Here is a 57,239-nt window from a genome sequence, read left to right as displayed (position 1 = left end):
CGCCTACTACTCCACGGCGACCTATCTCCTGAACTACCTCACCGAGCGATACCCGGACATCCGGCCGACCGCCCTCGGCGCGATCACCGCAGCGAGCCTCGTCGCCATCTTCACGACCTTCCTCGCCGGCTCGTTGACGGACCGGGTCGGACGCCGTCCGGTCTACATCGTCGCCTGCGTCGTCGCCATCGCGTTCGCCTTCCCGATGTACCTGCTGACCAATGACGGCCAGCCCGCACTCGTCATCGCCGTCTTCGTCTTCGGGATCGGCTTCATTCACGCCTCCCTGACCGGCACCCAGGGATCGCTTCTGACAGAGCAGTTCGGCACCTCGACCCGAACCTCCGGCGCGTCTCTGGGCTACCAGATCGCTGCCGCGCTGGGCGGGTTCGCGCCGCTCCTCGCGGCTGTCCTCGTGGGCTGGCTCGGCTGGCCCGGTGCCTCGCTGCTCTACATGGTCGCGTCGGTGATCGGCCTCTTCGGCATCTTGATCACCCGCGAGACCTATGGCCGTGCCGAGCGGGCCCGTGTGGAAGCACTCGTCTCCGCAGAACGAGCATCTCTGCGCTGAGACGACCAGCGGGAGTCCTTCGCAGGTCACCTGCGAAGGACTCCCGCCGACTAGCTGGTGAGTGCGATGACGCTCGGCGGCTTCGCCTTCAGCTGACTCCTCCGTTGACCGTCAGCACGCCCGGGCTGCTCATCATCGGACAGTACCCACTCGCCGTCGGGCGTCCGTTCGCAACGTCGGTGGTTCCGGGGTGGCGCGTGAGCGCCCGGCCGGCGCCACCGTGCTCTGACCCCTACAAGCCTTCACAGCTCGCAGGGAGAGGCGGGACCTGTTCGGCTGATCAGTACGCCTCGTAGTCGTACTCCTGGAACGCGGCGACCTCACTCAGCCAGCGCTCGCTCACGAACGCGGCGTGGTCAGGATGCGCGTCGTATTCCGCGTAGGCCGAGCGATCCGCGAATACCATGGAGAACTGCCAGGCGAGAGGGCTCTTCGAGCTCACCTGCCGGTTCACGGTGAAGTCCTGCACCCCCGGGATTCCGGTCAGGATCCGTACGGCATCGGCGAGGAAGGCTGCTTCCTCGGTCGAACCAGGCGCGTGCGCGAGCCTGAAGACGACCGTGTGCTGGATGGTGGGCGGCATCGGGCCGTCGCCCCCCTGAATCGGCTGATTCCCGTTCATGCGGTGCGTCCGTCTGTGCTGAGGAAGCGGTAGCCCCCCTCGAAGGAAGCGAGGAGCTCCTGTGCGTGGTTGTGGTGGTCGACGGTGAGGCCGAAGGTCGCGGCGACCTCTGCGAGCGTGTCGAGGCGGTCGGCGATCTCCGCGACGCCGACCTGGTTCAGCCGGCGCTCGACCAGGACGTAGGGGTCGATGACGGTCGTCGGGCCGATCGTGGCCTGCTTTTCGAGCGATCCGTTCGGATGCTCGGAAAGCTCCGTCGCCGGCGTGGACAGCTGGAGGGAGGCGGTAGGAAGAGCCATGGAACAGATTCCTTGTCTGCAGTAGGTGGACGGGTGTCCGCGGGCGTCGATTCCGGTGCGAAGGGGCTGTTCAATGCTGAGAACCGGCGATGTCGGTCCATTCCCCGGTGCGTGCGGAGCGGAGGACGGCGTCGACGACCCGGACCGAGCGCAGACCGTCGCGGACGGTCGGGAGACCCTCCGGAGTGTCTCCTGCGACGGCGGCGTAGGCGTCGGTGATGAGCTGCGCGAACGCGTCGGTCCAGCCCTGGGAGTGGCCGGCGGCGATGAGGTTCATCCGGGCCTGGTCGGGAGAGACTCGGCCTTCGCCGCGGTGGAGGATCGTCGATCCGGAGGTGCCGCCGAACCAGGCGGACTCGGGGTGCTCCTGGTCGAAGACCGCGGAGCCGGCCGAGCCGTCGATCTCGAGCCAGAGCCGGTTCTTGCGTCCGGCCGAGACTTGCGAGATGACGGTGTTCGCCAGGATGCCGCTCGTGGTGCGGAACGTCGCGATGGCGATGTCCTCTGTGGTCACGTCGGCGAGGGTCGAGCCGCTGGACTCGCCGCCGAACGAGGCTCCCGATTCTGCCGGCCGGGAGGGGTAGGCGATGGACATCGACGCGCTCGTCGCGAGCAGCTCTTCGCCCGACACGAACGCGGCGAAGTCGGCCCAGTGCGAGCCGATGTCGGCGAAGGCGCGAGAAGGGCCGCCCTTCGCGGCGTCGACGCGCCACGACGAGGCTCGCGGGGAGGCGAGCCAGTCCTGCTGGTAGCTGCCGTGAACGAGGAGCAGGTCGCCGAGCTCACCGGCCAGTCGTCGCGCTCGGATCTCGCGGATCATCGGGTGGTAGCGGTAGACGAACGGCACGGCGGCGACGATCCCCGCCGCGTCGACGGCCTCGGCGAGCCGCTCCGCCTCACCCACCGACATCGCGATCGGCTTCTCTATGACGAGGTGGATCCCGGCGTCGGCGATCCGCACGCCGTAGGGGACGTGCGTGTCGTTCGGGGTACAGACGTGCACCACGTCGGGGCGGTCGGCGAGAACCTCTTCGAGGTCCTCGTATCCGCGCGGGACGCCCCACTCGGCGGCGACGGCCGCGGAGCGCTGCGGGGTCGAGCCGAGGACGCCGAGGACGTCGGCACTGGCGAGACGGGCGGCGCGCAGATGCGCGGCGCCGATCATGCCCGTGCCGACGATGACGATGCGAGGTGTGTGACTCATGTCCTTCTCTTGCGGATCAGTCGCGGGGGTAGTCGACGAAGGCGAATGCGGAGCCGTCCGGCGCCCAGCTGGGCACGTTGACGGTGCCCTGCCCGCCGTGCAGCGCGACGATCGTGGTCGGCTCGGTCCAGGCGCCGACCCGCACGAGGCGGAGCTCCACGGAGAGGTCGCCGGGGTGGCCCGTGGTTCCGGGCGGGTAGCTGAGGTAGGCGACGACGTCGCCGGTGGGGGCGATGTGCGGGAACCAGTTGACGCGCTCGTCGAAGGTCAGCTGCTCGAGGCCGCTGCCGTTCTCGCGGATCCTGGCGAGCTGCGCGTGGCCGGGGGTCTCGCTGAACTGCTCGGTGTTAAAGAGGATCCACTCGCCATCCGGGGTCCACTCGCAGCCGTCGGCCGGGCCGGGGTGCGTGGTGATGCGCCGGTCTCCGCCGCCGCTACTGGACATCGTGTGGATGCGCGCCGACGCCCACCAGTCGTCGCCCTCGGGCTCGAGACGGACGTAGGCGAGGCGGAGGCCGTCCGGCGTCACGCCGTGCAGGAAGTGCAGGGCGCCGTCGTCCTCGGTCAGCCGGGTCGGCTCGCCACCCGCGATCGGCACCGACCAGATGTGCCAGTCGTTCGCCGATGCGTAGACGACGTCGCCCGAGGGCGCGAGCACGTGGTCGTTGTTGACCGGTGGGAGCCCGGGTGCCTCGATCGCGACCGGCTCGTCGGAGCCGTCGGCCGGCAGCAGCCAGAGGCGTCCGTGCGCGTTGACGAGCAGGCGGCCGTCCGAGGTCCAGTTCGGGGCTTCGTACGGATGCGCGCGGGACTCGGCGACGGTGCGGACCTCTCCGGTGGCGCGTTCCCAGATGCGGATGCGGTCTCGCTGGCCGGGCTGCAGCTGCGGCAGCGGAGGACTCTCGATCACGACGCCTCCTCGGCGATCTGGGCGCGGATGCCCTCGACGATCAGGTCGTGGTCCTCCTGCGACGAGAGCCCGGAGGCCGTGGCGACGGCCACGACGCCCACGCCGCGCACGCGGAGGGGGACGGCCCCGGCGGTGATCGCGTAGCGGTGATCGAGCCAGGTCCCTCCCGGGGGGCGAGAAGCTCGCTGTCAGCGTGCTGCTGCACGCGCCCAGCTACCAGGACGACGTGCCCTTCGGCGTCCTGAAGCCCACGACGATGTAGGGCGGAGTGGGGCGCGAGACATCGGAACCGCGGCACGGCCAGGTCGCTCGGCTCTCGCAGTGGGACTTCGGATTGACCGTCGGCATCTGGCGCCTGCTCGACATCGCTCAGCAGACCGGGGTGCCGGTCGCGGTCGCGCTCGACGCTGCCGGTGTGCGGGAGATGCCGGGCCTGGCACGGCTCGCCGCCGAGCGCGCCCAGGAGATCGTCGTGCGCGGGCGGGCAGCGAACGACATTCTGGGAAGCGGTGTCGTGGACGAGCGCGGATACATCGCGGATGCGCGATTGGCCGTCGAGACGGCGACCGGCCGCTCCACGAGCGGCTGGTTCGGGCCGGAGCGCGGCCAGAGCCCGCAGACGACGACGCTGCTGCGCGAGGCGGGCTTCTCGTGGTTCGGCGACTGGCCCGTCGACGAGCGTCCCGTCGCGCTCTCGGGCGGTGCCGCCGGCCTCGTCGCGCTGCCGCATCCGCTGGAGACCGAGGACATGTTCTCGCTGTACACGCGCGGTCTGCCGTTCGCCGACTACGAGCGGGCGCTGGAGGACACCTTCGACCAGCTCATTCGAGACGCCGAGATCGTCGGTCCCCGCTACCTCGGACTGAGCTGGTTCGGCTGGGTGCTCGGACAGGCGTGCTTCGCCGACGTCGCCGAGCGGATACTCGCTCGCCTCGCCGCGCATCCCGATGTGCTGCTCGCGACCCCGAGCGAGATCGCCGCACTCACGTGACCCGCACCGACATCGAGGGGCCTCCCGCCGCGGCGACCCCTCGCGATTTACCGCGTCGTCTCGCCTGGGCACTGGGCTCCGGCACCGTGCTGCAGGGACTCAACTCGGCGATCATCGCTGTCGCGCTCGTCCCGATTGCGCTGCAGTTCGGCTCGGACGACTCCATCCCCTGGCTCGTCAGCGGCCTGTACATCGCCGCTGCCATCGGCGCCCCCGCGGGGGGCCGACTCGCCGACCTCTTCGGCCCGCGCCGGGTCTACCTCGCCGGCCTCGTCATCGTGCTCGCGGCCTCCGTCGCCGGCCCGTTCATGCCCTCCGTCGAGTGGCTGGTGATCGACCGTGTCGTCCTGGGTCTTGGCACGTCCATCCAGTTCCCCGCGGCGATGGCGATCATCCGGCGCCGAGCCGCCACCACCGGTCTCAACCCGGTCGGCGCGATCGGGATCACCGCCCTGTGCGGTCAGGCCACGGCGGCCCTCGGGCCGACTGTCGGCGGTCTCATCATCGCCGCGACGGGCTGGCAGGGGATCTTCTGGGTGAACCTGCCGATCATCCTGAACTCCGCGATCTGGGTGCTGCGCGGTGTCCCCGCCGACGAGCCGACGCCTCATAAGGGTTTCGTGCCGACGGTCCGTTCGCTCGACCCGCTCGGCGTCCTGCTCTTCGTCGCTACGCTCGTCGCACTCATGCTCGGCCTGCTCTCGCTCACCAGTGAACCCCTGTGGCCGGCTCTCGCCGCCGTCATCCCCCTCGTGGGCGCACTGATCTGGCGTGAGCTCCGCGCCGGATCGCCGTTCGTCGATCTGCGCCTGATGGGACGGCATCCGCAGATCGCGCTGACCTGCCTTCGCGCGATCGCGACCTTCACGTCGTTCTACTGCGTGTTCTACGGGCTCCCGCAGTGGCTCGAGTCAACACGCGGACTGGACCCCGCCGCGACAGGCCTGCTGATGCTGCCCGTCTTCGGGGTTGGCGTGCTCTCGACGCTGGTGGCGACCAGGCTCGGACGCCGGGTCGGACCGCGTGCGCTCCTAGCCGTGGGCACCACGGGCATGATCGCCGCCGGGGTCATCTTGCTGTTCTTCGTCGACGCCTCCAGCCCAGTCTCCCTGCTCGTGGGGGTCGCCGTGCTGCTCGGCATCCCGAACGGATTCAACAACCTCGGCAACCAGCTCATCCTGCACGCGGCCGCGCCGTCAACCGTTGCCGGATCGGCGAGCGGGCTCTACCGCACCGCTCAGTACGTCGGCGCTTGCACCTCGTCCGTCGTCGTCGCGCACTCCTTCGCGACGACGACCGCTGACGGCGGCATCGCCCTGCTCGGCGCCTGGATCGCCGGACTGGGAGCTGTGCTTCTCCTGCTCAATTCGATCGCGATGCTCGTCGGCCGTCACCGCATTAGGCATCGCTTACCCGATGATGCCGCCGGCAACGACGTACCGAAGCGTCGACCCTTCTCGTTCTCGCTTCGCCGTGGTCACGCTGTCCTCGACGTGCACGGCGACCTGATCCCCTCTAGGCGAAAGAGGGATGCGCGCTGAGCCGCGGTATCGCCTTCACAGCACTTAGTCGGGTCATCTGCTCGCCAGAGACGGAGCGTCTGTTCGAATGTTCGTCCAAGCGCTGCTTCTGGAGGAGCGAAGGACGGCGTCGACGATGCGGACTGATCGTAGGCCGTCATGCACAGTCGGTAGGCCTTCCGGGTTCTCTCCGCGGGTTTTCGCGTAAGCATCGGCGATGAGCTGTGCGAACGCGTCCGTCCACCCTTGGGAGTGCCCGGCGGCGATCAGGTTCATTCTGGCCTGGTCTGCCGACACCGTCCCCTCCCCCCGGTGAAGGACGGTCGAACCATCGGTGCCTCCGAACCATGCGGATTCAGGATGCTCCTGATCGAATACCGCAGATCCCTTCGATCCGTCGATCTCCAGCCAGAGACGGTTCTTGCGGCCGGCAGAGACCTGCGAGATGACAGTGTTGGCTAATATCCCTCTCTCCGTCCGAAATGTCGCAACCGCGACGTCTTCGGTGTGGACTTCGGCAAGGGGCGTTCCCGTCGGGGTGCCTCCGAAGGACTCGCCCGTTCCAGTCGGCCGCGATGGATAGGCGATCGCGAAGGAAGCTGTCGTGGCGGTGAGCTCTTCGCCCGAGACGAACGCAGCGAGGTCAGCCCAGTGAGAGCCGATGTCTGCGAACGCGCGGGACGGCCCGCCCTTCGCTGCATCCACCCGCCACGAGGAAGCCTGTGGCGACGCGAGCCAGTCCTGTTGGTAGCTGCCGTGCACCAGGAGCACGCTTCCGAGGTCGCCGGAGAGCCGGCGTGCTCGGATCTCTCGAATCATCGGGTGGTAGCGGTAGACGAACGGCACCGCGCCGACGACTCCTGCTTCCTCGACGGCGGCGACCAGCTGTTCGGCGTCTTCAACTGACGTTGCGATCGGCTTCTCGATGATCAGATGGATTCCCGCGCGAGCGATGCGCACTCCGTATGACACGTGGGTGTCGTTCGGAGTGCAGATGTGCACGATATCGGGTTGATCGGTGATGACCTGTTCGAGGTCGGAGTAGGCACGCGGGACGCCCCATTCGGCAGCAACGGCTGCTGAACGAGACGCGGTGGATCCGAGGACACCGATCACGTCGGCTCCTGCAGCCCGGGCCGCACGCAGATGCGCGGCGCCGATCATGCCGGTTCCGACGATGACGACACGCTGACGCTGAGACATGAGTTCTTCTGCTTCCAATTTGGTCGTGGAGCGGGAGGGTGGTGTGCTGGGAGGGACGAAGAATGTCGCGGCTGTGGCTGGGCACTCGGTTCCTCATCGGCCGAGCAGCCTCACCCGAAGGTGTTCTGTTCCGCCGGAGTGTCGTCCGTCCGACTCAGAAGTCGAGAGCAGTCGTGGACGGGTATGCGACGAAGGCGAAACGTCGGCCGTCCGGCGCCCAGCTGTTCGTATTGAGAGACCCTTGGCCGCCGAAGAGCGTGGTGACCGTGATCGGATCGCCGCCCCCCGCCGGGAGAATGCGCAATTGCACCTCTACATCAGCGGGATGACTGATGGTGCCCGATGCATAGCTGATGTAGATGAAGCGGGATCCATCGGGCGACAGGTGCGGGAACCAGTTCACGCGCTCGTCGAAGGTGAGCTGCTCGCGCCCTGTGCCGTTCAGCCGCATGCGGAAGATCTGGGAGTGCCCTTTCACCTCGGCAGCCTCTTCGGAGTTGTAGTACAACCAGGTTCCGTCCGGCGAGAACTCGGGCCCGTCGAAGTCGTTCACTCCCTCAGTGAGCTGCACGTCGGGCCCACCCGCCGCCGGGATCAGCGCGAGATTGCGGCGAGCACGCGGCTCGTCGCCTTCCGGCTCGACCGAGACGTAGGCGAGTGTGCTCTCATCCGGTGAGACGCCGTGGAGCCAGTAGCTGTACTGCTGCTCCGTCGGGTGCTCGTTCGAGACGCGTCGGGCGTCTCCTCCGTTGACGTCGACGCAGTAGAGGTGACCCTCGGCACTGAAGTAGACGCGTTCCCCGTCGGGCGAGAGGACATGATCGTTGTTCACCCCGCTGACCGCGCCGATCGGGATCTCCTGCAGCGGCCCCGATCCATCTGCTGGCAGGCGATACAGCCTGCCCTGCCCATTGACGACCAGCCATCGGCCGTCAGGCGTCCAGTTTGGCGACTCGATCATCCGGTCGAGCTCGAGCAAGACTTTCTCGGTGCCCTTGTCGAGATCGGCGATGATCAGCTGCGACACCTGACCGGTCTGCAGGTCGGTGCGGCCGGCATATCGGTTGGTCGAGAGCCCGGTCGAGGCCGTGGAGGAAGTCATTCTGAAACCCTTCTTCATGATGTCGTGAGTCATGCCCAGGCCTCGTGGTCCGAGACGAGTGGGCCCTCGGCGGCGGCGCGGCGAATTGCGAGCGCGACCGCGTGGTCCTGGCACGCTTCAGCGAGGGAGTAAGGCGGGGGCCCCTCTCCGCGTACCCACTCCCCTGCATCGGCGACGAGGTCGGCCACGGCCAGCTCGTCGTCCGAGAATCTTCCGCCCTCGAAGCGGTTGCGGTGCAGGACCCGGCCGTCGAACGCAACGGTGGTCGCGTCGGCGCCCTCGAGGTTGAGGCCGCGGCCGGAGATGCCTCTTTCGAGGCGGGAGATCACGGGAGCGGTCGGCCCGATCATCCTGACCACGACGTTGTCGTGGATCTCACCGAGTGACCCACGGACCGTCAGCCTGTCGGGCCGCAGCGGGTTCCACCACTGGTTATCCGTGAAGTCGTACAGCCCGCGCGTGCCGTTCTCGAAGACGAGGCTCGCGAGCGTGTGCACCACGGGTCTCGGCTCGGCGGCGCCCGTCCAGCCGGCCGCGTCCAGAGGATCGAGCAGAGGAACAACCATGCTCTGGGCGGTCACCTGCACGGGTCCCCGACCAGCGCCGAGCAGCCCTCTTATCAGTGCGACGGCGTGGTACTCATGTGTCGAGCTGACGTGGACGAAGCTCGGCTCGCCGATCGTCCCCTCGGCCACCAGTGCTCCGATCGTGGCGGTGAGCGGGTAGCGCGGGTACTGCTCCGCGACGGCGACCAGGCCACTCGTACCGACGTCCCGCCACAGTGCTCGGAGACTGTCGAGATCGGGGGCGGGTGGCGTCTCTGCCAGGACCGGCACTCCGCGCGCGACCAGCTCGCGGATGAAGGCTGGCGTGACCTCCCAGGGCACCGACACGACGACGAACTCCGGCCGCGTCGCGAGCAGGGCGTCGAGATCGGAGACGACGGCGATGTCTCGACCTGCCGAGTTGCCGACCTCCTCGGGGCGCCGGGCGAGTAGTGCCGTCACCTCGAACAGGTCCGGTCGCGCTCGGGCGAGATCGAGGTACACGGTCGAGCGCCAGCCTGCTCCGATGACGGCGAAGCGGGCCCGGTGAGGGGCCGGAACGCCGTTTGTCCGGTTCGCAGCGGTCTGCCGCGACGGCCTGCTCGGCGTCACGCGGCGGGCACAGTCGTCACGCGACACCGGCGAATCCCGGGGAGTACCAGTCCCCCGCGGGCACCTCGATGACGTGCAGGAGCAGATCGTGGCGGGGAATCCCGATCGCCTCCAGCTCGTCGGCGATCGCGACTAAGCCGTCGTGCTTCCCTGCGGAGGAGGCGTAGCCGACGCCGGCGAGGATCTCGATGAAGACGATGTCCTCGCGGGGAGGCTCGGGGTGAGCCCGACCGAAGACGAGTTCACCGGGCTCGTGGAGGCGGAAGGTCTGGAAGAGGTCGGTTGCGGGCATGTCGAAGCCCCGTACCATTCCGGCGAGGATCGCCGCACTTAGTTCGGGGAGTCGGTCACGATAGCCGCTGTGCAGGTCGATGCGGGCGTGGGGCATGTCTGTTCTCCTTCGGAGAGGTGGATCCCGGCCGCGGGCTCGCGGCGAGTGGTTGTCGGACGAGTGCGTGTCTCAGCCGCGGGCGTCGAGCCAGTGCTCCGAGGGTGGGCGCAGCGCCTCGATGCGCGCCCAGATCTCGGCCGGCACGGGGCGGGCGAGAGCGTCGAGCGTCCACTCGACCCGCTCGGGCCGGCTCATGCCGACCAGAGTGCAGTCGACCAGCGACTCACGGAGCGCGTACTGGAGGGCGACAACGCCCAAGGCGACGCCGTAGTCGTCGCAGACGTCCGCCATCGCCGCGACGGCGGCGAGCACTGCGGGAGAAGCGGGCCGGTAGGCGTAGCTGACGATGCCCGAGCGGGGAGCCGCGAGCAGGCCGCCGCCGAGGACTGCAGCGTTGAAGACCGCCATGCCTCGTGACGACGCGTCATGCATCACCGCCTCCGCGCTGCGGTCCACCAGTGTGAGTCGGTTGTGCACCAGCAGCGCATCGAAGACGCCCAGATCGACGTATCGCTGCATGGTCGGGGCGTGTCCTCCGGCGACCCCGATGGCGCCGATGACGCCCTCCTCGCGCAGTGCGACAAGGGCCTCGACGGCGCCTCCTGGGGCCGCCAGCTCCTCGAACTCGAAGAACTCCGGGTCATGCAAGTGCACGAGCGGAAGCCGGTCCATGCCCAGTCTCTGCTTGCTCTCCTCCACCGATCGGCGGACCCGCTCGCCTGAGTAGTCGCGCCCGGATGCGTCGACCTTGGTGACGACGAGAGTGTCCTGGTCGCGTCCGACGCGGTCGAGAGCGGTGCCGATGCGGCGCTCGCTCTCACCGTCGTTGTATCCGTTGGACGTGTCGATCACGGCGATCGGGCTGCGCAGCACCGCCTCGACGAGATCGACGGCCCTGTCAGCCGGTACGGAGTAGCCGAGTACCTCCGGCATGCTGGCGAGGGGTGCTCCTCCGAGACCGATCGCCGAGACCGTCAAGCCCGTGCGCCCAGCAGGCCGGAGCCAATCCGGGGCACCCGGAGTCGAGTCCGGCCGTGTTCCTGTCGCTGCGTTGTTCATCGTGACTCCTTCGTCGGGTGCTTCTTCAGTACGAGCGCCGAGGGTGGCGATCAGCCCACGATCGCGAGTTCTCTCGGTCGGCGGACTGCGCCGAGCCGCTCGTGGATGACGAGGGCTGCAGCGCCGATCGCCGAGGAGTGCCGTCCGGAGTCGGCCAGCCGCACCTCGGTCGGGTGGATATCGCGCACGTAGGCGCGCTTCTGGAGTTCTGCCGCCACGACATCGACGACGAGCTGACCCGCGATGTCCAGCGCCGGCCCGGTGAGAACGATCCGCTCGAGGTCCAGAACGTTCGTGAGGGAGACGAGCGCGATACCGATGTAACGAGCCGCAGCCGTGAGCAGGTCTCGAGCCTCGTCGTCGCCGCCGACCGCGGCCGTCGCGATCCTGTCGTAGTCCTCGAGGGTGTCCTCCCCGTCCCCCGACAGTCCCAAGCGTTCGACAAGACCGGAATTCTGGAGTGCGTTATCGACGATCTGCGGAGGTGCGGCCAGCCGCTCCAGGCAGCCGCGGTTCCCGCACGGGCACTCGGGGCCGTCGACGTCGAGAACCATGTGGCCGATTTCACCCACGTTCGACGTTGCGCCGCGGTAGACGTCGCCTCCTGCGACCAGCCCGAAGCCGATGCCGTTCGAGATGTTGACGACGCCGAAGTCCTTCGCCGCGGGTGCGCGGCTACTCCAGAACTCACCGATCGCCGCGCAGGTGGAGTCGTTCTCGACGGAGATGGAGCGGCCGGTCGCCTCGCGGAGGTCTCGCTCGATGGACGACCACTCCCACTCCGCCAGGTCGAACGGATGCACTCGGGTCGCGTATCCGCTGAAAGCCTGCCGTCCGGAGACGGCGACACCGATACCGAGAAGCGTCTCCGACTCCACTCGTGCATCGGTCAGCAGTTGATCGACAGCCTCAGCAGCTCGCGCCACGAGCGCGGGCCGGCTCTGATGAGCCATTCCGGGCGAAGTCGAGGACGCGATCACCTGTCCCGCCAGATCCGTGAGCACGCACTCCACGCGAGTCTCTGCGATGAACAGGCCGATCGCGTGCCGGGAGGCGTTGTCCAGCTGTAGAAGAGTCGGCCGTTTGCCTCCCGTTGAGGCTCCCCGGCCGGTCTCGGCGATCACCCCGTCGGAGAGGAGCTGCTTGACGATTCGTGACACCGACGCCTCGGTCAAGCCAGATCGCAGCGCCAGCTCGACGCGGCTGATGGACCCTCCGGAACGGATCAGGTCGAGCAGCGCTCCGTAGTTGTCCCCCATGGGGTCACCTCTTCGTGTGGTCGGAATTTCTTTCTTACGTACCGTACCCAAGTTGAGCGAATCGTGCTAGCTTTCCGAACCAGCCGCTCCCACGCGGCCCTGCACTCAACGACGAGGAGACATCGAACAATGCGGTTCCACAGCACTCTGGCTCGCACCATCACCCGTACGGCGGCTGCTACCGCCGTCATCGGTCTCGCCGTCGGCCTCGCCGGCTGCTCCAACGGATCGTCGTCGGCCCCCTCCGGCGACGCCACCTCCGGCTCGATCACCTGGTGGGGCTGGACGCCCGACGCGAGCGTCGGCGATGCCTACATCGCCGAGTTCAACAAGGTGTACCCGGACATCGAAGTGACCTACAAGAACTTCGAGAACGGCGACTACAACTCCGCCCTCCGTCCCGGCCTCACCTCGAACTCCGGCCCGGATGTCTTCGACATGGCGCCCGGTGGTGACACGGGGTCGTTCCCGACCTACGGCGACTTCGCCTTCGATCTCCGCCCCGCACTCGAGGAGGAGTTCGGCGCAAGTTGGGCCGACCAGTACACCTTCTCCCCGGACTCGTTCACTCGGGACGACGACTCGATCGCTGCTGTTCCGATGGGCGGAGTCGCCGCCGGGATGCTCTGGGTTGACCAGGATCTCCTCGACGAGGCAGGAGTCGCCGCCCCCACGACGTATGACGAATGGGTCGACGTGTGCGCGGCCCTGAAGTCAGTGGGGAAGGACTGCATGGCGATGGGCGCGGTCGGTGTGAACGGGTTCACGGTCGAGACCTGGCGCACCATCGTCGCCAGTGTCGAGCCGGGGGTGTGGATGAAGGCCATTCGCGGCGACGTCGGCTGGGACGATCCCGCCTTCGCGGAAGGCCTCACGATCCTAAAGAAGATGCAGACCGATGGCATCATCCCTGCGGACGTGGTGGGGCTCACCCAGTACCCGGATGCCAACAACGCGTTCCTCTCGCAGAACGCCGCGATGGTTCAGATGGGGACGTGGTACGCGCAGTACAGCCGCGCCGAGAGCGCCTCGGCGTCGATGTCGGCCGCCGGCGTGAGCGACCCCAAGCCGTTCACGCAGCTGCCCGTCCCGTTCCCCGATGTAGCCGGAAACGGCGACGTCCCAGGCATCTTCGGCGAAGTCGACTACGGACTCGCCGTGAACGCCCGTTCGAAGAACACCGCCGCCGCCACCACTTTCGCTCTGTGGCTGACCTCGACGAAGGAGGGTGCGCAGACCATCGCGAATGCCGTCGACCTCATCCCCGGTCTCGTCGGGGTGGAGCCGCAGTGGGACGACCTCGGTCTGGTGAACCCGGACGTGCAGATCCCGGCGATCAAGGACCTCTACTCCCAGGTCGCCGCGATCACCGAGCCGCGGAACGCGGAATCGACTCCGGAGCAGCTCGAGGCCCTGAACTCGGCCGCTGTCTCCGTCCTCGAGGGCAGCGTCTCACCGGACGATGCGATCGACACGCTCGTCGCGAAGATCGGCCAGTAGGGCGACCCCGTGACGAACGCGTCAGTGCAAGCTCGCGACGTCTCAGACGATCTCGTCGGTACCACTCCACCCGCTCCGACCGCGCGCTCGGCGCGGCGCGGATCACGCCGTTCCGCGATGCGGGCGTCGGGACTTCCTTGGATCCTCCCTGCGCTGGTCATCTCCGGCGGGATCATCTACTTCTGCATCGGCTACAACGGCTACGTCGCGACGCTCGACTGGAACGGGGTCAGCCCCAACCCGCAGAGCGTTGGCCTGGACAACTTCGCCCGAGCTTTCGCCGATCCGATCTTCTGGGGGACGATCCAGCACACCGCTGTCTACTTCGTCGTGACCTTCGCTGTGCAGACGGTCCTGGGGATCCTCTTCGCCGTTCTCTTGCACTCGAAGATCCGATTCGCCGTGCTCTACAAGGTCGTCATCTTCATCCCCGTCGTGCTCGCTCCCGCGATCATGGCTCCGGTCTTCCGGATCATGTTCGCCGGCGAAGGCCCGATCAATCAACTGCTGCAGGCGGTCGGCTTGGGATTCCTCGCTCAACCATGGCTCGCCCAGTCGAGCACGGCCCTGGGAGTCCTGATGATCATGCAGGTCTGGCAGTCGACCGGCATCTCGTTCATCCTCTACTACTCCGCCATGAGTCAGATCGACACCGAGATCATCGAAGCCGCCCGGATCGACGGCGCCGGCAACATCCGCGTGATCTGGAGCATCATCGTCCCCGGCATCAAGGGCACTGTCGTCGCCCTCGCGATGCTGACCGCCATCGCCTCCCTCAAGCTCTTCGACATCCCCTACCTGGTCACCCTGGGCGGACCGAACTACGCGACCGAGTTCCTCGGGACATACATCTACCGCCAAGCCGTGCCCCTGGGCGACGTCGGCTACGCAGCGGCCCTCTCGGTCCTTCTGCTGATCCTCGCCCTCGCGATGGCGATCATCCTCAGCGCCCGCGGCGGCGACAAGAAGGAGAGGAACTCCTGATGCTCGAAGCGCGCACCCTCCCCGGCAAGCTGCTCCTTCAGCTGCTGATCACTGTTCTCGCACTCCCGTTCCTCTTCCCCCTCGTCGCGATGGTGCAGGGCTCGCTTGCAGGGCAAGGCTGGGGCAACTACCTCGCCGTGCTCGCGCTGCCCGAGCTGCCACTCTTCTTCCGCAACAGCGTCATCATCTGCGTTCTCACCATCGCAATCGTGTGGGCCGCGACGATGCTCGCCGCCTTCGGGTTCTCGAAGCTGCAGATCCGCGGCAAGGAGTTCTTCTTCTGGATGCTCCTCGCCGCCCTCACCCTGCCCGAAGTGGTGCTGATCACTCCGCTGTTCGTCACGGCGACCTCGACCAACCTCTACAACACCTACTGGGCCGTCGTCCTGCCACTGGCTGCGCTGCAGATCCCGTTCACCGTGCTGATCACACGCACCTTCGTCAATGGCATCCCCGATGCCCTCGTCGAAGCTGCGCGCATCGACGGCTCGACGACTATGCAAGCGTTCTGGCACGTGATCCTTCCGCTGACCAGGCCGATCGCTGCCGCCGTCGTGGTGCTGACTCTGATCAGCACGTGGAACTCCTACCTCCTGCCGCTGATCTTCCTGCAGGACGCCGACTTCCAGGTGGTGACCCAGGTCCCCAGCTTCTTCCAGGGCCAGTTCACCGACGACCAGACGAAGGTGCTCGCTTCGGCCGTCATCACCGCACTCCCGGAGGTAGTCGCCTACCTCTGCCTCCAGAAGCTTTTCGAGCGCGGCCTCTCCGCCGGCGCCCTCAAGTGAACGACGAACCTCGAGAAGGAACTCCATGGCCCGCGAACTCGCTGCAGGGCAGCGCTCCCGCATCCACATCATCGACATCACCACCGGAGAGGACCGCATCGTCCACGAGTCGGATTCGGTGCTCTACGAGGCTCCCAACTGGAGCCTGGACGGTTCCGCTCTGATCATTAACGGGAACGGGCACCTGTTCCGTCTCTCGCTGACTGCGGAGTCGAGTCCGCAGCGGATCGATTTCGGCTCTCTGCCCGAGCTGAACAACGACCACGTGCTCGACCCTGATGGAGAGCACGTCTTCATCTCGGCGAACGACTGGCATATTTACAGGGCTCCCCTTCTCGGAGGCGCACCGACGCGCATCACGAACGACGACGGACGGCTTCACTTCCTCCATGGTGTGAGTCCCGACGGTGCGACCCTCGCCTACATCGGAATCGAGCGCGGGGTCGACGGAGAGTGGGGTGCAGGAGACATCTGGACGATCCCCGCGGCGGGCGGTGAGGACGTGGCGATCACGAGGGACGGCTTCCCTGACGACGGCGCCGAGTACTCCAACGACGGGGAGTGGCTCTACTTCAATTCGGAGCGCGCCGACACGGGTCCTGGTCACGCACAGCTCTACCGCATGAGGACGGACGGGTCCGGCGCCGAGCAGCTCACCTCCGACGAGCGGGTCAACTGGTTCCCGCACGTCGCCCCCGATGGGAGCAGGATCGCGTTCATCAGCTTCCCGTCGGGCACGCTCGGACATCCGGCCGACCTCGACTGCATCATCCGTGTCTGCGGTCCGGCCGGGGAGGATGCCGCCGATCTCGTGCACGTGTTCGGCGGGCAGGGAACCATGAACGTCAACAGCTGGTCACCGGACAGTCGCGCGTTCGCCTACGTCGACTACCCCGTGGACGACGCATGATCCGCATCGGGCTGCTCGGCGCGGCCGGCATCGCCCCGCAGGCCCTCGTGAACCCGGCTCGACGCCGCGACGATGTCACGGTGGAGGCGATCGCGGCTCGCAACGGCGCGTCAGCCGAGCGTTTTGCGACCGAGAACGACATCCCGACCGCGCTCCAGGGCTATCAGAGCTTGCTCGACCTCGACGAGGTCGACCTCGTCTACATCGCGCTCCCGCCATCCGAGCACGCGCACTGGTCGATCGCGGCGATGGAGGCAGGCAAGGACGTTCTCTGCGAGAAACCGATCACCATGGATGCGGACGAGGCGGAGCAGGTCGCGGCGGTGGCTGCACGCACCGGTCGCCTCGTGATCGAGGCCTTCCACGACCACTACCACCCGCTGACCGGGCGGATGCTCGATCTCGTGCAGTCGGGTGCGATCGGCGACCTGGTCTCGATCAGGGCAGCATTCACCGCCGACAACCCGTTCTCGCCGTCCTCGCTCCGGCATGTGCCGGAGCTCGGCGGCGGGGCGTTGATGGATCTCGGTTGCTACCCCGTGCACTGGATCCGCACGATCGGCGGTGGGGAGCCGAGCGTCGTCTCGGCCTCGCACATCGCGGGGCCCCTGGGGGCCGACGAGACCATCGACGCCGAGCTGGAACTGCCCGGCGGCGTCGAGGTGCGTCTGCACGCGAGCATGGCGGCAGGGAGCGCGTTCGCCGCGCCACTGTCGGTGATCGGAACCCGGGGACGTCTGGACGTCGACAACCTCGTGCTCCCGCACCTCGGACACAGTGTGAGCCTCGAGCGCGACGGCCGATCCGATCGCCTCACCGTGGGTGGGCGCGAGACCTATGACCACGAACTGGACGCCGTCGTGCAGGCGGTCGAGTCCCGCGAGGAGCCTGACACCGGTCCGGCCGATTTCATCGCCACCATGCGCGTGATGGACGCGATCCACCTCGCCGCCGGGGTGGCACGCCCTCGCGGCAAGGCTGCCGCGTCGTGACCGGGTGGATGCCGCTGTTCGACGGGAGCAGCCTTGACGGCTGGTTCGCCGCACCGCGCAGCTACGGCACTGTCCGTCCAGGCGGACCGACGGTACTCGAGGCGATCCCGGGATTCCCTGCTGACTACAACGAGCGCGCGGCGGAGCATCCCGCCGTGTGGAGCGTCGAGGACGGCGCCATCGTCGGCCGCCAAGACCCGACCACTCCTGGATGGGGCGGATACCTCGTCAGCGAGAGCTCGTTCGGCGACTTCGAGCTCGAACTCGAGATGCGACCCGACTGGCCCGCGGACACCGGTGTGATGATCCGACGGCAGCGGGACTCCTGGGAGGGGCTGCAGGTGCTGGTCGACCACCGCCCGGGCGGCTCGATCGGAGGCTTCTACGGCAACGGTATCGGCGGCTTCCACGGCGTCCCCTTCGCGGTCGACGTCGAGCGCGACGCCGCCGGTACCCCGATCGGGCTCAGAGAGGACGACCCGGCGCAGTCGCGGGAACCGGTTACTCCGGAGAAGCGCGCTCTGCTCTCCCGCTCCTCCTCGATCGCGCCCTTCCTCCGGTCCTGGCGCTTCGACGACTGGAACACCCTACGCATCCGATGCGTGGGCGAGCGCCCCGTCGTCACGAGCTGGATTAACGGGCATCTGGTCGCCTCCCTCGACACCGCGACGATGCATCATCCCGGATACGATCCGGACGCCGTGTGGGGCCTGCTGGGCCCCGCCGGGCACATCGCCTTCGAGGTGCACGACAACGACCCGGGCCTGGGCGATGACAGGTGGGGGCCCGGCGCGGCATGCCGGTGGCGGAACATCCGCCTCCGCGAACTGACGGATGAGGAAGATCATGAGCACCGCTGACCTACTGGACGAGATCCGATCGGAGCTGCCCCTCCGGACCCTGTCGCGCTTCGATCACGACGACGCTCGACGCCTCGGAGAAGCAGCTGCTTCGATCGCCGAGCGAGAGGGTCTTGCCATCACCGTCCGAGTGACGCGCGGACTACAGTGCGTATTCCATCTCTCCTTCGCCGGGACGACGGCTGAGCACGACGACTGGGTGCGACGCAAGATCAACACGGCACTGCGGCATGAAGTGCCGAGTCTGGAATTCGTATTGCGCCAGGAGCTGGCCGGCCAGCTGCCGGGCTGGCTCGACCCGCTCGAGTACGCGGTCGCCGGCGGAGCGATACCCCTGGTCGTCGACGGGAACGTCGTCGGCGCGATCGCTGTCTCGGGACTGGTCGGATCCATCCGCGAGGACCACGATCTCGCTGTGGCAGCACTGAGATCTACGCGCGCGCAACCGATCCCTCGCGATGGCGAGCAGGTTTCTCACCCCGCCTGAGATGGAAAGCAGTAGTGCTTTCCGCGCTCGAGAGAGGCCGCGTCTCGTCGCTCAATCCACCCGCAGTCTCAATCGAAGAGTGCTGCAGACGTCACGGCGCGTAACGACCCCGCGCGAGAGCGGCGCTGTCGATCGTCAGATCCATGACCACCCCTTCCTGATTCTCGTTCTCGGTGGCGGTCACGTTGACGATGGTGCTGACGCCGAAGGTGCCAACCGCGGTGACGAGCTCGGTGCCTGCTGACAAGACCGAGTGGCCGTGCTGGCGCGTGCCATTATCCCATAATCGAGATTATGTCAGTTAAGCTTTAACGAGCGATACTGCGCGGCTCGCAGCGCTGCACTCCGATCGGGCCGAGAGAAAGCACGGCAGCTGATGCTTAGCCGTCATGCGCATAGCGGCGCTCGAAGTCAAGCTCCTGGAAGTCGACGACCTCGGTTGCCCAGTGGTCCCGGACGAAGGCGACGTGGTTGGGGTGCTCGTTGTACGCCGCATAGGCGGCGCGGTCGGCGAACAGCATCGAGAAGTGCCAGGTCAGGTCGCTCTTCGGGCTGACCTGCCTAGCGACGGTGAAGTCCTGCACGCCGGGGATCGCGGCGAGGATGCGGCGGGCGTCGACGAGGAAGAAATCCTCCTCGGGCGAGCCCGGGGCGTGGACGAGCGAGAACGCGACGGTGTGCTGCACCGACTCGGTGCCCTCGCCGGAGGCCCGCGGGCGAACCGCCACCGGCGCCTCCGCGATCGCCTCGTGCTGCGGGGCGTCCGCTCCGATGGCGGTCCAGGCTGCACTGCGCGAGGAGCGGAGGACGGCGTCGACGACGCGGACGGAGCGCAGTCCGTCGTGCACCGTGGGGAGGCCTTCCGGAGCCTCTCCTCGGGTGGCCGCGTAGGCGTCGGCGATGAGCTGCGCGAACGCATCGGTCCAGCCCTGGGAGTGGCCGGCGGCGATGAGGTTCATCCTCGCCTGATCAGCGGAGACGCGTCCTTCCCCGCGGTGCACGACGGTCGAGCCGCCGGTGCCGCCGAACCATGCGGACTCGGGGTGCTCCTGGTCGAAAACCGCGGAGCCGGCGGAGCCGTCGATCTCGAGCCAGAGGCGGTTCTTCCGGCCGGCGGAGACCTGCGAGACGACCGTGTTCGCAACGAGGCCGCGTGCCGTACGGAAGGTGGCGACGGCGATGTCCTCGGTCCGGACGGGAACGTGCTCTCCGGTCGCCGCGCCGCCGAACGACTCCGCTGTCCCCGAGGGCCGCGTCGGGTACGCCGTCGAGAAGGAGGCCGAGGCGTCGGTCAGCTCCTCCCCCGAGACGAAGGCAGCGAGGTCGGCCCAGTGCGAGCCGATGTCGGCGAAGGCGCGCGACGGGCCGCCCTTCTCCGGGTCGACCCGCCACGACGACGCGTCTGGCGAGGCGAGCCAGTCCTGCTGGTAGCTGCCGTGCACGAGGAGGACCTCGCCCAGCTCTCCGGCGATCCGGCGTGCCCGGATCTCGCGGACCATCGGGTGGTAGCGGTAGACGAACGGCACGGCGGCGATGACCCCTGCTTCCTCGACGGCGGCGACCAGCTGCTCGGCGTCCTCGACGGAGGTCGCGATCGGCTTCTCGAGGACGAGGTGGATCCCGGCGCGGGCGATGCGGACGCCGTAGGGCACGTGGGTGTCGTTCGGGGTGCAGACGTGCACGACGTCGGGGCGATCGGCGAGGACCTCGTCGAGGTCGGCGTAGCCGCGCGGGACGCCCCACTCGGCGGCGACAGCGGCGGAGCGGGCCGGCGAGGAGCCGAGGACGCCGAGGACGTCGGCGCCGGCGCGGCGCGCGGCGCGCAGGTGCGCGACGCCGATCATGCCGGTGCCGACGATGACGACGCGGGGGTTCTGACGCATGAGGGTGTTCCGATTCACTCGAGGGGGTAGTCGACGAAGGCGAACGCCGAGCCGTCGGGGGCCCAGCTGGGGACGTTGACGGTGCCCTGGCCGCCGAAGAGCTCGACGATCGTGGTGGGCTCGGTCCAGGCGCCGACCGTCACGAGGCGCAGCTCGACCGGCAGATTCCCGGGGTGGCCGGTCGTGCCGGGCGGGAAGCTGAGATAGACGGCCACATCGCCGGTCGGGTCGATGTGCGGGAACCAGTTCACCCGCTCGTCGAAGGTGAGCTGCTCGAGGCCGGTGCCGTCCTCGCGGATGCGGGCGAGTTGAGCGTGGCCGGGCGCGGTGCTGAACTGCTCCGTGTTGAAGAGGATCCACTCCCCGTCCGGCGTCCACTCGCTGCCGTCGGCGGGGCCGGGGTGGTCGGTCACCGCCCGGTCGTCGCCGCCGGTGCTCGCCATCGTGTGGATCTTCGCGGACGCCCACCAGTTCTCGCCCTCGGGCTCGAGGCGGACGTAGGCGAGCCGCTCGCCGTCGGGGCGGACTCCGTGCAGGAAGTGCAGCGCGCCGTCCTCCTCGGTGAGCCGCGTGGGCTCGCCGCCCGCGAGCGGCACCGACCAGAGGTGCCAGTCGTTCGCGGAGGCGAAGACGACGTCTCCGGCGGGAGCGAGGACGTGGTCGTTGTTGACCGGCGGCAGCCCCGGGGCGTCGATCGCCACCGGCGCCGCGGAGCCGTCGGCGGGCAGGAGCCAGAGCCGGCCCTGCGCGTTGACGAGCAGGCGGTCGTCGCGGGTCCAGTTCGGCGCCTCGAACAGCAGCTCGGTCGACTCGGCGACCGTGCGGGTCGTGCCGGTGGCGCGGTCCCAGATCCGGATGCGCGAACGCTGGCCGGGCAGCAGCTGCGGCAGCGGGGGGCTCTCGATCACGACCGCTCCTCGGCGTTCTGCTCCTCCGCGATCTGCGCGCGCAGGCCCTCGACGATCAGGTCGTGGTCCTCCTCCGAGGAGAGCCCGGAGGCGGTGGCGACGGCGACGACACCGACGCCGCGCACCCGGATCGGGACCGCGCCGGCGGTGACGGCGTAGCGGTGGTCGAGCCAGCCGATGCTCGCCGGGTCGAAGCCGGCGAAGCGCGCCTCGACGAGCGCACCCGAGGCCTCCATCCGCAGCACGAGAGCGGCCTTGCGCTGGATCCAGACCTCCTGGTCCGGGGTGGTGCCGGGCAGCATCGCCCGGAAGAGCGTCAGGCCGGGGCGCTGGATGTCGATGCCGACCCGCAGCCCGCGCTCCACCCCGAGAGCCGCGAGGCGCGTGCCCAGCCGGTACGCGGTCGCGCTGTCGAAGCGGTCGAAGACCAGCTCCCGGTCCTGCTCCTCCAGCTCGGCGAGGCGCGCGGCGGCGCCGTCCGCGCTCACGCGGCGACCTCGTCGCGGACGGCGCCGACCGCTCCGAGCTGCGCGCGCGCCTCCTGGAGGGCGCCGATGATGCCGATGGTCTCCTCGTGGTCGTGCACGGGCGACTCCAGCCGCCCCTCGCCGACGAAGCGGGCGAGCGCTGTGGCCTCCCATGACAGGGCGTCGAAGCCGCGCAGCGGTGTGGGGTCGCTCCAGTCGATCATGGGGCCGCCGTGCTCGGCGGAGGCGAGCCGGAACGAGGTCGGGTTGTAGAACGGCCCGGCGAAGGTGATCGCGGCGTCCGTCCCTGCGATCGACGCGCTCGTGTGGCTGCGGGCGACCATCGACGTGGTGACCACGGACTGACCGAGCCCGCCGTGCTGCAGCACGACGGTCGCGTAGGCGTCGACGCCGCTGCCGGTGAGCGCGCCCAGGGCGTGGATGCTCTCGGGGGCGCCGAGCGCCTGGAACGCGAACTGCATCGGGTAGACCCCGAGATCCAGCAGCGCGCCGCCCGCCATGTCCGGCCGGTTGAGCCGGTGCGCCGGATCAGTGGGGATGAGCTGGCCGTGGTCGGCGAGGACGGAGCGCACCTCACCGAGGACCCCGTCGGCCAGGAGCCCGCGCAGGACGGACGCCTGCGGGAGGTAGCGGCTCCACATCGCCTCCATCACGAGCACGCCCGCAGAGCGTCCGGCCTCGGTGAGGGTGCGCGCCTCGGCGGCGGTGACGGTGAACGGCTTCTCGATCAGCACGTGCTTGCCCGCGGCGATCGCCTGCAGTCCCAGCGCCTCGTGCTCGCTCTGCGGCGCCGCGATGTAGACGACGTCGACCTGCGGATGCGAGACGAGCGCCTCGACCGACCCGAGTGCGTGCTCGATGCCGTGCTGCGCCGCGAAGACGTCCGCGCGGTCCTGCGAGCGGGAGCCGACCGCCACGACGCGCTGCGCCGTGTGGGCGTGCAGGGCATCGGCGAACATCCCGGCGATCCAGCCGGGGCCGATGATCCCCCAGCGCAGCGCGGGCTCGCCTGTCTCGGGCAGGAACAGGTCGGGAGTGGGGAGATGGGTGGGCAGCACAGCGCCTCCAGGGCTTCGTCGACGGTCGGCGGTCCCCTCGGATTCTTCCTGCGAAGACGTCGTTGCCCCGTGCGTTTGGCACGAGCTAAGGTGACCAGCACCACGTTAGCACGAGCTAAATCCCGAACGGAATCTGGACCGACCCGACCGAAGGAGCCGTCGATGACGACGAACGTCCCCGCCCACCCGTACACCACTCCGATCTCGACGAGACCGCTGAGCAGGTGGTATCTCCCCGCGCTGGGCCTTGCTCAATTCGGCATCTTCATCGCGATCCTCTCCCCGGTGATCGTGAGCATGCAGCTCAAGGCGCAGGAGCTCGATCCGAGCAATCCCGCGGCGATCATCGGCACGGTGCTCCCCATCGGCGCGCTCGGGGCGCTGATCGGAAACCCGGTCTTCGGAGCGCTGAGCGACCGCACCCGCAGCCGCTGGGGCAGGCGCAAGCCGTGGCTCCTGGGTGGCATCGTCGCGCTCACCGTCGGCCTCGTGCTCGTCGCGGCGGCCACCGACATCGTCACGCTCGCGCTCGCATGGCTGGTCTGCCAGCTCGCCTCCAACGCCGCGTCGGCCGCTCTCATCGCGAGCTTCGCGGACAACGTGCCGGTCGAGCAGCGCGGCAAGGCCTCGAGCACCCTGGCTCTGGCGCAGAACGTCTCGATCCTCGCCGGCGTCTACGGAGCGGTGCTGCTGGTCGGCAACCTGCCGGTGCTGTTCATCGCGCCGGGAGTTCTCGGCGTCGTCCTCGTGACGATCTACGTCTTCGTCACCCCCGATCGCCTGCCTCCGCTAGAGCAGCGTCCATTCTCGCTGCGCCAGATCCTCGGCACGTTCTGGACGAACCCGGTGAAGTACCCCGACTTCGGCCTCGCCTGGTGGTCGCGCTTCCTCATCACCTTCGCGACCTTCATGTTCACGACCTACCGGCTCCTTTACATGCAGGACCACCTCGGTCTCGACGCCGAGGCCGCCGTCGGCGCGATCGCGCTCGGTGTGCTCCTCTACACGATTGCCCTGATGGCCGCCGCCTTCGTCTCGGGCTGGCTGAGCGACCGGCTCGGCCGGCGCAAGATCTTCGTCGCAGGATCTACCGCCCTCACTGGCGTCGGCTTCGTCGTCCTCGCTTTCAGCAACACCGTCGGCATGTTCTACGTCGCCGAGGTCGTCCTCGGTCTCGCCTACGGCGTCTATGCCGCCGTTGACACCGCCCTCGTGGTCGACGTGCTCCCCGACCCGGCGAAGCCCGGCAAGGACCTCGGCGTAATCAACATCGCGAATTCGCTGCCGCAGTCGCTCGCCCCCGCTGCAGGTCTCGCCCTGCTGGGGATCGGCGGCGGCACGGACAACTATGTCGCGATGCTCATCGGCGCCGGAGTGATCTCGCTGATCGGCGCGCTCGTCGTCATTCCGATCAAGCAGGTCCGATGACCGCGTCCTAAGGTGCAGGAGTCCTCGTCGTTTGCCGAGTCCCTTCCCGTGCCTCGCTGCCCGGATCTCGGGGCGCTCAGGTCACATCTTCGAAGTGGGGACGGGGCCGGTGGAGTCGCGGACGATCAGCGTGGCCGGGGTAGAGATGCGACGACGCGGAGCGTCGGATCCCTCGAGGCGCTCGAGGAGAGTGTCGAGGGTCGCCTCGACGGTGAGCTCCACGTCCTGGTGCACCGAGGTGAGGCGGTGATAGCTCAGGGCTGCGGGCGGGCTGTCATCGAAGCCGACGACGGAGATGCGGGCCGGGACGGGGATGCGTGCCAGCGCGAGCACCGAGAGGACAGCGACCGCTACCTGGTCGCCGCAGCACACCAGTGCCGTCGGCGCATCCTCCCGGGTCAAGACCAGGCGTGCGGCGTCCGCTCCCGATTCCTCGTCGAACCCGCTCGGGATGACATCGACGTGATCGCCGAGACCGACCGCCTCCATCGCGGCTGCATAGGCGGCTGCACGATCGCGCCCCAGGTGGCCTTCGTCGCCGCCGATGTAGGCGATGCGTCGGTGCCCGAGACCGACGAGGTGTGCTACGGCCGCTCGTAAGCCTCCGACCTCGTCGACGTGCACATTGTCCACTCCGTCATCGCGGGACCACTCGCCCAGCCAGACGATCGGCACTCTCGCCCGGGCATCTGCGAGCGCGAGCGCCGTGGGGTCACCGTTGAAGACCGCCATCGCCTCCACTCGTTCCTCCAGCAGCGCCGCAATCGCGTCCTCGCTCGGGTGCTCGCCCACCATCGGGCGGGGGACGACGTGGTAGCCGCGCTCAGCTGCCCGCACGATCATCCGCTCGACGACACGCGATTGGAACGGGTGCCCTACCGCGAAGGCCACGCCGAGGAGCCCGGTGCGCTGCTGCCGGAGCTGCCGCGCCGACGCGTTCGGTCGGTACCCGAGGGTGGATGCAGCCGCCAGCACCCGCTCGCGCGAGTCGGCACTCGGACCGGCCGCACCGCGCAGCACGAGAGAGACGAGCTGTCGGGAGACGCCGAGCGACTCCGCGATGTCGCGCATCGTCGGCGGAGAAGCGCGAACATCGCGTCCTCCACTCATCTCGCCCCCACCGTCCTGATTCACGAAGCAGTCGTTCCCAGTCTGACATCCGCTGCTCGAGCAGGTGCGTGCTCACTCCCGCACGCGGATGTCCCTCCAGCGGCACACCGCCCCGCGCCCCCAGCGAGACTCGCCGAAAACGCTGTCGTTATCGTGCACCTCGAGGGCGATGCGACCGCGGTCCCCGAGATGCGTCGCGACCGCATCGGGGTCGTACCCGGGTGAGCGCAGGCGTGCGGTGTCGAGCCGGGCGATCCGCACTCCGTTGATCCAGGTCGTGAGGACCGGCAGTGCTCCGCCCTCGCACCGGATGCGGAGTTCGTTCCAGTCGTTCCAGCGCCACACCTGCAAGAACTCATCGACGTCCGCGGCTTCCTCGAGCCGCGCGATCTTCTCCGCCGTGACCGGCTCCACGCTCGTCGCGGGATCATCGGCGCGAAGGCCGACAGGGCGACCCTGCTCATCGAGTACGGCGTCCACGGCGAACGGGACCGCCGAGAAGGAGGCGAGCCCGTTCCCGAAGAAGCCGCCGATGCCCCCGGACGGGCGATGGTCGACGAGGACCTGGAAGCCCGCCCAGTCGTCCGCTCGGCGACGCAGCATCACGCCGGTGTCGGCGGGCCAGTCCGGCCGCAGCTCGAGGGCCAGGTCGAAGGAGCCGAACGATTCGTCGCTGAGCAAGTAGCCGCCGTAACCCGGGGTGGCCTGGGCGCCGATCAGCACGCCGTCCTCCACCCTCCAGGACGCGGGGTGCTTCTCCGGCTCGACCGGCAGGGCGATCCCCTGTTCCTGGAGGAGGCTCTCGACTGTCGGGCCGCCCGGGTGGACCGCACCGTAGACGCGCGGAATCGCGCTCCAGCCTGCAAGGCTCGCACCGTCGAGCAGCGGACGGTAGTCAACCTCGTCGAAGACGTCGCGCCGCCCGGACGTCGACTCCGTCACGACACCCCTCCGGTCACCTCGGGCAGCACAGCTCTTCTCGTCCGCAGAATCACGTCAGCACTCCGAGGTTCATTCTCCATCCTCTCGATCAGCTCTGAGGCCGAATGTTCCAGAGGTACGGGTAGGAGTTGCCCTGCTGCACCGCGGCTTGGGTGGCGGCGTCCGTGACGAAGGTCTGCTCCGGGCGGTACCACGGCGCGAACCAGGCCTGCTCGACGGTGTAGGTGTTGATGGCCTTGACTGTGGCCTCGTACTCGCTGCCTTCCGTGGTGCGCACCTTCTCGATCAGCGCGGTCAGCTCGGGATCCTCGCTCTTGAACGGGTTGAAGATGGCCTCCTTGCTGAGGTGGAAGTTGATCAGGGCCAGATCCGGATCCTGCTGGAGGATGAGCCAGGTCGCGGGGTATTTCGGCGCGAGCACGTCGGCTATGAAATTGTTTCCCGCGTCCGTGTAGACCACATCGATGCCGATGTCGGACAGCTGCTGCTGGATGAGGGTGAACGTGGACGCATCGACCGCGGACGCGGTGGGCATCTGGAGGGTGAAGCCATCGGCGTAGCCGGCCTCGGCCAGCAGCTCTCTCGCCTTCTCGGGGTCGTAGTCGTAACGGTCGTCGAGCGACTCGTCGAAGCCGACCGAGGACGGCGGGAAGATCTGGCCGGTCACTGTCCCGTAATCCTGGCCGATGGACGTCAGCATCGCTTCTTTGTCGAAGGCGTAGTTGATGGCCTGACGGACGCGGACGTCGGCCAGGGCAGGCGCGAGAGTACCTTGACGGTCCAGGAGCAGCAGACCCATCCAGCTGAGCTCTGCCGCATTCGCCGTGAACCCGGACGCTTCGAGCTCCGCCACGTTCTTGTTCAGGGCGAGGGTCGACGCGTTAACCTGGCCACCCTTGAGGGCGTTCACCAGAGCCGTGGGATCGCTGTAGACGTTGATGACCAGGTTGTCGTAGTACACGGACTCCGGGTCCCAGTAATCGGCATTGGCTGTGAAGACGTAGGACGTGCCGACCACGGTCTTCGCCGCGTCCAGTTCATAGGGACCGGATCCGACCGGGACGGTCTGGATGTCGTCGGAAGCGAACGCCGCCGGACTCTCGACCAGGCCGGCGTTCTGCGTCAGATAGAAGAGGAACGTCGGGTTCGGCTGCGTCAGGGTGACCGTCACCGTGGAGGCGTCGGTCGCGACGGCGTCCTGGAGGTCCGCCATCTTGGTGATGTCGGGCGAGTTCCCGTCGCGGAATCGGATCAGATTCTGCGCAACCGCGGCCGCATCCACTGGCGTCCCGTCCGAGAAAGCGACCCCGTCACGGATCGTGAGCGTGAGCACGGTGTTGTCCTCGTTGTACGCCCAAGCCGTTGCCAGTCCCTCCGTGATCGTGCCGTCCGGCTCGGCGCGCAGCACCGTATCGTAGACGGCCTGCATGTAGGGCGACTCGTTCGCCCAGTAGGAGTCCGCCGCCGCGAAGGTTGTCAAGGTTTGAATGGCCCCGAGAGTGAGCGTGCCGCCCGAGTCCCCTCCAGAGCCATCACCGCCACCGGCGGTGCAGCTCGTCAGACCGACTGCGAGCGAGGCGGCGACTATGACAGCGGCAGCCCTTTTCCAACGGAACATCTTTGTCCTTCCCGGATGGTGCCTGCTCGACGTCGAGCCCGGCTGCCGAGAACTTAGCACGATAAAATAGCTCGTGCCAGGTCTGCCGCAACTAATTCTCCGCGGAGCTCTGATCGGGTCGGGTGTCCCGGCATGTGTGTAGAGCGAGCACGCGACGGTGCGCTGGGTGGCAGCGGTCGGAGACTGCCGCGCGATCGGCCTGCTCACGGTCCTTTCAAGTGCAACTCCGAGTTCGGCAAGGTGTACCCGGACGTCGAAGTGACCTGCGAGAACTTGAGAACGGCGACTGCAAAGACGAGGGGGCGAGTGCTGCTCGACGGCGTCGCGCGCACGAATCCGCCGCCGCACTGGGTCTGCGGTGGCCTCGCATCCGTGATCGAGGAACCCGGCGTGCTACTCGAGCTCGCGGCCGGCCAGAACCTCAGACTCGGCCGCGGCAGCATCGCAGCGAGCGTCGGCTGGCTGGCCGAGAGCTCTCGTGATCGAGGAACGCTCGCTCAGCCTGGCTCCGAAGTTCGTCGAGCGGCTGATGGACGCGCCCCGTGCCGCCCGCGATGAGGGCGTCGGCATCCTGCTCGTCGAGCAGCACGCGCAGACTGCGCTTCGCGTCGCCGACCGCGCCTACGTGCTGGCGGAGGGCCGGGTCGCACTCTCCGGCCGTGCCGACGAGCTCCTCGGCGACTTCGGAGCAGTGCAAGCGGCGTATCTGGGCGAGAACTGAGCGATCTGGGCCTCGGACGACCTGCCCTTCCTCCCTGGTTAGGGCTTCGCGAATCACACCGGGCTGATCCCGACCGTCAGTCCTCCGCAGACGTAGAGTGTTTGGCCCGCCACGAAGCCGGCCGCGTCGTCGAGGAAGAACCCACCCGCATGCGCGTTGTCCTCCGGCTGCCCGAGCTGCCCGACCGGGACGCCGGCGATGATCGCTTCGTCTGCGGCGACTCAGCGGCATTCGCCTTCAGGAAGAGGTCGGTGGCGATCGGCCCGGGCCGATCGCATTCACGGTAATGCCGGACGAGCCGAGCTCGTGCGCAGGTAGAGGTAGGCGCTAGCGGTTCAGGAGCCCTCCTCGGCGACGGCCGGCTCCTGGTCGACGAGGCCGATTCCATCGGGGCCGCCGACCTGATCGGCCGGCGCGTCGGAAGTTCGGAAGTTCGGAAGTTCGTTTCGTTACCGGCTGCTCAGGGAGACGTAATCAGCAGTTGCGCCGTTCGTGAGCACGATGCCGGCTGGTGAATATGTCGGAACAGGTAGCCACCCTGTGACCAACATTCGCGAATCGAGACCGTGTCAGTTTACGTCGCTCGAGGCCTTGCGATGCATGATCCTCCCGCCCTGGCGTGGGCACTTCAGGTTGGCGCAAGCGACGACGAAATGCTCGACGCACACCCCCCAATCCGACTCGTCAAGAAGTCGGGTCCGACGAGACCGGCTCCACGAAGACGGAGGACACACCGGTGATCCCGTCCATCGCGAAGCCGTCCATGTCCGCGCGGAACTCGGGGCTGCTCATGTAGGTCGCAGTGACCGCCCGAGGGTCGGCGCCCGCGGCGTACTCGACAAGGGCGATGAGCCGGGGCTGGTCGCCGCCGATCTCGCGCCAGACGTGATGCGTTGTGATGCCGTGGGCGGCGAGGCTGCTGATGTGCCGCGCCCAGTGCACGTCAGCGTACTGCTCGAGGGCCTCATCGGAGGCAAGGGTGTAGGTGCGGATCTCGAGCATCGTGTTCTCCTTCGGCGGCGACCCCGATGGTCACCTTCTACCAGTATTATACGAACATGAATTCAGATTCAAGAACGAGTGCGCGACAACCGAGGCAGGCTCGGAGCCTCCGGTCGCGAGAGCTCGTGTTGGAGGCGGCGCGCGAGCTGATCGAGGAATTAGGTCTGGATGGGCTGACGCTGGCCGCAGTGGCAGAGCGCGCGGGTGTCGCGGTCGGTACCGTTTACAACCGCTTCGAAGACCGCGCCCACCTTGTGGAGGAGGTCGTCGGCCAGTGGACCGAGCAGGTCTCCGTCACCTTCGGCGAGTACTCCGAGCAAGGGAACGGTTCCGCTGATCCTGAGGCGAGCTTCCTCGCGCTCGCTCACCTCTTCCGCGAGAATCGCGTCTTCATCCGCCAGTTCCTGATCCACGCACCGCTGCAGCCGGGAATCGCCGCTCGGATCGCGCCGTGGCTCGAAAAAGAGCGCAGCCGACTCGTCGCGGGGTTGGCCACCTCGACCGTCGATCGTCGCAGTCGTGCGGATCTCGCCGCAACGATGGTGCTCGCGACCCTCGAACGCTCTGCGCTCACCCGAGTGGACGACGAGGCGTACTGGGCGCGGCTTGAGGTCGACTTGCCCGCTGCTGGTGCAGCCATACTCGCTTGAGCGACCCGTACCGGAGTCGTGACCAGCTCGACCGTCCTGCTTCTCTTCAGGGCGGCGACCGTATCGGGCAGGCCAGCACGGACCGCGAAGCCGTCGACCTCGCGCGGCGGTGCACGTGAGGCGCGCTCCTCTCCCCCACCGCCACTTGCAACCTCATCGCCCGCGACGTCCTCGGCCCGCGACCACGCCCGCTGCGGTCACCGGGCCCGCCGAGTTCGCCCACCTGACCGAGCGGAGCAGGAGGTGCTGATCCTGGTCGCCTGAGGGTGATCGAAGCAGGACACCGTATATCACCTTTTCACCTCCGCATACGTTCGAGTCATGACCGAACTCGACGCTCACGATTGCGCTCAGCCGGTTATGCTCGCCGATGAGAGTGCACTGGTCGTACCAGACCTGTGCTGAGAGGAGCACCTCGGGTGCTGCTGCAGCTGGGACGGATTTTCGAGGCATCGACCGAATCGGGCGCCGAAGGAGCAGGGGGTGCCTCACCTAATGTTCCGCTCGCGCGAATCCGGCTACCGCGAGCTGTCACCGCGCCCGTCCGAATTGTGTAGCGTCCACCACTACCAGAGAAGCGGCACCCTCCAGGTCCGGGCCGACTGGAGCGATCGGTCCGAGTGTGCTGGTGTTTGTCGACGTTGGTGGCGTAGTGGAGCCGGTGTGGTCAGTGCGCGGAGTAGCCGCCGTCGACGAGGTGGTAGCTCCCGGAGATGAAGGATGCGGCGTCGCTCAGCAGGAACAGTGTGAGCGCTGCGACCTCGGTATCGGTGCCGAGTCGATGCGACGCGTGCTCCGTTTCCAGTGCAGCGAGGGCCTCGGGCGACAGGCTAGCGCGAACGAGCGGGGTGTCAATGAAGCCGGGACCGACCGCGTTCGTCCGCACACCCAGAGCGGTGTACTCGAGTGCCGCGACCTTCGTCAGCCCGATCAGAGCGTGCTTGCTGGTGACGTACGCCGCGTTCTGGGCGATGCCGACGGAGCCGAGCACGGAGGCCATGTTCACCACGGATCCACCTCCCGCCGCGACCATCGCCGGCAGCTGGAACTTCAGGCCGTAGAACACACCGTCGAGGTCCACCGCGCGAACGCGATCCCAGGCGGCGACGTCGTAGTCGCCGATCATCTGCGGAGCTGCGCCGATGCCGGCGTTGTTGACCGCGAGGTGGAGGGCGCCGAACGTCGACTGAGCGAATTCGACGGCAGCCTTGCTGTCTTGCCACTTCGCGGTGTTCTGAGCGAACGCGGCGGCGGCGCCACCGGCCGAGGTGATCTCGTCGACGACGCGCTGAGCGGCCCCGAGGTCGATGTCGGTGACCACGACGGAGGCGCCTTCCGCGGCGAGCTCGCGGGAAATTTCCGCTCCGATACCGCTTCCGCCGCCGGTGACGAGGGCGACCTTCTTGTCGAACCTGGACATGTCAATTCCTTCTTTCCTGCTGGGCGCTCAAACCCCGGGGCGGGGAGCGGATGCGCACGCTTTCAATATGTTGAGACGGAGGGGTAGGTCAGGCGCCGGCCGGCGGGGTGGTGCCGCCGGTGGCGAGGCGCATCAGGTCGGTGTCGAGGTCGATCGCGTCGGCGCTGTCCCGGGTGTGGGTTCCGCCCCAGCTGTGCTGGTAGCTGTCCCAGTTGCGGCCAGTGATCTCGGCGCGGACTTCGCTGGCGATGAGCGCTGCCAGCTCTGCTCCGCTGCGGCGGGCGCGCGAAGTGAGCCCAGGGTCGGCCCAGTCCTCGGGAGCGGCGAAGACCGAGGTCGGGGCGACGATCGCGCGCATGAAGGCGAAGAGGGGCCGGAGCTGCCCGTCGGCGACGAGCGCGTGTCGGGCGCTTCCCGCGGATGCGGAGAGTGCTACCGGAATCGCGATCAGCAGATCGTTGTCGAGGATGTCGATGAACGACTTCAGCAGCCCGCTCATCCCTGCTTTGTAGACCGGTGTCGCCACTACGAGACCATCGGCGGCCGCCAGTTGCTCGATCGCGTCGACAAGCGGCCCGTGAGGTGTGCCGGACACGATGGCGTGCGCGATCTCGCCGGCGAGCGGCCCGAGCTCGATCACCGTCGCGGCGACGGGGAGGTCGCGGGATCGGAGCTGATCAAGGGCTGCTTGAGCGATCCGGTCGGCGATCATGCGTGAGGACGACGGAGTGCTGGTGCCGGCGTTGATGACGACGATCCGGCGCACGCGCTCGACGTTCATCGGCGCGCCTGCTTCGTGGTGGTCTCGGCGAGTTCGTCGCGGGAGGCGACGAGGGTGACGATCTGAGTGCTGAGGTCGCGGAGCTGCTGCATCTGCTCGGCGTTCAGTGCGGTCTTCATGGCGATGGCGACGGAATGGGCGTGCCGGCGCCCCACAGCGCGCTGCAGTTCGCGTCCGGCGTCCGTGAGGCGAAGTCGGCTGGCGCGTCGGTCGTCGAGATCCACACACCGATCGATGAGCCTGCGCTCGACGAGGCGGTTGACTAGACGCGAGACGCCGCCCTGCGTCATCAGAATGTCGCGGTTGACCTCGACCATGCTGAGGCCGTCCGGCGCCTTCGAGAGCGTGTAGAGCACGTCGTACTCGTTCTGCGAGATCTCGATCCAGATGTCGTCGGCGGCGAATTCGCGCATCAGCACTACCTGAGCGCGGAAGAGCGCCTCCCAGGCTTCGTTCGCGAGGCGCGTCTCGCTGCTCATCGCAGCACCGGGTAGGTCGCGCGCAACGTCGGGTCGGTGTCCTGATAGGGGGACGTGCCGGTGACGTTGTCACCGCGGTTCGCGTTCGGTCGCGGCTGGCGCGGCGCCGCGGCGCCGTACTTCGCCCGGACGAGGCTCTCGTGCGTGGGGGCGTCGGCCGCGCCGGGTGAGCGGCGAGCGGCCATCTCCTTCCTGAGCACGGGAACGACTTCCTCGCCGAGCAGTTCGACCTGATCGAGCACGGCGCCCAGCGGCAGACCGGAGTGATCCATGATCCAGAGCTGGCGCTGGTAGTCGCCGAAGATCTCGCGGAACTCGAGCGTCTTGTCGATGACCTGCTGCGGGCTGCCCACGCTGAGCGGGCTGCGGTCGGCCCACTGTTCGAGGGAGATGCTGTGGTCGTACACCGGAGCCGCACCGAAGTACGGACGGAACTGGGAGAACGCGTCCTGGGAGCGGCGTGCAATGAAGGCTTGACCCCCGAGCCCCACGATGGCCTGCTCGGGAGTGCCGTGGCCGTACGCCGCGAATCGCTGGCGGTAGAAGTTCACCAGCGGGAGGAAGTGACCGGTCGGCGCGAACAGGTTGTTCGCGAAGTACCCGTTGCCGTAGTAGGCGGCCTGCTCTGCAATTTCCGGGGTGCGGATCGACCCGTGCCACACGAACGGAGGTACGTCGTCCAGCGGACGCGGGGTGGAGGTGAAGCCCTGGAGCGCGGTCCTGTACTTCCCTTCCCAGTCCACCACATCCTCGCGCCACAGACGGTGCAACAGGTTGTAGTTCTCCAGAGCGAGAGGCAAGCCCTCACGGATGTCCTTACCGAACCACGGGTACACCGGCACGGTGTTGCCACGTCCGAGCGTGATGTCGAGGCGCCCCTTAGCGAGGTGCTGAGTCAGCGCGTACTCCTCGGCCAGCCGCACCGGATCGTTCGTCGTGATCAGGGTCACCGACGTCGAGAGGATGATCCGCTTGGTCAACGCGGCGATGTGCGACAGCACCGACGTGGGTGAGGAAGAGAAGAACGGCGGGTTGTGGTGCTCGCCGATGGCGAAGACGTCGAGACCGACCTCTTCTGCTTTCACGGCGATCTGGACGGTTGCATCGATACGCTCCGCCTCGCTCGCGGTCGCCCCGGTCGTCGGGTCCTGAGTGATGTCACTGACCGAGAAGATGCCGAACTGCATCGCCTCCACCTTTCCTTTGCCAGGCCCTCGCCCGGAACGAATCGCATGACGAGTCATGCTTGTTCAGTCTTGCACGTCCCGGGCCCGCGGTGTCGCGGACCCGGGACGTGTGCGGATCAGACCTCGATGGTCGTCCCGTCGGGGTTCGACTGGATTGTCCACGTGCCGCCGGAGCGGAAGGAGCGTGCGGTCGCGAACGTGTCCTCCATGAACTGCATGTAGGTGACCTTCTCGTCGACGACCTTCGCGAGGATCGCGACGGCCGAGGTGACGTGCTGGCCGAGGACGGTGGACCGGTAGGTGAAGGAGCCGAATGCTGCGACGGAGCCGTTCTGCTCGATCCAGTCGGTGATCTCGAACGCCTCGTTGGTCCAGTAGCGGTTCACGTCCGTGAACGTCTGCAGCAGGGCGCCGGGCTCGTCGTGACTGCCGGCCCACGGCATGATGCGCTGCAGGTCCGGGGTGTCGAAGTTAAGCGAAACGTACTTCGCGTCCGGTGCGAGCAGCGCGTTGACGTTGTCCGCGTCGGTCGGGTTGCTCAGCAGCTGCTGGACGATCTCGAGCGGGGTGGCAGTCATGATGTTCTCTCCTTGTTCCGTCCGACGGCTGGCCGGACTTCGATCACAACCTCCCGTGCCGCGCATGCATTCCCAGTCATGCAATTTTCAGCAGGTCGCATTTAGATGACGTCTCATGCATTACGCTCTGCGAGGCGGGCGTTTGCACGACGCGATGTGCTCGCCACCACCACTTCCGCTCGTCTCTTGAGGAGAACACCATGACCGACACCATCACCATTCCCGGCTACCGCGCCGGCACCTGGACCATCGACCCCACCCACAGCGAGGTCGCGTTCAGCGTCCGCCACCTCATGATCAGCAAGGTCAAGGGCAAGTTCGAGCGCTTCACCGCGACGTTCACCACCGGTGAGAACCCGCTCGACTCGACCGTCGAGGCCACCGCCGAGGTCGCCTCCATCAACACCAACGAGCCCAACCGCGACGGCCACCTGCGCACCGGCGACTTCTTCGAGGCCGAGACCTACCCGCAGATCCACTTCACAAGCACCGCGGTCCGCCCGCACAAGGACGACTTCCTCGTCGACGGCGAGCTGACCATCAAGGGCGTCACCAAGCCCGTCACCTTCGAGCTCGAGTTCGGTGGCTTCGGCACCGACCCCTACGGCAACTACAAGGCCGGCCTGGTCGCCACCACCACGATCGACCGCACCGACTTCGGCCTGACCTACAACGCCGCCCTCGAGACCGGCGGCGTCCTCATCGGCGAGAAGGTCACCATCACCCTCGATCTGCAGGCCGTGCACTCCGCCTGAGCCACCTCGGACGATCGAGCGGAACCATCACGGTGACCGTGCCCACTAGCCAGTGGGCACGGTCACCCGCGCAACTTGCTCAACAGAACACTTGGCTGCGCTGAGGCGTGGTACATGCCGAGAGTCGGGAACGCTGTGATCCCTCCGATGCTCGAGACCTGGATCAGATGCCCAGCATTCTGCTTCAGCATGATCGGCAGAGCAGCTTGAGTGACCCAGAGAGCGCCGAGCACGTTCGTCTCGAGCTGTGCCCGCGCCTCTTCCTCCCCGATCTCCTCGATCATCCCGAAGTGGCCATAGCCCGCGTTGTTCACCACGACGTCGAGTCGCCCGAAACGGGCAGCCGTCTGCTGGACAGCCGCAAACGACCCCGCCCGGTCCGTGACGTCGAGTTCAACCGGAAGGAACGTATCGGGGTGCTCTCTGACGAGCGGCGAAAGACTCTCGAGGGCCCGGGCGGTCCCGGCGATGCAATCCCCCCCCGAGCGAGCGCAGCCTCCGCCCATTCTCGCCCGAAACCCTTCGATGCGCCCGTAATGAACCATGTCTTCGACATGAGGTCTCCCACAGAACGACATCCGATCATCCTCTTCCACCGTGATGCGGTCGTCCACCCCTGCCTCGCGTTCGCCTACCGATTGGCCGACGGTGTTATCGCCGCCGCGGGCTTGCTCGCCCTGGGTGCTGCGATCCCTCCTCGCGCAACCGGATCTGAGGATTACCAACATCGCCGTCACCCGACACGACGACACCAGGTCGGCGTGGGACAGCGTCGTGCCCCTCACAACACTGACGCAGTTCGGTGAAGTCATGGGTGAGGCGGCGATACACCTGCTCCACGCCGAGATCTCCAACCCCGAACACGAGCACCGTAACGAAGTACTGCGTCCCCAGCTAGTCGTTCCAGATGACACCATCCCCCGCTGATGACTCGCCACCGCGCACGGATACCCGCACCGGGCCTCGGCCTGAGACCGAGTCGAATTCTTTTCGGTCGCATTCGTGATCGTCGGCATCCTTTGTCGTCGCTCTCCAATGAACACGCAGTGTTACCCAACGGCACGACCCCAGAATCCCCCTACATCATTCGCATGTTCACAGAAGCCGGGGACTCGTTGGGCCGAGTGTGCCCGCGGATGAGTCCGATTCGCACTTCTTCTGCGCTCTAATCAACGTTGGCGATGCCGCCGGTTCGGGTCTCAATGGCCCTGATGATTGAGATCATGTCTTCTCGGCCGTCCCCGAGATCCACGGTCTCCGCGTAGAGCTCGCTGGCGAGATCGAGGAGTGGCGTAGACGTGGAGGCTGAGCGCGCCGCCGCAGCAATGAGGCGCGTGCTGGTGAGGGCATCCGAGGCAGCGGCGCGGACCTCATAGTCGCGCGAGACGAGTTGCGCAAGTTTGATGCTTGCGAGCTCGCTAGCCATAGGGCCGGCCATGATCGCTTCAGTCACAAGAGCACGGTCCAGCCCATTGCGGTCCGCGAAGTGAACAGCTTCCGCAAGGGCCGCCAACATGACGTTGAGATAGTGGTTCACAGTCAATTTCATGAGGACTCCACTTCCTATAGGTCCACAGTGGATGGCCTGCCGAGTCAGTGGATGCAGAAGTGGAAGCACCCCCTCGACCGATTCCTCGTCGCCGCCGAGAAGAGCAACGAGGGTGCCGGCCTCGGCGGGACCCCGAGATCCGGACACCGGAGACTCGACGAATACACCGCCGGCGTCCAGAACGTCGGCGGCAAGGGCTCGGGAGTATTCGGGTGAAGTCGAACCAGTTGAGATGATGGTGTGTCCAGCGACGCGCCGGCGGAATTGAGCGCTGCCTCGCCCGAGGACGAAGTCGGTAACTTCTTCGTTCACGAGCATGACGAAGACGGTGTCGGCGCCTGCGAAGACCTCATCAATTGAGGCGGCGACCACCGCACCCTGTGCCTTAACCGGTATGCAGCGATCAGGATTCCGGTTCCAGACGATCAAGTCAAACCCTGCCCGAGCAAGGTTGAGGGCCATGGGTTGACCCATAACCCCGAGTCCGATGAAACCAACCTTTTCAGTCATGTAACTATCTCCAGCCCTCGGGATCTCCTCGAGCGAGCAATCCGCTCTCGACGCTGTGCCAGTGACGCGATCTCATGTGAACGACACAGCCTCCGCTACGAGCGACCACTTACTGAGCTTTGCTGAACAGCAAGCGCTTTACACGGTAGCGTGTCGAACGAGTGGTCGCGGCTTCGAGGCTGCGCGAGACGCTGTCTTCCTCGCTGGAAGGAGTGCACCACGACGAGACGGCCTTCGCGAAGACCGCCGCAGGGAGGTCGCCGCGAACCGTTGATCCGACACACGAAGCTGGCCGGTGCGGCACAGATTGCGCCAACCGCTGTACGCCTGAGTCGGTGGCACCGGTCGTGAAGATGTGCGTTTCACGCACCTGAAAGCACAGCGCGACGCGGCGAAGGAAGCCCGCCCTCGTCTTCCGGTGTTGCGCAGGCACTACGCGCGGCTTCGACGTCACTCGAAGAGCGAGAGGGGCAGAACGGAATCGCAGTCGGTGGCGTCGACCGTGGCGCACAGCTAGTCATCCTCGCCCGCGAGAGAGGGCTGGTCACACTCGGTCTGTCCTAAGAGGAGCACCGCCTATTTCTGACGCTCAGGTGATCTACAGCGGCGTCAACTGGGTCGGGGGCTGCTCACGCATAAGGCGCCCCACCCGATCAGTTCCGGATGAGGCGCCCGCATGTGTTGGCCTACTACTGCACTGCTACCAGCTGCCACTGCTGGTTCATCGAGTTGTCACCGGGCCACTGAATGATCTGAGCTCCTTCCGCGGAGGATCCGCCCTGGACGCCGAGGTAGAGACCACTCTTCGTGTTTCGGATGGTCACATAGGAGCCCACCGTCGTGACGGTCCAACTCTGATCCGCGGCGCCTGAGTCGAGCCACTGGACCGCGGACTGACCCTGCGACGTCGAACCCTGGAAAACGCCAAGGACTCGCCCGCTTCCGCGGTTTCCGAAGACGGTGGCTCCGCTGGAAGAGGTCGTCATATGCCAAGCCTGATCCTGACTGCCGATGTCCGACCACTGCACAACGTTCGCCCCGTCGGTGAGAGAGCCCGCGTTCACGCCGAGAACCTTGCCGGTGGCGCGATTGACGACCTTGTAGTAAGCGCCAGCACTGTTGCCGAAGTCTTCATCGCCGTACGTGATGACGTTCTTATTCTGCCCATTGTTCTCGAAGAAACCGGGGCAGGTCATGATGAGGACACGCCCCGTAGCGTGAACATACTGAAGGGTCCGGCTATATCCGGCGGCCTCCTTCACCTTCACGGGTGTCCAAGAGCCCGAACCGTTGCCGGTGTTGACGAGGACGTCGGAGGAGCCGTAGCTGTTGTAGAGGATCTTCCCGTTCGGAAGGACGATGTTGTAGGGGCTTCCGCCGTAGTCGATGGTGGTGCCGAGGTCGGTCGGGTTCCAGGATTCCGGGTTGGAGCTGATCTTGTAGTTGTTGGGCAGGCCTGGCGCGTTGACCACCTCATAGGTCATCAGGTACCGGCCGTCTGCCATCCGGCTGACGACGGGCATGCCCGGTCGGAGATTGGTGTCGTCGGGCGCCACATCTTCGATGACCGGTCCCCAGTTGACGCCATCAGTCGAGGTCTGGTGAACGATCTTCTGATTGTTGTTCGCCTTGTCCCGCTCGTCAGAGTAGTAAACGATCAGTTTTCCGTTCGCGACGAGCACGAAGGGCTCCCAAATGGGCGTCGTGCTGTAGCCGCCGCTTGAAGCAATTCGGCTGAGATACTGCCAGGTGCGCCCCTGATCAGTGCTCTTGTACACTTCCATGCGCTCTGCCGACTTGTCGGACGGAACGGAAAGCCCAACGGAGAGGATCGTTCCGGCGGCTAGCGAACCGACCTGTTGCGGGAGTTCGTACAGGAAGTTGCCGTTCCTATTTCCCCAGCCGTTGACGGTGTCGGCGATTTCGCTGATCTTCGACCATGTGGCGCCGTTGTCGGTGCTGCGGTAGATGGGAAAGACCGGATTGGTGGTTCGCACCTGCTCGAACGTCGCGAGCAGGGTTCCGTTTGCTGCTCCGTTGTGCTGAAGTTCAACCGTTTTCGGGTAAAGCGCCCCATATTCTTGAGCATCGGCCGGCGAACTGTAAAGCACGGACGGACCGTAAGCCTGGGCCGACGACGCGACCGTTGCCGACAAAGCGACCGCGGCGGCCACCGCGATCGCGAGAATCTTTTTTCGCATCTATATATTCCCTTGTTCTTCGTTGAACGGGGCGCCGTCAGGGTCGACGAGACCCAAAACAACGCTGTCACGAAGCTCATAAACCTCAAGCGAGGGCTACAGCGAAACACTTTCTAATCACCGTGTTCTGGTCGCAATGTCTCATCCCTCATGGGTCACGGTTGAACGAGCGGCTACGCGACTCCGTCAGGTCAGCGGACGACTCGCGGGAGATGTCCGCCGTCGAGGCACGCGCGGGTACGGATCTCTGGACACGAGCAGATCGACGATCGTCGCTGACGCGCAGATGTTGCGGTTCGCAACCCAGCACTGCCCGCTCACCGGCCGCACGACAGTCAACTTTCCCTAGTGCTCACCGAGCTCTCAACGCCGCCGCGTCCTGGAGCGCTACCCCGGCGGCTCCGGCCCTCCTTCCAGCTTTCAGACCGGCGAGCTGAAGTACGAAAGTTTTTCGCGTATGGCCGCGATTACAGGGCGTTGTGAAGTTGCTAGTTTTCAAACGCCCGGCAACGAAGCGGGCTTGCGCCGGCCCTCGGGGGCGGCAGCAATCATGATGCAGAGAGGCATTCAATGATGAACTCGCGATCCCGCGGACCCTTCCGGGGAGCTGCGGCGACTGCCCTGGTTCTGGTCGCAGGCGTCGTCCTTGCGGGCTGCTCCGGTGGGAACAGCTCCGATGGCCCCGGAAATTCCGCACGACCCGACAACGAAATCCACGTCCTGGTGCTGGGGGACGCTGCCGCATCGGCGGAGCAGGCCGCCGCTGACCGGTTCAACGAGAACTCCGAGGTGAAGGTCGTCATCGACACCGGATCCACCTCCGGATCCGAATACACGACCGCGGTACGCAACTCGATCGGCACCGCTTCCGCCCCGGACGTCTTCATGAGCTGGGGCGCCGCAGGCATCCAGCCCCTGGTCGACGCCGGCGCCCTGTTGTCTCTGAACGACTTCATCGAGGAGGACCCGCAGCTGCGCGACGCCTTCCTGCCGTCGGTCTTCGACGAGGAGGTCATCGACGGGGACGCCTACGGCATTCCGATGCGCGGCGTCGCACCAACCTTCCTGTACTACAACAAGAAGGTCCTCGCGGACGCAGGTCTCGAGCCGGCGGCGACTTGGGACGACCTCCTCGCCCAGGTCGGTCCGCTGAGCGACGCCGGCGTCACGCCGATCGGTCTCGCCGGAGCCGACAAGTGGCCCACGCAAATGTGGTACCAGTACATGTTCGACCGGGTTGCTGGTGCCGATGCCGTGAAGGACGGCCTGTCGGGCGGTACCGACGTCTGGGCCAGCGACGACAGCCGTGAAGCCCTCGACGACATCCGCGAGCTCGTGGACTCGGGCGCCTTCGGGAACAACTTCGACTCGGTCTCCTACGGGACCGACGGATCGGCGGCCCTCCTGCGCACCGGCAAGTCTGCCTACGAGCTGATGGGGACGTGGCACTACGCCACGATCGAAGGCGGCGACGAGGAGTTCGTCCAGAACGACCTCGGCTGGACCGCCTTCCCGTCCTTCGGGTCGGACGAAGCGGGCGACATCGCAGGCAACCTCAGCAACTTCTACAACGTCGCTGCCGACACCCGGTACCCGGACACCGTCCGCGGCTTCCTGGCCGAGCTCTACAGCGACGAGTTCCTGAACGACCAGCTCGCCCTGGGCAACCTCCCCCCGACGACCAACGCCGGCGAACTCGTCGCGGCCGACTCGAGCCTCGACGAGACCAACAAGGAGTTCCTCACCTTCGTCGCCGGCCTGGTCGCGGACGCCCCCACGTTCCAGCTGTCCTGGGACCAGGTGGTGCCCGCCTCCAGCCAGACGCCGCTGCAGAACGCCATGGCCGACTACTTCAACGGCACGATCGACGCCGATGAGTGGGTCTCCGCGGTGCAGGCCGCGACCGCCCAGGAGTAGAAGAACCCCGACGGCCGCTGAGCGTCCGTCACGATGAAAGGCACCAAGCCATGACCCTCCTCCTCGATGAAGAGAAGGCTCAGGCGAAGAGGGGCGGCCTGCCCGCAGCAGGCCGCCCCGGCCCGCGCAAAGCAGGCCGCCCCGGCTTCGTCTGGTCCCTCCCCGCGATCATCATGTTCGCCGTCTTCGCTCTGCTCCCCCTCGTCTTCGCCGTCTACCTCTCGTTCACCGAGTACAACGGCATCCGCCTCATCGCGCCCCAGTGGGTCGGCCTCGACAACTGGGCGCGCGTCCTCACTGACACTGCACTGCACCGGAGCCTCGTCGTCACGGTCGTCCTGGTCATCCTGGCCGTCGTTACGCAGCTCCCCGTCAGTCTCCTGATCGGCGTCTGGGCTGCCGGCCCGCAGCGGGCCCGCGCCGTCGTCGCTGCGCTGTACTTCATCCCTCTGCTGATGAGCACCGCCGCCGTGGCTGTTCTCTGGGCCTCGCTCGCGGACCCGAACTTCGGCATCCCGGCCCTCCTGACGCCGCTGCTCGGCCCCGACAACCTCTTCAGCAACATCCTCGGACAGCCCGCCAGCGCCATCGGGTTGATCGCGTTCATCTACCTGTGGGGTGCCACTCCCCTGCACACCCTGATCTATCAGGGCGGAGCGCGGTCGATCCCCGAGACGCTCTACCAGGCGGCCGCCATCGACGGGGCCGGCACCGTGCGGCAGTTCTTCTCCATCACCGTCCCGCAGCTGAAGAACACGATCGTGACCTCCACCATCCTCATGGTGGTCGGCACCTTCACCACTTTCGATCTCATCCTCATCCTCACCCGCGGTGGCCCGAGCGGCGCGACGTCCAACCTGCCGTTCTTCATGTACGACCGCGGGATCTCTGCTCTCGACTTCGGCTACGGCTGCGTCGTCGCCGTCATCGTCATCGCGGTCGCCGCCATCGTGTCGATCGGCATGGTGCGAGCGACCGGGTACGACCAGATGCAGGGCACTCAGGAAGGCCTCTGATGCGCACCCGACCCAACTACATCGCCGGCTTTTTCGCCGGGCTCTGGCTGCTGATCATTATGATCCCGGTCTACGTCATGGTCCGCGCCTCCTTCGAGAGCCGTGCGACCTACGCGGAGAACGGACCCCTCGGCCTGCCGCGCGAGTTCACCCTCGACAACTACGTCTACGCCTTCCAGCAGGGCTTCGGACGGTTCCTGCTGAACTCCGGTCTCATCACTGTCGGCACCGTCCTCATCATCCTGCTGGTCGTGCCACCGCTCGCCTTCGCCATCGTCCGCAGCGAGAGCCGCTGGGTGCGCGTGGTCTTCCGCGTGATGCTCTTCGGGCTCGCCATCCCCGCTCAGGTCGTGGTCATCCCGGTGTTCTTCTTGATCGACCGTCTGTCGCTCTACGACACGCTGCTCGGTGTCATCATCCCCACGGCTGTCTTCCTGATCCCTCTGACGACGCTGATCCTCTCCGGCTCGATGCGCGAGATCGGGACGGAGCAGTACGAGGCGATGGCGCTCGACGGCGCCGGTTCGTTCCGGACCTTCGCCACCCTCGTGCTTCCGCTCTCGAAGGGCGGGGTCTCGACCATCGTGATCTTCTCGGCGCTGAACGCCTGGAACAACTACCTGCTCCCGCTGGTGCTCACGCGCTCGGCCGACAACCGCGTCGCGACCCTCGCGCTGGGCATCTTCCGGCAGGAGTTCTCGCTCAACATCCCTGGGCTGATGTCGGCGATCGTGTTGACCGTCGTCCCGATCCTGCTTCTGTACGTCTTCGCCCGCCGCTCTCTCGTCCGGGGGTTGATGGGCGTCGGGGGTAAGTGATGTCGCTCGACGGCAGCGCCCGCAAAGTGACTCTCCAGGACGTCGCGAAGGCTGCGAACGTCTCGCTGTCGACCGCGTCGAAGGTGATGAACGGACGCGCCGGAGTCGGCGACGGGACGCGGGATCGTGTCGACGCCGCCGCGCAGCAGCTCGGCTTCGTCGCTCTTGCGGATCGTCAGAGAGCGGCGAGCCTGGCCGGGGAGTCGACGATCGAGATGCTCGTGGAGCCTCGGGATGTCAGCAATCCCTACCTCGCCGCCTTCCTGGGTGGGGCGATCGAGGTCGCCAGCAGCCTGGGGATCGGACTCCTCACCCGCTCCATCGAGTCCGCGATCACCGACACTCCTACGGCGTGGGCGAGCACGCTGGCTCGAGCGGGGCGCCTGGGCGTCATCGAGGTCACCAGCACCTACTCGGCGTCCCGCGAGCGCGCGCTGCGAGCCGCCGGGCTGTCGATGGTCCTCGTCGACCCGATCGACAGCCCCCGCACGACGACCCACAGCATCGGCGCCACCAACTGGGCCGGCGCGTACGAGGCGACGAAGCACCTCCTCGAGCTCGGCCACCGTCGAATCGACTACATCGGCGGACCACCGCGGGCCAGCTGCGACATCGTCCGAGCCCACGGCTGGGCCGCCGCCATGGCGGAGGCCGGCATCCACGTCGATCTCACCAGCGTGCCCCGCGAGGCGTACAGCTACGAGCACGGACTGGCTGCCGCGAGGGCCCTCCTGTCGTCGGACAACCCGCCGACGGCGATCTTCGCGGGCAGCGACGCCTCAGCGATGGGGGTGCTCGAGGCCGCACGACAGCTCTGCATCACAGTGCCCGACGATCTCAGCGTCGTCGGCTTCGACGACACCCTCATCGCGCGCATCTCCGCACCGCCGTTGACCACCGTGCACCAGCCCATCGCCGATATCGGTCGAACGGCCGTCACGACTCTCCTGCGCCTCTCCCGAGGCGAGAACATCACCACGAAGCGCGTCGAGCTGTCGACGCATCTCGAGGTCCGATCCTCCACAGCGCACCGCGCCGAGCACTCCCCCGAAAGGCCGTCATGACCACTCCCGCCACCGACGCACTCCCGCTCTGGAAAGACACGTCGTCGACCCCGGCGGAGCGCGCTGCGTCACTGGTTCAGCAGATGACCCTCCGCGAGAAGCTGCAGCAGATCGGCAGCACCTGGCCCGGCTCAGAGGACCTGGAGGAGGCCGTCGCCCCGCTGCAGGAGACCCACGAGATGGCTCTTCCGTTCGAGGAGGCGATCATCGACGGCATCGGTCACATCACCAGACCGTTCGGGACCGCGCCCGTCGAGCCCGCGGCGGGCATCGCGCGACTCGTCGGCCTGCAGCGCCGCGTGGTCGACGCGAACCGCTTCGGGATCCCCGCCATCGCGCACGAGGAGTGCCTCACCGGTCTGACCGCCTGGAAGGCCACTGTCTACCCCACCCCGCTCGCCTGGGCGGCCACGTTCCATCCCGATCTCGTGAAGGAGATGGGCGAGGCGATCGGCACCGACATGGCGGCGCTGGGGGTGCACCAGGGTCTCGCTCCGGTCCTCGACGTCGTCCGCGACTACCGCTGGGGCCGAGTGGAGGAGACGCTCGGCGAGGACCCCTACCTCGTCTCCGAGCTCGCCGCCGCCTATGTCAGGGGCATCCAGTCCGCGGGCATCATCGCCACCCTGAAGCACTTCGTCGGATACTCCGCCTCCCGCGGTGCCCGGAACCACGCTCCGGTCTCGATCGGCCAGCGCGAGCTCCGGGACGTGATGCTCCCTCCGTTCGAGAAGGCGGTCGTCGCCGCCGGCGTGCGCTCGGTCATGAACTCCTACACCGAGCTCGACGGCGTCCCGACGGCGAGCGACCGGGAACTGCTGACCGGGCTGCTCCGCGATCAGTGGGGATTCACCGGCACGGTCGTCTCGGACTACTGGGCGACCCCCTTCCTCCAGACCATGCACCGCGTCGCGGACGGCCTGGTCTCGGCGGGTGCGCTGTCGTTGACGGCCGGAATCGACGTCGAACTGCCCCACACCGCGTCCTACACGGAGGAGCTCGCGGAGCGGGTCGACGTCGACTTCATCGACACCGCCGCCACCCGCATCCTCACCCAGAAGGCCGAGCTCGGCCTCCTCGACGAGGACTGGACGCCGGAGCGCGACCACTCGGTCGATCTGGACTCGACCCGCAACCGCGACATCGCGGCGCGACTGGCCGAGGAGTCCGTCGTCCTCCTGCGCAACACCGACGCACTGCTCCCGCTGAGCGACGAGCCGCGAAGGGTCGCCGTCATCGGCCCGCTGGCGGATGACCCGCACGGGCTCTTCGGCTGCTACTCCTTCCCGAATCACGTGCTCCCCAACTTTCCCGAGGCGGGACTCGGCATCAGCGCACCGAGTGTCCTGCAGGGCATCCGGGAGGCCTTCCCGAACGCGGAAGTGACCTTCATCGCCGGCGGAACGGTGATCGGCCACGACACCGCGAACATCCCAGCGGCCGTGGCTGCCGCTGCCGCAGCAGACCTCACCATGGTCGTCGTCGGGGACCGCTCCGGCATGTTTGGGCACGGCACCTCCGGCGAGGGCTGCGACGTGCTGGGTCTCGAGCTCCCCGGATCACAGCACGAGCTGACGGAACGGGTCCTCGAGGCAGCCGGCACGAGCATCCTCATCGTGCTCTCGGGACGCCCGTACGCGATCGGGCCGCTCGTCGAGCAGGCCACCTCCGCGCTCCAGGTCTTCTTCCCGGGGCAGGAAGGCGCGGCCGCCATCGCCGGCGTCCTGACCGGACGAGTCGACCCGAGTGGCCGGATGCCGGTGCAGATCCCTGGAACCTCCTCCGCCCAGCCCGGCACCTACCTCGCGCCGCCGCTCGCCCTGCGCAGCGAAGGCATCAGCAACATCGACCCCACCCCCGCCTTCCCCTTCGGATTCGGGCTCTCCTACACCGACCTCGTCTTCGGGCCGCTCCAGGTGGACGCCGAGAGGATCACCACCGACGGAACGGTGACCGTCTCCACGACGGTGGAGAACCGCGGCACGCGAGCGGGCACCGCCGTCCCGCAGCTGTATCTGCACGATGTCGAGGCCGATGTCACCCGGCCCGTGCGCCAGCTGATCGGCTTCACCAGGCTCCTGCTGCAGGCAGGCGAGAGCGCCGAGGTGAGCTTCACGATGCATGCCGATCTCACCGCCTACACCGACCGCGCGTTACGTCGGCGCGTCGATGCCGGCCTCATCGAACTGAGCATCGCCGAGAACGCCGCCGGCGCTGCTCCCATCGTCACCGTCGAGTTGACCGGACCCGTGCGGTACGTGGACCACCAGCGCGAGATGACGACCTACGCGGCAGTCCGCTCGTCGATCCGAAGCGGGAACGCATGAGCAGGGCCGCGTGGAGCGCGCTGACCGCGAAGACCTGGGAGGAGGGCCTCCTCGCAGGAACGGGAGTCGTCGGCGGCATCCTCTACGGCGATCCACCGCGGCACGTCGTCGCGCTCGCGCACGAGGACTTCTTCGTGCCGGCCAACAGCCGTGTCCCCGCCCCCCTCCTCGCGCCCGCGCTCCCCGCTGTCCGCAGGGCCCTCGCCGACGGAGATTCAGGTACGGCCGCCGACCTCGTCGAGAAGACCCTGCGCGAGCAGGGGTGGGATCCGGACACGCTGATCTGGACCGATCCGCTCGGAGCGATCGCTCAACTGGAGTGGCAGCCCGACCACACGAACTGGAGCGCTTACCGGCGAGACATCTCGCTCATCAACGGAGACGCGGGCGTCTCGTGGGAACTGCCGTCCGGCGCGAGAACAGGCCTGAGCATCTCGACCAGCCACGGCACCGCCGGTTTCGACGTCGAGCTCTGGTCGGAAGAGCCGATCTCCGGTCGGCTGCGCCTCGTACCGGTGCACGAGGCGGGATCATCCGCGACAACCGTCCTTCCCGTCGACTACAGCGACACCATTCGCACTCGGACCGCAGCCACCGAATCCGTACTGATCGTCATCGTCGAAGCGCTCGGTCTCGAACCGGGTACTGGGGCGAGTGCCCAAGCCCGCGTCATCTCGGAGGCGCCCCATGAGCCGGACGGCGAGAATACCTGGCGCGTAGAAGTGCCCGCCTCAGGCTGCCGCTTCCGCATCGACGTCACCACCACCTACGACTCCGGATCAGACCATGTGCTGGCTGACATCGCGTCGCTGCTACCCGCCTCCGAGCTGACGCTCGCGGGTTCGACGAGCGCTGACGAACCGACGGAACGCATCTGGGAAGATGCCTCGGCCGGCGCGGTGCAGGCCGAGGCGCGGGTACTGGAACTCGCCTACCTGGCGGGACTGCGCAACATCGCCGTCTCCACGGGGTCCTTGCCGCCGACACTGCAAGGGGTCTGGCAGGGCACCTGGTCGCCGGCATGGTCCGCCGACTACACGATGAACGGGAACGTCCAGCTCGGAGCTCTCGCGGCTGTCCTTTGGACGGGCACGCCGGAAGTGATGACCTCGCTGTTCCGGCTCGTCCGCCGCTACCTCGACCACTACCGATCCAACGCCCGACGGATCTTCGGGCAGGACGGAATGCTCCTCCCCGCCCGGATGACCACTCACGGACACGCCAACCACTTCCTCCGCGACTACCCCCACCAGTTCTGGCTCGGGAACGGTCCCTGGTTCCTGCGGCTCGCAGCCGACTACATCCAAGTCACCGGCGACCGGACGATCCTCGACGACTGGCTCTGGGACCTCACGATCGAGATCCTCGACTTCTCCCGCCGAGTGATCGACGACGCCGGAGGGATCCTCTCGCCCTCGTACTCCCCCGAGAACACCCCGGCCGGTAGCGAGAACCCTCTGGTCGCCGATGCCACCGCGGACATCGCCGCTCTGCGCGACGGCTACCGCGTCGGCGCCTGGTTCGCAGAACTACGGGGCGACACCCATCGCGCCGCGGAATGGTCCGCCGCGCGAAGCCGGCTGCCTCAGTTCGCAATCGTCACTGATGGAACGCTCGCCGAATGGTCCACCCGATGGCCGGAGAACATCGCTCATCGGCACGTCTCGCAGCTCCACGGACTCTGGTACGAGCCCGATGAGGCGTTCACCGACGAGAAGCTCCGCGCGGCGGCACTGGGCACCGTCAGAGCGAAGACCGCGTGGCGTGCCGAGAATCCGTCGGGCCCTCCCGGTCACATGGAGATGGCATTCGGACTCTCCTCCATCGGACTCGCGGCCGCGGCTCTCGGTGACGCGTCCTCGGCCTACCAGTGCGCCGTATGGCTGGCTCGTGACCACTTCACTCCTGCCCTCAGCACGACGCACGACGCCGGCGCGATCTTCAATCTCGACGCCTCGGGCGCACTGCCCGCTGTCGTCGCCGCGATGCTGCTGCAGTCCTCCCGCGACACGCTGCACGTGCTGCCCGCTCTCCCGTCTCAGTGGGCCGCCGGCACCATCACCGGTCTGACCGCGCGAGGGGCAGTCACTGTCAGTCGACTGTCGTGGACTCCGGACGGCATCGATCTCACTCTCGAGCTGTCGACGCGTGGCGAATGGCTGCGGCCCGAAGGCGTCACCATCCTCCTGCCGCGAGCCGGTGTCCTCCGCGAGGCCCCGAACACCACACAGATCGACTCGCGCTCGCTCGTCATCCAGCCGGGAACTCTTCGCGTGAGGGTGCAGGCGGACTTCACCGCATCATGACGAAGTCCCGGGTGAGGTCGATCCGTCGAACGGTTGGAAACTCTTTCCGTCCGCGTCATCGTCCCGCGCACCAGCTGATCGGTGGAATGGATGCATCGAGCTCAAGGAGGAGCAACGTGAAGAACCTTGTCAGATGGAGCCTCTCGACCGTCACGGTCGGCGCTCTCGCAACCGGCCTCGCGCTGAGCGGAGGCGTCAGCGCATCGGCCTACCAGCCGACGCCGTCCTCGGTGTACACGGCGACCGACCCGGGCTCGTGCAACAAGAGCCCCTGCATCCTTTACCCGAAGTCGACCCAGCTTCCGAGCGGTCGCCTGCTCGCAGCGTTCGAGGACAGTCAAGGCGCAGTCATCGGCCAAGACATGCCGATCTTCAAGAGCGACGACTACGGCGACACCTGGCAGAAGCTCGCCGACCTCCGAGCACCGGCCTACGTCACCGACGACCCCGCCTACTCGCCATACACGAGCAACTGGACGAACCCCTACCTCTACGTGCTGCCCGAGGACCTCGGCAGTTACAAGAAGGGCACCGTCATCCTCTCGACGGTCGTCTCGCCGGGCACCTCGACCGACAACAACCGTCTCGCGTCCGCCGTTGTTCTCTGGGCGAGCACGAACGACGGCGCGTCCTGGGATCTCGTTTCGAAGGTCGCCGCGAGCCCCACGTCGTACACCGGAGTCGAAGGAGACTCGGTCTGGCAGGACCCCGTCTGGGAGCCCTACCTCATGATGCGGAACGGGAAGCTGATCGTCTTCTACTCCGACGAGAGAGACGCCCTCGGCTACGACGCGACCACCGGCGTCGCCCGGTTCGATCCCGCCGACGCCAGCTCCGCAGATTCCGGCGGGCAGATCCTGGCCCACACGACCTGGGACGGCGTCGGCGCGTGGACGGCGCCCATCGTGGACGTCGCCGGACTCACGCAACCGCACGACGGGAAGACCAAGATCGGTGGTGGTCGACCCGGTATGACCAACATCGTCCCCACGACGGACGGCAAATGGCTCCTCACCTACGAGTACTGGGGTGGGGGCGACAACGTCCGCTACAAGATCGCGGACGATCCCGAGAACTTCCGGTCGGTCGGCGGCGCAGAAGGACTGCCGATCTCACAGCTTCCCGTCGCAGCCGGCTCTCAGGGACTCGCGCAAGGCGGCAGCCCGGTCCTGGTCCAACGGCCCGACGGCGGATTGATCTACAACGCAGCGAACAGCGGAGCCGTTTGGGTCAACGAATCCGGGCGCAGCGACGGCGCATGGAAGCAGTACCAGACCACAGTTCCCGCCGGCTACAGCCGCGCACTTCAGTACGTCGAGGGCACCGGCCGCATCCAGATACTGCAGGCTCCCTGGGGTACCGGACCCGTCAGTACCGCATCCCTCGATCTCGGCCACTCCGAGGGCGCCTACTACTCGCTCGTGAACAGAGCGACCGGTCAGGTCCTCAGCACGGCACAGGACAAGACGCAGGACCCGGTCTACACCGGTGATCAGCCCGACATCATCACCTGGAGCGACAACCCGGGCAACGACACTCAGCGCTGGCACGTGCAGCGGAAGGGCTCGAGCGTCACCTTCCTGAACAAGGCGGGGGGCCGCGCCCTCGGCATCTGGTTCGGCAACGCCACCGCCGGCCAGCCCCTCTCCCAGTGGGTCGACGACAACGGCTCCGACAAACTGTGGACCCTCGTACCGACAGCTGACGGCTACACGAAGATCCAGTCCACGAAGAACACCGGCCTCTTCCTCAGCGGCACTGCGGCGGGGGGTCAGGTCCGCCTGGCCTCCTCGATCGACGCGTCGACGAACACCACCGCTGACGACGCGCAGGAGTGGCAGCTCGTGCAGGAGGCCCCGACCGCCTCCGGGCTGTCGGCCGCCCGACAGTCGACGACCCTGATCGCCGTCGACGACGTCCCCGCCGGCAGCACCCTGGCGCTGAACGCCGCTACCGCTGATCCGGCCGGAACGAAGACGAACGCCGGAGTCACCGGCCGCGTCTGGGCTCTCACCGGCGCCGGCGCGGCAGTCGATCTGGGCACGGTCGCGTTCGATGCGAACGAGAGGGGCTCGGTGGCCGTCCCGTCGACCTTCGCCGCGTCATCCGATGTCAGGATCGCGGTCGCGTTCGACGCCTCCGCCCTGGTGTGGGACTCCGTCCGGATCTCGGCAGCCACAGCGACCTTCCCGAGCACGACCGTCGCGTCTTCTCGGTGCGTGGCCGGTAAGGCGGTTCTGACCGTCACGACCACGAACACCGGCAGCACACCCATGGCGGTAACCCTCACCAGCGCCTACGGCTCGAAGAGCTTCGCTCAGGTCGCGCCGGGTGCGAACGCGTCCTCGGCGTTCTCCACCCGCCTCACGACCATGCCCGCCGGGGAGGCGACCGCGTCCGTCGGACCGGTCGGCTCCGCACCGAGCCGGACCGCGACGGTCGCGTACACCGCCCGGGCCTGCTGAGTGATCCCACTCGACTGAGGTCGGGGCAGTCATCACCACCACGACGTCGTGCGGGACGGAACGACCCCTGTCCCGCACGACTGCGTCATCCATGTCCCACCGCCGGCTGATCCCGGCGAAAGGACCCCTCTCGTCAGCTCAAAGGAAGATTCACGAATGAAGGACGTCGTCGCTGCGCTCGACCTCGGTGCACTCGCCTTCGGTGGCGCTCAACTCGGAAATCTCTACCGCGAGACGAACGAAGCCGAGGCAGCAGGCGCACTCGCCCGTGCTCACGAGCGCCGGATCCGGACCTACGACACCGCACCCCACTACGGCTTAGGGCTGTCGGAGCGCCGACTGGGCGAAGCCCTCGCTAAGTGGAACCGCGACACCTTCGTCGTCTCTACGAAAGTCGGGCGCATCCTGGACCCTGTCGAGAATCCTTCCGGCGCACTCGACGATGAGGGGTTCGCGGTCACGGCTACGGCCGTCCGGCGGCGCGACTACTCCCGCGACGGGGTCCTCCGCTCGATCGAGTCCAGCCTCGAGCGTCTTCAACTCGATCACCTCGACGTCGTTTACGTCCATGATCCCGATGACCACGTCGAGGAGACCCTCGACGCTGCCCTCCCGACGCTCATCGAACTGCGCGAGCAGGGCGTGATCCGGGCGGTCGGAGTGGGCATGAACCAGTCGGCGGCGCCGGCACGATTCGTCCGCGAGAGTGACCTCGACCTCGTCATGGTGGCCGGCCGGTACACACTCCTCGACCAGAGCGCCCTCGCCGACCTCCTGCCCGCAGCCCAGGAGCGAGGCGTGGGCATCATCGCAGCCGGTGTCTACAACTCCGGGCTGCTCTCCAGGCCTCGTCCCACCCCCGAGTCCCGCTACGACTACGCAGCCCCACCCGAGGCGTTGATCCGCCGAGCCAACGCCATCGCCGAGGTCTGCGAGCGGCACGGCAGCTCGCTCCCGGAGGCCGCTGCCCTGTTCCCGCTCACCCACCCGGCGGTCGCCTCAGTGGTGCTCGGGATGCGGACTGCTGACCAAGTCGACTCGAACGTCGAGCGCTTCGCCTCACACCCCCCGGCCGACCTCTGGACCGAACTCATCGAACTCGGCCTCCTCAACCCGTCCACCCCGATCTCGAGCCGCCCTGCCCCGACCCTCGAAAGGCATTCCGCATGACCCGGATCACCGACGTCACCGTCACCGACCTCCGCTTCCCGACGTCGCTGAGCGCCGACGGCTCGGACGCGATGAACAAGGACGCCGACTACTCGGCCGCCTACGTTCGCATCGACACCGACGATCCCGCCCTCAGCGGATTCGGATTCACCTTCACCATCGGACGAGGCAACGAGCTCTGCGTGCTCGCCGCGCGAATCCGCGCGGCCTCCCTCCTCGGACGTGACGTGGCAGCAGTCGTCGGCGACCTCGGTGGCTTGTACCGCGAACTGCAGTCGGACTCGCAGGTGCGGTGGCTCGGACCGGACAAGGGCGTCGTGCACCTCGCTCTCGCGGCGGTCATGAATGCGGTCTGGGACCTCGCTGCGCGCGTTGCCGGGAAGCCGCTGTGGCGTCTCCTGGCCGACATGACTCCGGACGAGCTCGTCGACGCCGCCGACCTGCGCTATCTTTCGGACGCGTTGACCAGGGACGAGGCACTCGCGATCCTCTCGGATAAGGTCGCAACCCGCGCTGACCGCATCGCCGATCTTGAGCGCACGGGATACCCCTGCTACACCACCAGCGCGGGATGGCTCGGATACTCCGACGAGAAGCTCCGGCGCCTGTGTCAGGAAGCCGTCGATGCTGGCTACAAGCACGTGAAGCTCAAGGTCGGCGGCAGCCTCGACGACGACCTGCGGCGCCTCGCTCTCGCCCGCGAGGTGATCGGCTGGGACATCGACCTCATGATCGACGCGAACCAGGTCTGGGATGTTCCGGAAGCCATCGAGAACGTCCGTGCGCTCGCGCAGTTCAAACCCCTCTGGATCGAGGAGCCCACGAGCCCGGATGATGTGCTCGGCCATGCTGCAGTGCGCCGCGCCGTGGCTCCCATCGGGGTTGCGACCGGTGAGCACGGTATGAATCGGGTGCTGTTCAAGCAGTTGTTCCAGGCCGAGGCCATCGACTACTGCCAGCTCGACTCCGCCCGCCTCGGCAGCGTCAACGAGATCCTCGCGGTGTACCTCATGGCCGCGAAGTTCGACGTGCCCGTCTGCCCGCATGCCGGCGGGGTCGGCCTCTGCGAGCTGGTGCAGCACCTCTCAGTCTTCGACTACGTCGCTGTGTCCGGCTCACTCGAGGGTCGCGTCACCGAGTACGTTGATCACCTGCACGAGCATTTCGTTGACCCCTGCATCGTCAAGGACGGCGCCTACATCGTCCCGTCTCGACCTGGGTACTCGGCTGAACTCTTCGAAGCGACCATCGAAGAGTTCCGATTCCCCGAAGGCGGCTACTGGGCCGCAGCCACGAGCTGATCGAGTGAGTCCGGAGACCACGACCCCCGATGATCGTGGAGCGGGTGTCATCGACGCTCACCTGCACATCTGGGACCCGTCCCGGCATCGCTACGACTGGCTCGGTCCGCAGCACGCACCGATCGATCGGACCGTCACCGCCGAAGAGGCGATCGACGTGCTGCGCCGCGCGGGGGTGTCGCAGGCGCTTCTCGTCCAGGCAGCCGACACCGATGAGGACACCGACGCGATGCTGGCCGCAGCCAGAGCACACAGCGAGCTCATCGGAGTCGTCGCGTTCGTGCCTCTCGATGACCCGAGGATGGCGGCGGCTCGACTCGAATCGCTGCTGCAGGACCCGCTCGTCGTCGGGGTCCGATCGCTCGTGCACGATCGACCGGACCCCGACTGGATCCTCCGCCCGGCCGCTCGCGAGATACTCGATCTGATCGACGCAGCAGGTCTCGCGTTCGACTTCCCTGCAGTACTCCCTGCGCATCTGAAGCACATCCCGGAACTCGTGCACTGGCACCCAGGTCTCCGGATCGTGCTCGACCACCTCGGCAAACCGCCGGTCGGCGCCGCTGGCCCGTGGGCGGAAGGAGAATGGGAGCGGCTGGTGCGTCGTCTGGGGCCCCTTCCTACGGTCTCGGCAAAGCTCTCCGGTCTGCAGTCCCTCGGCACAAACGCGGCCGCATGGAGCCTGGATCAGGTTCGACCGTTTGTAGAAGTAGCGCTCGATGTCTTCGGACCGGATCGAATGCTCTTCGGAGGCGATTGGCCCGTCTCGGAACTATCGGGCGGCTACCGACGAATCATCGATGCGACCACGAATCTGCTGAGCTCTCTCGACCCCCTCGGACGAGCCGCCGTTCTCGGCGGGACCGCTCGGCGGGTCTACGGTCTCGGTACTCGGTGAGCGGGGCTGCCGGTCTGCGCTGTCAACGACTTCAGTGACGCAAGATCCGCGATGTCGGATCCCCCACCTTCTCTCCTTCGCTCTTCGCCCAACCCGCTCATCCACCGGCCCTCTGGAGGACCACCATGCAGATCCGTCGCCTCGGCAACCCGGGGGCTGAACGCCCCTACGTCCTGGACTTGGACATCGCGTACGACCTGGAAAGCCTCACCTCCGAGATCGACGGCGTCTTTCTCGCCGACGACGGTCTGAACCGCGTGCGAACCGCTTTGAGAGAAGGGCTCCTCCCTGAGGCGGACGTCGCCGAGCTGCGCATCGGATCGCCGATCGCGAGGCCCGGCAAGATCGTCTGCATCGGCCTCAACTACCGCGACCACGCAGCCGAGACTGGCGCAGCCGTCCCAGCAGAACCCGTCGTCTTCATGAAGGATCCCGCGACAATCGTCGGCCCCTTCGACGCCGTGCGGATCCCAGTCGGCTCGGTGAAGACCGATTGGGAGGTGGAGCTCGGTGTCGTCATCGGCGTCCAAGCGCGATATCTCGATTCCCCTGAGGAGGCAGCGGCGTGCATCGCCGGATACGTGCTCTCGCACGACGTGTCCGAACGGGAGTTCCAGCTAGAACGCGGCGGGCAGTGGGACAAGGGCAAGAGCTGCGAGACCTTCAACCCGCTCGGACCATCGCTCGTCCCCGCCGAAGAGCTCGACCCATCGGATCTCCGACTCACTCTCTCGGTCAACGGAGTCGTGCGCCAGGACGGCACAACCGCTGACATGGTTTTCGACCCCGCCTACGTGGTCTGGTACCTCAGCCAGTTCATGGTGCTGCACCCCGGTGATCTCGTGAACACGGGCACGCCGGCTGGTGTCGCGCTCGGCATCCCGGGTAACCCTTACCTCCGCGCCGGGGACGCGGTGACGCTCTCGATCGAAGGACTCGGCGAGGCCGAGCAGCGCTTCGAGCAGGCGGAGACCGGACGATGAGCGCGCTCGACGGGCTCATCGCGATCGTGACCGGCGGCGCCTCGGGCATCGGCGCCGAGTGCGCTTCTCTGTTGTCAGAGCGCGGGGCGCTAGTGGCGGTGCTCGACCGCGACGTCGACTCAGTGCCGGCAGACCTGTTCGGTGTGTGCTGCGACGTCACGGACCGAGCATCGATCGACGCCGCGATCGCTTCGGTCGTCGGAAGATTCGGCGGACTCGACATCGTCGTCAACAACGCCGGGATCGGCGCTGTCGGCACCGTGGAGGAGAGCACTGAGGAGACCTGGCAGCGAGTCCTCGACGTCAATGTGATCGGTGTCGCGCGAGTGAGCGCCGCTGCGCTGCCGGCGTTGCGCCAGTCGAGCAGTGCCTCGATCGTCAACATGTGCTCCGTGGCCGCGACGAGCGGGCTTCCACAACGGGCGGTCTACGGAGCATCGAAAGCAGCCGTTTACGGCCTCACGATCGCGATGGCCACCGACCATGTTCGCGAGGGCATCCGGGTGAACTGCGTGAATCCGGGAACGGTGCACACAGGCTTCGTCGATGCGAATCTCCGCTCGTTCGACGACCCCGCCGCCGAGCTGGAGGCGCTCAATCAGCGCCAGCCGATCGGTCGAATGATCACCACACGCGAGGTCGCCGAAGCAGTGGCGTTCCTCGCGGGTCGAAACTCCTCCTCGATCACCGGATCATCGCTCGCAGTCGATGGCGGAATGAACTCTCTCCGGGTCCGCCCACTCTGACTTCCGAGGCGATGAGGAGACGTCGCCATGCTCACTCACGCACGAAAGGCACTCCATCCATGGTCCAGCGTCAGTTCCCGAAGCCCGTCGAGCTGCTCGAGTACCTCAGCTTCAAGAAGCCCGAGCTCGACGGCCGCAAGCGCCGCCTCGA

The 57,239-nt window shown here is 67.1% G+C and carries 54 protein-coding genes and 1 pseudogene (1 of these 55 running past the window's edge); 26 read left to right on the top strand and 29 right to left on the bottom strand.

The window, feature by feature from the left end; all coding sequences use genetic code 11:
• Positions 1-571 carry the 3' portion of an MFS transporter gene (locus MT355_RS20090; protein ID WP_132438185.1) on the top strand. It extends 764 nt beyond the left edge of the window, so 571 of the gene's 1,335 nt are visible here — the last part of the coding sequence; its start codon lies off the left edge, out of view; its stop codon occupies positions 569-571.
• Positions 572-851: 280 nt separating this feature from the next.
• On the opposite strand, the gene MT355_RS20085 is transcribed toward MT355_RS20090, so the two are convergent.
• From MT355_RS20085 to MT355_RS20065, 5 genes and pseudogenes are all read right to left on the bottom strand, one after another.
• Entirely contained in the window at positions 852-1,193 is a 342-nt protein-coding gene (locus MT355_RS20085; RefSeq protein WP_243600889.1) for a Dabb family protein, read from the bottom strand.
• On the bottom strand, positions 1,190-1,492 hold the full coding sequence (locus MT355_RS20080; protein ID WP_132438184.1) for a hypothetical protein: 303 nt from the start codon (positions 1,490-1,492) through the stop codon (positions 1,190-1,192). The genes MT355_RS20085 and MT355_RS20080 overlap by 4 nt, the downstream gene beginning before the upstream one ends.
• Before the next feature lie 70 nt (positions 1,493-1,562).
• On the bottom strand, positions 1,563-2,696 hold the full coding sequence (locus MT355_RS20075; protein WP_243600888.1) for a Gfo/Idh/MocA family protein: 1,134 nt from the start codon (positions 2,694-2,696) through the stop codon (positions 1,563-1,565).
• A gap of 16 nt (positions 2,697-2,712) precedes the next feature.
• On the bottom strand, positions 2,713-3,606 hold the full coding sequence (locus MT355_RS20070) for a PD40 domain-containing protein (protein WP_132438182.1): 894 nt from the start codon (positions 3,604-3,606) through the stop codon (positions 2,713-2,715).
• Positions 3,603-3,749 (bottom strand): annotated as a pseudogene (locus MT355_RS20065) (heme-binding protein); the annotation flags it as partial. The pseudogene MT355_RS20065 and the gene MT355_RS20070, both read right to left, overlap by 4 nt.
• 191 nt (positions 3,750-3,940) lie before the next feature.
• On the opposite strand from MT355_RS20065, the gene MT355_RS20060 reads away from it, so the two are divergent.
• Positions 3,941-4,597, top strand: coding sequence for a hypothetical protein (locus tag MT355_RS20060; RefSeq protein WP_243600886.1), 657 nt, complete (start codon positions 3,941-3,943; stop codon positions 4,595-4,597).
• Positions 4,501-6,138, top strand: a complete 1,638-nt coding sequence (locus MT355_RS20055) for an MFS transporter (protein ID WP_308197444.1) — start codon at positions 4,501-4,503, stop codon at positions 6,136-6,138. The genes MT355_RS20060 and MT355_RS20055 overlap by 97 nt, the downstream gene beginning before the upstream one ends.
• A gap of 33 nt (positions 6,139-6,171) precedes the next feature.
• On the opposite strand, the gene MT355_RS20050 is transcribed toward MT355_RS20055, so the two are convergent.
• The 6 genes from MT355_RS20050 to MT355_RS20025 all read right to left on the bottom strand — a co-directional run bounded on the left by MT355_RS20050 (position 6,172) and on the right by MT355_RS20025 (position 12,288).
• Positions 6,172-7,320 carry a Gfo/Idh/MocA family protein gene (locus MT355_RS20050; protein WP_132438179.1) on the bottom strand — a complete coding sequence of 383 codons (1,149 nt, stop codon included), beginning with the start codon at positions 7,318-7,320 and terminating at the stop codon, positions 6,172-6,174.
• Between the two features lie 154 nt (positions 7,321-7,474).
• The gene (locus MT355_RS20045; protein ID WP_207901853.1) at positions 7,475-8,455 is read right to left on the bottom strand and encodes a PD40 domain-containing protein; all 981 of its coding nucleotides are present in this window, start codon (positions 8,453-8,455) and stop codon (positions 7,475-7,477) included.
• A complete protein-coding gene (locus tag MT355_RS20040; protein ID WP_308197446.1) occupies positions 8,452-9,495 on the bottom strand; it encodes a Gfo/Idh/MocA family oxidoreductase in 1,044 nt (347 codons plus the stop codon). Before MT355_RS20040 ends, MT355_RS20045 begins: the two co-directional genes overlap by 4 nt.
• Before the next feature lie 100 nt (positions 9,496-9,595).
• Positions 9,596-9,967 (bottom strand): tautomerase family protein, encoded by a 372-nt coding sequence (locus tag MT355_RS20035; protein WP_132438177.1) that lies wholly within the window; start codon positions 9,965-9,967, stop codon positions 9,596-9,598.
• A gap of 72 nt (positions 9,968-10,039) precedes the next feature.
• Entirely contained in the window at positions 10,040-11,029 is a 990-nt protein-coding gene (locus MT355_RS20030) for an aldo/keto reductase (RefSeq protein WP_132438176.1), read from the bottom strand.
• A 50-nt stretch (positions 11,030-11,079) separates the two neighbouring features.
• Entirely contained in the window at positions 11,080-12,288 is a 1,209-nt protein-coding gene (locus MT355_RS20025; protein WP_243600883.1) for an ROK family transcriptional regulator, read from the bottom strand.
• 129 nt (positions 12,289-12,417) lie between these two features.
• Between MT355_RS20025 and MT355_RS20020 the strand changes: the two genes are divergently transcribed.
• The 7 genes from MT355_RS20020 to MT355_RS19990 all read left to right on the top strand — a co-directional run bounded on the left by MT355_RS20020 (position 12,418) and on the right by MT355_RS19990 (position 18,809).
• The gene (locus MT355_RS20020) at positions 12,418-13,788 is read left to right on the top strand and encodes an ABC transporter substrate-binding protein (RefSeq protein ID WP_243600882.1); all 1,371 of its coding nucleotides are present in this window, start codon (positions 12,418-12,420) and stop codon (positions 13,786-13,788) included.
• Between the two features lie 117 nt (positions 13,789-13,905).
• Complete coding sequence (locus tag MT355_RS20015) at positions 13,906-14,772, top strand: carbohydrate ABC transporter permease (RefSeq protein ID WP_132438173.1); 867 nt, start codon at positions 13,906-13,908, stop codon at positions 14,770-14,772.
• Entirely contained in the window at positions 14,772-15,560 is a 789-nt protein-coding gene (locus MT355_RS20010) for a carbohydrate ABC transporter permease (protein WP_132438172.1), read from the top strand. Before MT355_RS20015 ends, MT355_RS20010 begins: the two co-directional genes overlap by 1 nt.
• Before the next feature lie 25 nt (positions 15,561-15,585).
• Entirely contained in the window at positions 15,586-16,470 is an 885-nt protein-coding gene (locus MT355_RS20005) for a PD40 domain-containing protein (protein WP_132438171.1), read from the top strand.
• On the top strand, positions 16,467-17,462 hold the full coding sequence (locus MT355_RS20000) for a Gfo/Idh/MocA family protein (RefSeq protein WP_132438170.1): 996 nt from the start codon (positions 16,467-16,469) through the stop codon (positions 17,460-17,462). The genes MT355_RS20005 and MT355_RS20000 overlap by 4 nt, the downstream gene beginning before the upstream one ends.
• An 8-nt stretch (positions 17,463-17,470) precedes the next feature.
• Entirely contained in the window at positions 17,471-18,322 is an 852-nt protein-coding gene (locus tag MT355_RS19995) for a DUF1080 domain-containing protein (RefSeq protein WP_132438224.1), read from the top strand.
• The gene (locus MT355_RS19990) at positions 18,309-18,809 is read left to right on the top strand and encodes a heme-binding protein (RefSeq protein WP_165909196.1); all 501 of its coding nucleotides are present in this window, start codon (positions 18,309-18,311) and stop codon (positions 18,807-18,809) included. Before MT355_RS19995 ends, MT355_RS19990 begins: the two co-directional genes overlap by 14 nt.
• Before the next feature lie 91 nt (positions 18,810-18,900).
• Here MT355_RS19990 and MT355_RS19985 read toward each other — a convergent pair whose 3' ends face one another.
• The 5 genes from MT355_RS19985 to MT355_RS19965 all read right to left on the bottom strand — a co-directional run bounded on the left by MT355_RS19985 (position 18,901) and on the right by MT355_RS19965 (position 23,146).
• The gene (locus tag MT355_RS19985) at positions 18,901-19,056 is read right to left on the bottom strand and encodes a hypothetical protein (RefSeq protein WP_243600881.1); all 156 of its coding nucleotides are present in this window, start codon (positions 19,054-19,056) and stop codon (positions 18,901-18,903) included.
• A gap of 133 nt (positions 19,057-19,189) precedes the next feature.
• Entirely contained in the window at positions 19,190-20,692 is a 1,503-nt protein-coding gene (locus MT355_RS19980) for a Gfo/Idh/MocA family oxidoreductase (RefSeq protein WP_243600880.1), read from the bottom strand.
• A gap of 14 nt (positions 20,693-20,706) precedes the next feature.
• Entirely contained in the window at positions 20,707-21,600 is an 894-nt protein-coding gene (locus MT355_RS19975; protein ID WP_243600879.1) for a hypothetical protein, read from the bottom strand.
• A complete protein-coding gene (locus MT355_RS19970; RefSeq protein WP_243600878.1) occupies positions 21,597-22,088 on the bottom strand; it encodes a heme-binding protein in 492 nt (163 codons plus the stop codon). The genes MT355_RS19975 and MT355_RS19970 overlap by 4 nt, the downstream gene beginning before the upstream one ends.
• Positions 22,085-23,146, bottom strand: coding sequence for a Gfo/Idh/MocA family protein (locus MT355_RS19965; protein WP_243600877.1), 1,062 nt, complete (start codon positions 23,144-23,146; stop codon positions 22,085-22,087). Before MT355_RS19965 ends, MT355_RS19970 begins: the two co-directional genes overlap by 4 nt.
• Before the next feature lie 162 nt (positions 23,147-23,308).
• Here MT355_RS19965 and MT355_RS19960 point away from each other — a divergent pair, with 162 nt between their 5' ends.
• Positions 23,309-24,574 (top strand): MFS transporter, encoded by a 1,266-nt coding sequence (locus tag MT355_RS19960; protein ID WP_243600876.1) that lies wholly within the window; start codon positions 23,309-23,311, stop codon positions 24,572-24,574.
• A gap of 81 nt (positions 24,575-24,655) precedes the next feature.
• On the opposite strand, the gene MT355_RS19955 is transcribed toward MT355_RS19960, so the two are convergent.
• The 3 genes from MT355_RS19955 to MT355_RS19945 form a co-directional block, all read right to left on the bottom strand.
• A complete protein-coding gene (locus MT355_RS19955; protein ID WP_132438164.1) occupies positions 24,656-25,645 on the bottom strand; it encodes a LacI family DNA-binding transcriptional regulator in 990 nt (329 codons plus the stop codon).
• Between the two features lie 111 nt (positions 25,646-25,756).
• Entirely contained in the window at positions 25,757-26,626 is an 870-nt protein-coding gene (locus MT355_RS19950) for a DUF1080 domain-containing protein (protein ID WP_243600875.1), read from the bottom strand.
• An 88-nt stretch (positions 26,627-26,714) separates the two neighbouring features.
• Positions 26,715-28,244: an ABC transporter substrate-binding protein gene (locus MT355_RS19945; protein ID WP_243600874.1), complete on the bottom strand. Its 1,530-nt coding sequence runs from the start codon at positions 28,242-28,244 to the stop codon at positions 26,715-26,717.
• Positions 28,245-28,722: 478 nt separating this feature from the next.
• Here MT355_RS19945 and MT355_RS19940 point away from each other — a divergent pair, with 478 nt between their 5' ends.
• Positions 28,723-28,965, top strand: coding sequence for a hypothetical protein (locus MT355_RS19940; RefSeq protein ID WP_243600873.1), 243 nt, complete (start codon positions 28,723-28,725; stop codon positions 28,963-28,965).
• A 53-nt stretch (positions 28,966-29,018) separates the two neighbouring features.
• On the opposite strand, the gene MT355_RS19935 is transcribed toward MT355_RS19940, so the two are convergent.
• Entirely contained in the window at positions 29,019-29,165 is a 147-nt protein-coding gene (locus MT355_RS19935; RefSeq protein ID WP_243600924.1) for an SDR family oxidoreductase, read from the bottom strand.
• A gap of 484 nt (positions 29,166-29,649) precedes the next feature.
• Positions 29,650-29,967, bottom strand: a complete 318-nt coding sequence (locus MT355_RS19930; protein ID WP_243600872.1) for an NIPSNAP family protein — start codon at positions 29,965-29,967, stop codon at positions 29,650-29,652.
• A gap of 125 nt (positions 29,968-30,092) precedes the next feature.
• Between MT355_RS19930 and MT355_RS19925 the strand changes: the two genes are divergently transcribed.
• Positions 30,093-30,617, top strand: coding sequence for a TetR/AcrR family transcriptional regulator (locus MT355_RS19925; protein ID WP_243600871.1), 525 nt, complete (start codon positions 30,093-30,095; stop codon positions 30,615-30,617).
• Between the two features lie 667 nt (positions 30,618-31,284).
• Here the strand turns inward: MT355_RS19925 and MT355_RS19920 are convergent.
• The 5 genes from MT355_RS19920 to MT355_RS19900 all read right to left on the bottom strand — a co-directional run bounded on the left by MT355_RS19920 (position 31,285) and on the right by MT355_RS19900 (position 35,062).
• Positions 31,285-32,037 carry an SDR family NAD(P)-dependent oxidoreductase gene (locus MT355_RS19920; RefSeq protein WP_243600870.1) on the bottom strand — a complete coding sequence of 251 codons (753 nt, stop codon included), beginning with the start codon at positions 32,035-32,037 and terminating at the stop codon, positions 31,285-31,287.
• An 88-nt stretch (positions 32,038-32,125) separates the two neighbouring features.
• A complete protein-coding gene (locus tag MT355_RS19915) occupies positions 32,126-32,818 on the bottom strand; it encodes a CE1759 family FMN reductase (protein ID WP_243600869.1) in 693 nt (230 codons plus the stop codon).
• Positions 32,815-33,297, bottom strand: coding sequence for a MarR family winged helix-turn-helix transcriptional regulator (locus MT355_RS19910; protein WP_243600868.1), 483 nt, complete (start codon positions 33,295-33,297; stop codon positions 32,815-32,817). Before MT355_RS19910 ends, MT355_RS19915 begins: the two co-directional genes overlap by 4 nt.
• Positions 33,294-34,484, bottom strand: a complete 1,191-nt coding sequence (locus MT355_RS19905) for an LLM class flavin-dependent oxidoreductase (RefSeq protein WP_243600867.1) — start codon at positions 34,482-34,484, stop codon at positions 33,294-33,296. The genes MT355_RS19910 and MT355_RS19905 overlap by 4 nt, the downstream gene beginning before the upstream one ends.
• A gap of 116 nt (positions 34,485-34,600) precedes the next feature.
• Complete coding sequence (locus tag MT355_RS19900) at positions 34,601-35,062, bottom strand: nuclear transport factor 2 family protein (protein ID WP_243600866.1); 462 nt, start codon at positions 35,060-35,062, stop codon at positions 34,601-34,603.
• Positions 35,063-35,262: 200 nt separating this feature from the next.
• On the opposite strand from MT355_RS19900, the gene MT355_RS19895 reads away from it, so the two are divergent.
• Positions 35,263-35,817, top strand: coding sequence for a YceI family protein (locus MT355_RS19895; protein ID WP_243600865.1), 555 nt, complete (start codon positions 35,263-35,265; stop codon positions 35,815-35,817).
• Between the two features lie 62 nt (positions 35,818-35,879).
• On the opposite strand, the gene MT355_RS19890 is transcribed toward MT355_RS19895, so the two are convergent.
• The 3 genes from MT355_RS19890 to MT355_RS19880 all read right to left on the bottom strand — a co-directional run bounded on the left by MT355_RS19890 (position 35,880) and on the right by MT355_RS19880 (position 40,077).
• Entirely contained in the window at positions 35,880-36,629 is a 750-nt protein-coding gene (locus MT355_RS19890) for an SDR family NAD(P)-dependent oxidoreductase (RefSeq protein ID WP_243600864.1), read from the bottom strand.
• A 353-nt stretch (positions 36,630-36,982) separates the two neighbouring features.
• On the bottom strand, positions 36,983-37,876 hold the full coding sequence (locus tag MT355_RS19885; protein ID WP_243600863.1) for an NAD(P)-dependent oxidoreductase: 894 nt from the start codon (positions 37,874-37,876) through the stop codon (positions 36,983-36,985).
• A gap of 689 nt (positions 37,877-38,565) precedes the next feature.
• Entirely contained in the window at positions 38,566-40,077 is a 1,512-nt protein-coding gene (locus MT355_RS19880) for an RICIN domain-containing protein (RefSeq protein WP_243600862.1), read from the bottom strand.
• A gap of 723 nt (positions 40,078-40,800) precedes the next feature.
• Here MT355_RS19880 and MT355_RS19875 point away from each other — a divergent pair.
• From MT355_RS19875 to MT355_RS19820, 12 genes are all read left to right on the top strand, one after another.
• Entirely contained in the window at positions 40,801-41,994 is a 1,194-nt protein-coding gene (locus MT355_RS19875; protein WP_243600861.1) for an extracellular solute-binding protein, read from the top strand.
• Positions 41,995-42,044: 50 nt separating this feature from the next.
• Entirely contained in the window at positions 42,045-43,010 is a 966-nt protein-coding gene (locus MT355_RS19870; protein ID WP_243600860.1) for a carbohydrate ABC transporter permease, read from the top strand.
• Entirely contained in the window at positions 43,010-43,828 is an 819-nt protein-coding gene (locus tag MT355_RS19865; RefSeq protein WP_243600859.1) for a carbohydrate ABC transporter permease, read from the top strand. The genes MT355_RS19870 and MT355_RS19865 overlap by 1 nt, the downstream gene beginning before the upstream one ends.
• Positions 43,829-43,854: 26 nt before the next feature.
• Positions 43,855-44,892, top strand: a complete 1,038-nt coding sequence (locus MT355_RS19860; protein ID WP_243600858.1) for a LacI family DNA-binding transcriptional regulator — start codon at positions 43,855-43,857, stop codon at positions 44,890-44,892.
• Positions 44,889-47,219: a beta-glucosidase gene (locus MT355_RS19855; RefSeq protein ID WP_243600857.1), complete on the top strand. Its 2,331-nt coding sequence runs from the start codon at positions 44,889-44,891 to the stop codon at positions 47,217-47,219. Before MT355_RS19860 ends, MT355_RS19855 begins: the two co-directional genes overlap by 4 nt.
• Positions 47,216-49,525 carry a glycoside hydrolase N-terminal domain-containing protein gene (locus MT355_RS19850; RefSeq protein ID WP_243600856.1) on the top strand — a complete coding sequence of 770 codons (2,310 nt, stop codon included), beginning with the start codon at positions 47,216-47,218 and terminating at the stop codon, positions 49,523-49,525. Before MT355_RS19855 ends, MT355_RS19850 begins: the two co-directional genes overlap by 4 nt.
• A 116-nt stretch (positions 49,526-49,641) precedes the next feature.
• Complete coding sequence (locus tag MT355_RS21730) at positions 49,642-51,990, top strand: RICIN domain-containing protein (RefSeq protein WP_243600855.1); 2,349 nt, start codon at positions 49,642-49,644, stop codon at positions 51,988-51,990.
• 156 nt (positions 51,991-52,146) lie between these two features.
• Positions 52,147-53,160: an aldo/keto reductase gene (locus MT355_RS19840; protein WP_243600854.1), complete on the top strand. Its 1,014-nt coding sequence runs from the start codon at positions 52,147-52,149 to the stop codon at positions 53,158-53,160.
• Positions 53,157-54,461 (top strand): L-fuconate dehydratase, encoded by a 1,305-nt coding sequence (locus tag MT355_RS19835; RefSeq protein ID WP_243600853.1) that lies wholly within the window; start codon positions 53,157-53,159, stop codon positions 54,459-54,461. Before MT355_RS19840 ends, MT355_RS19835 begins: the two co-directional genes overlap by 4 nt.
• 4 nt (positions 54,462-54,465) lie before the next feature.
• On the top strand, positions 54,466-55,359 hold the full coding sequence (locus MT355_RS19830; protein ID WP_243600852.1) for an amidohydrolase: 894 nt from the start codon (positions 54,466-54,468) through the stop codon (positions 55,357-55,359).
• 125 nt (positions 55,360-55,484) lie between these two features.
• On the top strand, positions 55,485-56,342 hold the full coding sequence (locus MT355_RS19825; RefSeq protein ID WP_243600851.1) for a fumarylacetoacetate hydrolase family protein: 858 nt from the start codon (positions 55,485-55,487) through the stop codon (positions 56,340-56,342).
• Positions 56,339-57,088: an SDR family NAD(P)-dependent oxidoreductase gene (locus MT355_RS19820; RefSeq protein WP_243600850.1), complete on the top strand. Its 750-nt coding sequence runs from the start codon at positions 56,339-56,341 to the stop codon at positions 57,086-57,088. The genes MT355_RS19825 and MT355_RS19820 overlap by 4 nt, the downstream gene beginning before the upstream one ends.
• Positions 57,089-57,239 lie beyond the last annotated feature (151 nt).

Origin of the sequence: Rathayibacter sp. VKM Ac-2929 (assembly GCF_022815495.1) — a bacterium.
Lineage (GTDB): Bacteria > Actinomycetota > Actinomycetes > Actinomycetales > Microbacteriaceae > Rathayibacter > Rathayibacter festucae.
The sequence above is the reverse complement of the archived record's forward strand: the minus strand, read 5'-3'. Positions and strand labels throughout refer to the sequence as shown.

What these genes read in the sequence shown, in the direction of transcription:
- MT355_RS20085 (WP_243600889.1), bottom strand. Translation starts at nt 1,193, where the DNA reads ATGAACGGGAATCAGCCGATTCAGGGGGGCGACGGCCCGATGCCGCCC.
- MT355_RS20080 (WP_132438184.1), bottom strand. Translation starts at nt 1,492, where the DNA reads ATGGCTCTTCCTACCGCCTCCCTCCAGCTGTCCACGCCGGCGACGGAG.
- MT355_RS20075 (WP_243600888.1), bottom strand. Translation starts at nt 2,696, where the DNA reads ATGAGTCACACACCTCGCATCGTCATCGTCGGCACGGGCATGATCGGC.
- MT355_RS20050 (WP_132438179.1), bottom strand. Translation starts at nt 7,320, where the DNA reads ATGTCTCAGCGTCAGCGTGTCGTCATCGTCGGAACCGGCATGATCGGC.
- MT355_RS20045 (WP_207901853.1), bottom strand. Translation starts at nt 8,455, where the DNA reads ATGACTCACGACATCATGAAGAAGGGTTTCAGAATGACTTCCTCCACG.
- MT355_RS20035 (WP_132438177.1), bottom strand. Translation starts at nt 9,967, where the DNA reads ATGCCCCACGCCCGCATCGACCTGCACAGCGGCTATCGTGACCGACTC.
- MT355_RS20030 (WP_132438176.1), bottom strand. Translation starts at nt 11,029, where the DNA reads ATGAACAACGCAGCGACAGGAACACGGCCGGACTCGACTCCGGGTGCC.
- MT355_RS20025 (WP_243600883.1), bottom strand. Translation starts at nt 12,288, where the DNA reads ATGGGGGACAACTACGGAGCGCTGCTCGACCTGATCCGTTCCGGAGGG.
- MT355_RS20020 (WP_243600882.1), top strand. Translation starts at nt 12,418, where the DNA reads ATGCGGTTCCACAGCACTCTGGCTCGCACCATCACCCGTACGGCGGCT.
- MT355_RS20015 (WP_132438173.1), top strand. Translation starts at nt 13,906, where the DNA reads ATGCGGGCGTCGGGACTTCCTTGGATCCTCCCTGCGCTGGTCATCTCC.
- MT355_RS20010 (WP_132438172.1), top strand. Translation starts at nt 14,772, where the DNA reads ATGCTCGAAGCGCGCACCCTCCCCGGCAAGCTGCTCCTTCAGCTGCTG.
- MT355_RS20005 (WP_132438171.1), top strand. Translation starts at nt 15,586, where the DNA reads ATGGCCCGCGAACTCGCTGCAGGGCAGCGCTCCCGCATCCACATCATC.
- MT355_RS20000 (WP_132438170.1), top strand. Translation starts at nt 16,467, where the DNA reads ATGATCCGCATCGGGCTGCTCGGCGCGGCCGGCATCGCCCCGCAGGCC.
- MT355_RS19995 (WP_132438224.1), top strand. Translation starts at nt 17,471, where the DNA reads ATGCCGCTGTTCGACGGGAGCAGCCTTGACGGCTGGTTCGCCGCACCG.
- MT355_RS19990 (WP_165909196.1), top strand. Translation starts at nt 18,309, where the DNA reads ATGAGCACCGCTGACCTACTGGACGAGATCCGATCGGAGCTGCCCCTC.
- MT355_RS19980 (WP_243600880.1), bottom strand. Translation starts at nt 20,692, where the DNA reads ATGCGTCAGAACCCCCGCGTCGTCATCGTCGGCACCGGCATGATCGGC.
- MT355_RS19960 (WP_243600876.1), top strand. Translation starts at nt 23,309, where the DNA reads ATGACGACGAACGTCCCCGCCCACCCGTACACCACTCCGATCTCGACG.
- MT355_RS19955 (WP_132438164.1), bottom strand. Translation starts at nt 25,645, where the DNA reads ATGCGCGACATCGCGGAGTCGCTCGGCGTCTCCCGACAGCTCGTCTCT.
- MT355_RS19945 (WP_243600874.1), bottom strand. Translation starts at nt 28,244, where the DNA reads ATGTTCCGTTGGAAAAGGGCTGCCGCTGTCATAGTCGCCGCCTCGCTC.
- MT355_RS19930 (WP_243600872.1), bottom strand. Translation starts at nt 29,967, where the DNA reads ATGCTCGAGATCCGCACCTACACCCTTGCCTCCGATGAGGCCCTCGAG.
- MT355_RS19920 (WP_243600870.1), bottom strand. Translation starts at nt 32,037, where the DNA reads ATGTCCAGGTTCGACAAGAAGGTCGCCCTCGTCACCGGCGGCGGAAGC.
- MT355_RS19915 (WP_243600869.1), bottom strand. Translation starts at nt 32,818, where the DNA reads ATGAACGTCGAGCGCGTGCGCCGGATCGTCGTCATCAACGCCGGCACC.
- MT355_RS19910 (WP_243600868.1), bottom strand. Translation starts at nt 33,297, where the DNA reads ATGAGCAGCGAGACGCGCCTCGCGAACGAAGCCTGGGAGGCGCTCTTC.
- MT355_RS19905 (WP_243600867.1), bottom strand. Translation starts at nt 34,484, where the DNA reads ATGCAGTTCGGCATCTTCTCGGTCAGTGACATCACTCAGGACCCGACG.
- MT355_RS19900 (WP_243600866.1), bottom strand. Translation starts at nt 35,062, where the DNA reads ATGACTGCCACCCCGCTCGAGATCGTCCAGCAGCTGCTGAGCAACCCG.
- MT355_RS19895 (WP_243600865.1), top strand. Translation starts at nt 35,263, where the DNA reads ATGACCGACACCATCACCATTCCCGGCTACCGCGCCGGCACCTGGACC.
- MT355_RS19890 (WP_243600864.1), bottom strand. Translation starts at nt 36,629, where the DNA reads ATGACTTCACCGAACTGCGTCAGTGTTGTGAGGGGCACGACGCTGTCC.
- MT355_RS19885 (WP_243600863.1), bottom strand. Translation starts at nt 37,876, where the DNA reads ATGACTGAAAAGGTTGGTTTCATCGGACTCGGGGTTATGGGTCAACCC.
- MT355_RS19880 (WP_243600862.1), bottom strand. Translation starts at nt 40,077, where the DNA reads ATGCGAAAAAAGATTCTCGCGATCGCGGTGGCCGCCGCGGTCGCTTTG.
- MT355_RS19870 (WP_243600860.1), top strand. Translation starts at nt 42,045, where the DNA reads ATGACCCTCCTCCTCGATGAAGAGAAGGCTCAGGCGAAGAGGGGCGGC.
- MT355_RS19865 (WP_243600859.1), top strand. Translation starts at nt 43,010, where the DNA reads ATGCGCACCCGACCCAACTACATCGCCGGCTTTTTCGCCGGGCTCTGG.
- MT355_RS19855 (WP_243600857.1), top strand. Translation starts at nt 44,889, where the DNA reads ATGACCACTCCCGCCACCGACGCACTCCCGCTCTGGAAAGACACGTCG.
- MT355_RS19850 (WP_243600856.1), top strand. Translation starts at nt 47,216, where the DNA reads ATGAGCAGGGCCGCGTGGAGCGCGCTGACCGCGAAGACCTGGGAGGAG.
- MT355_RS19840 (WP_243600854.1), top strand. Translation starts at nt 52,147, where the DNA reads ATGAAGGACGTCGTCGCTGCGCTCGACCTCGGTGCACTCGCCTTCGGT.
- MT355_RS19835 (WP_243600853.1), top strand. Translation starts at nt 53,157, where the DNA reads ATGACCCGGATCACCGACGTCACCGTCACCGACCTCCGCTTCCCGACG.
- MT355_RS19825 (WP_243600851.1), top strand. Translation starts at nt 55,485, where the DNA reads ATGCAGATCCGTCGCCTCGGCAACCCGGGGGCTGAACGCCCCTACGTC.
- MT355_RS19820 (WP_243600850.1), top strand. Translation starts at nt 56,339, where the DNA reads ATGAGCGCGCTCGACGGGCTCATCGCGATCGTGACCGGCGGCGCCTCG.